Source organism: Priestia sp. USM5 (genome assembly GCF_058323215.1).
Genome location: NZ_JBSGKN010000009.1, coordinates 1 through 57,671, shown reverse-complemented (window position 1 = coordinate 57,671; position 57,671 = coordinate 1). Strand labels below are relative to the sequence as shown.

Genomic DNA, 57,671 nt, shown 5'->3' with positions numbered 1-57,671 from the left:
ATTTCTGTTCGACGGCCGTCATTGAATCTTTCTTTTACTTCTATTAGTTCTTCTCTAATAATTTCTAATACTTTTTCTTCATCTGCTAAAATAGCTTTTAATTCAGCAATTAGCGCTAATAAAGATTGATATTCCGCTTCAATCTTCTCTCGCTCTAATCCTGTTAAACGCTGCAGGCGCATATCCAAAATAGCTTGCGCTTGTTTTTCAGATAACGAAAACTGCGTCATTAATCCTTCACGTGCAATATCTGTTGTTTGAGAACCTCTAATTAAAGCAATAACAGCATCTAAATTATCAAGAGCAATCTTTAAACCTTCTAAAATATGCGCACGTGCTTCGGCTTTTCGAAGTTCAAATTCAGTACGACGACGAATCACCACTACCTGATGGTCTAAATAGTACTGTAGACATTGCTTTAAGTTCAATACTTTTGGCTGTCCATCTACTAATGCAAGAGTATTAATACCAAAACTTGTTTGAAGAGATGTCTGCTTATATAAGTTATTTAATAAAACATTTGCATTTGCATCACGTCTTACTTCAATAACAATACGCATACCCGAACGGTCAGACTCATCTCGTAAGTCCGTAATTCCATCAATCTTCTTATCACGAGCTAGCTCGGCAATTTTTTCAATTAGCTTTGCTTTATTTACTTGGTATGGAAGTTCATGAACAATAATAGTTTGTTTACCATTGTTTTGTTCTTCAATTTCTACTTTTGCGCGAACAATAATAGAACCTTTCCCAGTTTCATAAGCTTTACGAATCCCGCTGCGGCCAAGAATTTGTCCTGCAGTTGGGAAATCCGGTCCTGGAATAATCTCCATTAACTCTGCAATTGTGATATCAGGGTCTTGACTTACAGCTAAAACGCCGTCAATGACTTCCCCTAACTGATGCGGAGGAATATTTGTCGCCATACCTACCGCAATTCCGGCTGAACCGTTTACAAGTAAATTTGGAAATCTAGCAGGTAATACAATTGGTTCACGTTCAGAACCGTCATAGTTATCTTGATAATCAATTGTATCTTTATTGATGTCACGTAACAGTTCCATCGAAACTTTTGACATTCTTGCTTCTGTATAACGCATAGCTGCTGCTGCATCTCCATCAACAGATCCAAAGTTTCCATGACCGTCAATTAGCATATAACGATAGCTAAAATCTTGTGCCATACGAACCATTGTTTCATATACAGCTGAGTCACCGTGTGGGTGATACTTACCAATTACTTCTCCTACGATACGAGCTGATTTTTTATATGGCTTATCCGATCCCATACCTAAATCATTCATTGCATATAAAATACGACGGTGCACGGGCTTAAGTCCGTCTCTTACATCTGGTAAAGCACGCGATACAATTACGCTCATTGCATAATCTAAAAAGGATGCGCGCATTTCTTGACTAATATTTACTTCTCTTATTTGAGAGTTTGGTTTATCTGACATCGATAAGAACCTCCTTCGCGAAGTTCAGTATAGTAATTCATATATATGTAAACGCAGGATAGAACCTATCTCTATCCTGACGTTTATATACCCTTTATAAAAAATATAAAGGGTATTACCGTTCATTTAAATATCGAGATTTTTTACGTACTGAGCATTTTCTTCAATGAAATTACGGCGCGGTTCTACTTTGTCGCCCATTAAAATTTCAAATGTCTCATCAGCTTCAATTGCATCTTGCAAGTTCACCTGAAGAAGGGTACGGAATTCTGGATCCATTGTTGTTTCCCATAATTGTTCAGGATTCATCTCTCCTAAACCTTTGTAACGCTGAAGGTTTGGTTTTGCGCCTTCAGGGAAAGAAGCTAATACCTCTTCTAATTGACGATCGTTGTACGCGTACTCTACTTTTTTACCTTGTGAAACTTTGTAAAGCGGCGGCTGGGCAATGTACACATATCCGTGCTCAATAATCTGTCTCATATAGCGATAGAAGAACGTTAGAAGAAGCGTACGAATATGCGCACCATCTACGTCTGCATCTGTCATAATCACAATTTTATGGTAGCGGGCTTTCGAAATATCAAAATCGTCACCAATACCCGTTCCTAGAGCGGTAATGATTGTACGAATTTCGTTATTAGATAAAATTTTATCTAAACGCGCTTTCTCTACGTTGATAATTTTACCGCGCAAAGGCAAAATAGCTTGGAAATGACGGCTTCTTCCCTGCTTAGCTGAACCTCCGGCAGAGTCACCCTCTACTACATAGAGTTCGCTAATAGAAGGATCTTTTGATGAACAATCTGCTAATTTACCCGGTAAGTTTGAAATTTCAAGCGCGCTTTTACGTCTTGTAAGCTCACGAGCTTTTTTAGCTGCCATTCTTGCTCTTGCAGCCATTAAACCTTTTTCAATTACCTTTTTCGCCACAATAGGGTTCTCTAGCAAGTAAGTTTCTAAGTGTTCTGCAAACACAGAGTCAGTAATTGTTCTTGCTTCACTATTTCCCAGCTTTGTTTTTGTTTGTCCTTCAAACTGCGGATCTGGGTGCTTAATAGAGATAATAGCTGTAATTCCTTCACGAACATCTTCACCCGTTAAATTGGCGTCACTATCTTTAAATACGCTGTTTTTACGTGCATAGTCGTTAATTACACGCGTTAACGCTGTTTTAAATCCTGCTTCGTGCGTTCCACCTTCATATGTGTGAATGTTGTTTGCGAAAGAATATAAATTACTTGTGTAGCTATCGTTATATTGAATAGCAATTTCTACAGAAATGTTGTCTCGATTACCTTCAATATAGATCGGCTCTTCGTGAATCACTTCTTTCGAACGGTTTAAGTGTTCAACGTAAGACTTAATTCCGCCTTCGTAATGGTATTCACGTCTTTTATCTTCTTCACGTTTGTCTTCAATCGTAATTTTAATGCCGCGGTTTAAGAAAGCTAACTCACGCAGACGATTAGCTAACGTATCAAAATCGTATTCAAGCGTTTCTGTAAAAATTTCACCGTCTGGATGGAATTGAATAACAGTACCTGTTTTATCTGTTTCTCCAACTACTTTTAAGTCAGCAGCCGGTACACCTCGTTCATATTTTTGATAATGAACTTTACCGTCACGATGTACGTGTACTTCCAAAGAGGTAGAAAGTGCGTTAACAACTGAGGCACCTACACCGTGTAATCCACCAGATACTTTATAGCCGCCGCCGCCAAATTTACCTCCGGCATGAAGAACCGTTAAGATAACTTCAACGGCAGGTCTGCCCATTTTTTCTTGAATACCAACTGGAATTCCACGACCGTTATCTTTGACTGTAATACTATTATCCTTTTCGATAATAACATTAATTTCATCGCAATAGCCGGCCAGCGCTTCATCAATACTATTATCTACAATTTCCCATACAAGATGATGTAAACCCTTTGCGCTCGTCGATCCAATATACATCCCCGGACGTTTACGAACAGCTTCTAATCCTTCTAATACTTGTATCTGATCAGCTTCATATGCTTGTACTTCTTTTTGTTCCATCGTCAAATGTATCACCTACACTTTTTTTTAACAGCAAACTGCTGTATTTATCATTTTGTATTATGTTTTTCGAATATTATGTGGAAATAATACGGAGCCTTTAATGTATTTGCCATTTGTTTACTTATGCACAAAATTTTCATAATCGAGGGTACGAGTTGAAATATATAGACTTAAAACTATAATGATATCATATTTCAGTTAGATTGCCTTGTGAAAAGTTTTTAGACAGATCAATTGCTATTTGACCTTTTGAATTTGGCCAGCTTCTACATGATATGTAGCCGCTTTTTCTAAGGTCTCGTGATGAATTCCTTCAATGCTCGTTGTCGTTACAAACGTCTGAACTTTTCCTTGAATGGTATTTAGCAAGTGTGATTGACGAAAATCATCTAATTCAGACAATACGTCATCTAAAAGCAAAATTGGATATTCACCTACTTCTTGATGAATTAACTCAATTTCAGCAAGCTTTAACGATAAAGCAGTCGTCCGCTGTTGCCCTTGTGAACCAAATGTTTGAACGTCTTTTTCATTAACGTAGAAAAGAAGATCATCACGGTGTGGTCCTGCTAAGGTGACACCTCTATCAATTTCTCTACTTTTTATTTTATCAAACTTTTGATGATATGCTTCTAACATTTTCGACAAATCTGCATCTTCTGATACATCAATTGAATTCTTATACTCAATTTTTAATGTTTCTAAGTCTCGACTGATCCCTTTATGAATAGGCTCTGCCCACTGTTGGAGTAACTGTAAAAACTCAAAACGTTTTTTTAAGATTTTCGCTGCCATTTCACTTAACTGTAACGTAAGTACGTCTAAAAGTGAAAGATCCGTTTGTTTTTTTGTCTGCAGCTGCTTCAAATATTGATTTCTTTGCTGCAAAATCTTTTGATACCTGCTTAAATCATGCATGTAAACAGGCGAAACTTGACCAATTTCCATATCGATAAATTTGCGCCTTACTTGCGGACTCCCTTTAACTAGGTTCAAATCCTCCGGAGCAAACATGACAGTGTTAATTGACCCTATATATTGACTGAGTTTTTTCTGCTCAATGTGATTATATTTTGCTTTTTTCCCTTTTGTTGAGATGACTAAATCCAGTGTAACGGGCCCTCTATGCTTTTCTACAATGCCCGATAGCTTTGCATACTCACAGTCCCATTTAATTAATTCTTTATCGTTGGACGTACGATGAGATTTAGCCATAGATAATACGAAGATCGATTCCATCACGTTTGTTTTACCCTGTGCGTTTTCACCCAAAATGACGTTTACTTTATTTTCAAAGGGAATCGTTGTCTTCGTATAGTTTCGGTAATTTGTTAAAGTAATTTCTTTAATATACAAACGTTTCACCAACTTTAAGTAATAACAACAAATGATCCTGCAGCCGGTATATCCACTTCGTCATTTGCATATAATTTACGTCCGCGGCGCTCTTCTAGCTCCCCGTTCACATATACTTCGTGCTCACTTAAAAACCATTTTACCATTCCACCTGTTTGAATGACGTCTGCTAGTTTTAAAAACTGGCCAAGCGTAATGTATTCAGTTGAAATTTTAACCTCTGTTTTCATGCGACTCTCTCACTTTCTAATGATGTATCTCTATTTTACTAAATAATTCTTCTTGAGAAAAGAAAGCTACTAGTACGGCATGCTAGTAGCTTTCTGAGATTTAATATGTTCGCACTGGTAAAATCAGCTGCAGCATTGAATCATCCTCTAATGTTCGAATGACAAATGGACGCATCGCACCAGTGAAGTTAATTTTGATATCTGTTCCTTCGAGCGCTTTTAATGCGTCTAACATATATTTTGCGCTAAAAGAAATTTTTAATTCTTCTCCTGAGATAGACTGGCTTTGTACCTCTTCAATTACTTTTCCGATTTCAGGAGAGTTAGAAGAAATTTCAACAATTCCTTCATCTAGCGTAGATAGTTTTACTACGTTGTTTCTTCCTTCACGAGCTAATAAAGAAGCACGGTCAATCGATTGTAAAAATTCTTTTACGTTCAATATAACATCCGTTTTACTATCGGCTGGGATCAATCTTGAAGTGTCAGGATAATTTCCGTCCAGTAATCTTGAGAAAAATAGTAAGTGTTTTGTTTTGAATAATACTTGATTTTCCGTGATAACGATGTCTACTAATTCATGAGAATCATCAAGGATCTTACTGAATTCACTTAAACTTTTACCTGGAATAACCACATTATACGTTGCTTCATTTCCAGTTTCAATGGTCGCTTTTCGCAAAGCTAGACGATGACTGTCAGTGGCAATACACGTTAATTCTTTGCCGTCGACTTTCCAGTTTACACCTGTCAAGATAGGTCGTGTTTCTGAGGTGGACACTGCAAAGACAGTTTGTCGAATCATGTTTTTTAATAAGTCTGTCGGTAATCTAAACATGTTGTTTTCTTCGATCTGTGGCAAATGAGGATACTCTTCTGCATCTAAACCATTTAAGTTAAATTCAGCTTTTCCTGAACGAATGATTGTTAAAAAGTGACTTTGGACGTCCAATTCTACGATGTCTTTAGGAAGCTTTTTGACGATTTCACTAAAGAAACGAGCTGGGAGAACAACGCTTCCTGGTTTTTGGATATCAACAATCTCTTTTCCTTCTTCCTCGTTTGGAATAAACGATTCAATAGAGATATCGGAATCACTTCCGGTTAAAGTAACACCTTCTTCAGTCGCTACAATTTTAATCCCTGTTAAAATTGGAATTGTTGTTCTAGAAGATACAGCTTTCATAACGTCTTGAACGCTTTGAACTAGGTAGTCTTTCTGTATGATAAATTTCATAATAATTAATCCTCCTTAAAAGTAGGTTTAAAAGCTTATTATTTATTATATTTTAAGATAGTAGTAGTAATAGGGGCTGTGGAAATGTGGATAACCCCTAAAAACGTGAGAACACAGCCTATCCACATGTGGACAGACTGTGTACAATCCTAACTCACTTATACACAAAATACAAGTAAAAAAAGCCTATATTTTTAGTGATTCACTTATTTCTTTAATTTGTTTTTGTAGGTCAGTATCTGTTTGAACAAGTTTTGAGATTTTTTCATGAGCATGGATGACCGTAGTATGGTCTCGCCCGCCAAACTCTTCTCCAATTTTAGGAAGCGAAAAATCCGTTAGTTCGCGAGAAAGGTACATGGCAATTTGTCGAGGAAACGCTACTGACTTTGTACGTTTCTTCGCTTTGAAATCATCTAATTTTATATTAAATTCTTGTCCAACAATCTGTTGGATATCTTGAATCGTAATAACCCTAGGTTTTGAACTAGGAATGATATCTTTTAATGCTTCTGCTGCTAAATCAGCGTTTATATCTTTATTAATTAGTGAAGAATAAGCTACTACGCGAATAAGTGCTCCTTCTAATTCTCTGATATTTGAATCAATCTGATTGGCGATATAAAGCATAACTTCATTTGGAATAACTAAGCCGTCCGCTTTTGCTTTTTTACGCAAAATAGCAATTCGTGTTTCCAAATCTGGTGGTGTGATGTCTGTAATAAGGCCCCATTCAAAGCGAGAACGAAGTCGATCTTCAAGTGTAGGAATTTCTTTCGGCGGTCGATCACTTGAGATGACAATCTGCTTGCTTTCTTCATGAAGCGTATTAAACGTATGGAAAAATTCCTCTTGTGTCTGCTCTTTACCCGCTAAGAATTGAATATCATCAATCAGTAAAACATCTACATTGCGGTATTTGTTGCGGAATTCTACTGCTTTATTGTCACGAATAGAGTTAATAAACTCATTTGTGAATTTTTCAGATGATAAGTACACGACTTTAGCGGCAGGATTATGATCTAACACATAGTGGCCTATTGCGTGCATTAAGTGTGTTTTACCTAATCCTACTCCCCCGTAAATAAAAAGCGGATTATACGCTTTAGCCGGCGCCTCTGCTACTGCTAAAGAAGCTGCATGGGCAAAACGATTCCCAGATCCGATAACAAATGTATCAAAGGTATACTTCGAATTTAGCATACTTTGAGGGAATTCTGCTCCTTCGTCTTTATTGACTTTCTTTTTAGGAGTTTGAATATCGAATTCTTCCTCGGCCTGGTTAGGAGGAATAATAAATTTCACATCTAACTCTTCCCCCGTAAGGTCGTAAAGTGTTTCAGCAATTAAATTAGAATACCTAGATTCTAACCAGTCCCGTGCAAAATCATTAGGCGCAGTAATAATGAGCGTGTCTCCTTGCAAAGCATGAGCTTTTGTCGATTTGAGCCAGGTTTCAAAACTAGGTTTGCTTAATTTTTTTTCAATTTGATCTAAAGCTCTGTTCCATAAATCATGAATGTTTTCCAACGAGTAACCCCTCCTTTTTCTAGTTTTCATGCGCTTTGTACAACCCTTGTACAACCTGTACAAAACCTTATGCATAAAAAATTTATATTTATACAATTGCTATTATGTGGGTAAATATATATTATAGAAGAAAGCCGACTATTCGACAGATTCCACATGGTGTGGATAACTTTATACAGTGATAGTGGAAATGATGTCCACAAGTTGTCCACAGTTTGTGGATAAAAACCAACTGTGGAAAAGTAATTAAGAGTGAAAACAAAAATATAATATCAAAGAATTCGGCATGATGCAATGAATTTTCGAAACTTATCCACAATCACTACACCTTGTGGAGAAAAGTTTTCCACAACACAAGATAGTGTGCATGAGTTGTCGATAAGAAATGGAAAAGTAGAAAAATGTCGAAAAAACTTATCCACAAAGGTTTAAGAGAAGAATTTGAATAAAAAAGAGGCTTTTTATAACATTTATTGTTGTAGTTTTGTTCAGTAACGATGCGATCGCAGCTGGTAGAGAAAGAAAAAGAGATGAAAAGGAAAAATTTTTTCTTTAATAAATCAATGAATTTTATTGATTAGGTATAGACAATTGGGTTATAAAGATATTAGAATGAAGAAGATTGAGTAAAACAGATAATGAAACCAAGAGATTGAAAATTTTATTTTTTAAATAACATTGACATCTTCTTAGTCTTTTCATTATAATTGCAAGGACTGTCTTTTTCAGTTATTCCTCGAGGAGGTGTTTATAGATGAAAAGAACTTACCAACCAAACAAACGTAAGCACAGTAAAGTACACGGTTTCCGCGCTCGTATGAGCTCAGCGAATGGACGTAAAGTTTTAGCTCGTCGTCGTCGTAAAGGAAGAAAAGTATTATCAGCATAATAGACCACTGACGCCAGTGGTCTTTTTTCGCTTTCTAAGGCTAAAATCACCTCTGTTCCTGTAGGGACTACATAAAAGCATGACCTGAAAAAGGGCAGGAGTTGTTAAAAATGAAAAAAAGATATCGTATAAAAAAGAATGATGAATTTCAAACCGTTTTTAAAAAGGGCAAGTCCGTAGCGAATCGCCAATTTGTCTTGTATGTTCTAGACAAACCGGATCAAGAACATTTCCGCGTAGGATTCTCCGTGGGCAAAAAGATTGGAAATGCCGTGACTCGTAATCGAGTTAAGCGCCTTGCTAAACAAATTATGTTTGAATTCACACCGTATTTAAAGCAAGACAAAGATTATATTGTAATTGCAAGGCAGCCTGCTGCAACAATGAGCTATGAAGAAATTAAAAGCAGTTTGCAGCATGTCTTTAAGCGTGGCAAATTACTTACACATAGACAAAACGATTAATAAACAATAGAAGAAAAGCCTTTAATAGCTGTTGTTTTTCTACCGCATCCTTATATAATGGATTTTGACGCACTTTCAGAATTGAAAGGTGAACATGTAGAAGGAGGAAAAACAGGTGAAGAAGAAGTTGTTTTTAGGGATAACGCTTATCTTTCTATTAACTGTTTTAGCGGGTTGTACGGAAATGAACCAACCTATTACAGATGATAGTAAAGGTTTTTGGAATGAGTATGTTGTGTATCCGCTGTCATTAGTCATTACGTATCTGGCGGAGGTATTTAAAAGCTATGGAGTTGCGATCATCGTTGTCACGATCCTGATTCGCTTACTTATTCTACCGCTTATGATCAAACAGATGAGAAACACGAAAGCAATGCAGATGCTTCAGCCCGAAATGCAGAAGTTAAAGGAGAAGTACAGTTCAAAAGATGCCCAGACGCAGCAGCAATTGCAGAAAGAAACGATGGCATTATTCCAAACTTACGGAGTAAATCCTTTAGCTGGGTGCTTCCCAATTCTAATTCAAATGCCCATTCTTATTGGGATTTTCCACGCGATTACACGAACTTCGGAAATCGCAAACAACAGCTTTTTATGGTTTGATTTAGGTGCGCGTGATCCGCTATTTATCTTACCAATTGTCGCAGGAATCACAACGTTTATTCAGCAAAAGATGATGATGGCCGGAAATGCAAATCAAAATCCTCAAATGGCTATGATGCTTTGGATTATGCCGATCATGATTGTGGTTTTTGCAATCAATTTTCCAGCCGCCTTATCTCTTTATTGGGTAGTGGGAAATCTATTTATGATTATTCAAACCTACTTCATTAAAGGGCCAGACTTAAAACAAGCGAATATTGAAGGGGTTAAAAAATGAACGAAATCACAATTACGGCCCAGACGATTGAAGCTGCTGTTCAAGAAGCATTAAATGCTTTAGAAGTAGAGCGAAATCAAACAAATGTAGAAATAATTGAACCAGGTAAAAAAGGATTTTTAGGAATCTTTAAGGGAAAACCCGCAGTTGTAAAAGTTACAAAAATAGTTGACCCTGTAGAGGAAGCGGTTCATTTTATTACAAATGTTAGCCGTGAAATGGGGATTTCGATTCATACGAACGTCAAAAAAACCTCCAGAAACTGCATAATTGAGATTAGTAGCGATTCAGCGGGAATGTTGATTGGAAAACATGGACAAACCCTCAATGCGCTCCAGCTTCTCACACAATTGGTAGCTAATCGATACAGTCAGCAATTTTTAAATGTTGTCTTAAATCCAGAAGGCTACCGGGAAAAACGAAAAGAAATGGTCGAAAAACTGGCATTAAAAATAGCTAATCAGGCGATTAAAACGAATCGATCTGTTCAACTAGAACCAATGCCTTCCCATGAAAGAAAAATGATTCACCAAGCGTTAGCTAAAAATTCTTTAGTTGAGACACAATCCGTTGGCAAAGAACCGAAAAGAAGTATTTTGGTTCAGCCAGTTGCCAAAAAGCACTAGCAAAATAAGCTAGTGCTTTTTTATATGCTTATTTTATCGATCTAGCGTTCAAAAAAATCAAGATGCATACGTTGTTATTCACATGTGGATAAGTTAAAATAGTACATACTGCCTGTTTTTCTTGCTGTGCATAACAGAAGAACGTTAGAGATGTTCCAAATCGGTGAATTGTGGTATTCTATTTATTTGGTTCATACAAATCACGGGCCTTAAAATAGATGTTTTTGTTCGTAGAAAATTGTTAACGATGATAGTATATAACATCGTTTAAAATAAAAGGTTTATAAAATGAAATGAGGTGAAGTTGGTGCTAGATTTTGATACAATTGCGGCCATTTCTACACCAATGGGAGAAGGAGCTATTGCCATCGTCCGCCTGAGTGGTGAAGAAGCAATTACGATTGCAGATCGTATCTTTAAAAGCGTTTCGAATAAACGATTAACAGACGTAGCTTCTCATACTATTCACTACGGTCATATCGTAGATCCCAAGACGGAGCAAGTCGTTGAAGAAGTGATGCTTTCCATTATGAAAGGTCCCAAGACATTTACTAGAGAAGACATTATTGAAATTAACTGTCACGGAGGAATTGTATCCGTTAATCGTGTGCTGCAGTTAGTTATTGCAAATGGTGCCCGTTTAGCCGAGCCAGGTGAGTTTACAAAACGAGCATTTTTAAATGGTCGAGTAGACTTATCACAAGCAGAAGCTGTAATGGATTTAATTCGTGCCAAAACAGATAAAGCGATGAATATGGCAATTGGCCAAATGGAAGGGCGTTTGTCCAAGCTAGTACGTCATTTACGCCAGGAAATTCTCGAAACACTTGCCCATGTAGAGGTGAACATTGACTATCCAGAATACGACGATGTAGAGGAAATGACTCACCAAGTGTTGATCGAAAAAGCTTCAAATGTACGCCAAGAAATTGATAAGCTTCTTCAAACCTCTCATCAAGGGAAAATTTTAAGAGAAGGATTAGCTACGGTTATTATTGGACGTCCTAATGTAGGGAAATCTTCTCTTCTAAATAGTTTAGTGCAAGATGCAAAGGCTATTGTCACAGACATTCCTGGAACGACGCGAGATGTGATCGAAGAGTACGTTAATGTGCGAGGAGTTCCTCTACGATTAGTTGATACAGCTGGAATTCGTGAAACAGAAGATATTGTAGAACGAATTGGTGTGGAACGCTCCCGTCAGTATTTGAAAGAAGCGGATTTAATTTTGCTTGTGTTGAATTTCAATGAAGAATTAACGGACGAAGATAAAAAGCTATTTGAAGCTGTAGAAGGCATGGACGTTATTGTCATTGTGAATAAAACAGATCTTGAGCAAAAAATTAATCTAGAGGAAGTGCAGCAATTTGCTGGTGATCATCCAGTAGTGACGACTTCGCTTCTTCAAGAACAAGGAGTGGATCAGCTTGAAGAAGCAATCGCAGCTCTTTTCTTTGAAGGAACAATTGAATCTCAAGATTTAACATATTTATCTAATACGAGACATATTGCGCTTTTAACGCAAGCAAGAGGAGCTATCGATGAGGCCATCACAGGTATTGAAAGTGGTGTTCCAATCGATATTGTCCAAATTGATTTAACAAGAACGTGGGAACTATTAGGTGAAATTATTGGTGATGCTGTTCACGAAAGCTTAATTGATCAGTTGTTCTCTCAATTCTGTTTAGGAAAATAGATTATTAAAGGAGGCTACTATTATGCAATATGAAGGTGGACAATATGATGTTATTGTCATTGGAGCAGGTCATGCAGGATGTGAAGCGGCGCTTGCTTCTGCGCGTATGGGTGCTAAAACGTTAACGTTGACCATCAACTTAGACATGGTGGCGTTTATGCCCTGCAATCCTTCTGTAGGTGGTCCTGCAAAAGGTATTGTCGTACGTGAAATTGATGCTCTTGGCGGAGAAATGGGTAGAAATATCGATAAAACTCATATTCAAATGAGAATGTTAAACACAGGAAAAGGTCCGGCTGTTCGAGCACTTAGAGCTCAAGCAGATAAATTTGCTTATCAGCATGAAATGAAAAAAACGTTAGAAAATGAAGAAAACCTAACCCTTATGCAAGGCATGGTAGAACAGTTAATCGTAGAAGACGGTGTATGTACAGGTGTTGTCACTCAAACGGGAGCTGTGTATAAAGCTAAAACAGTTGTTATTACGACAGGAACATTCTTACGCGGGGAAATTATTTTAGGTGAACTAAAATACTCAAGCGGTCCTAACAATCAACAACCGGCTATTAAGCTTTCTGAACACTTAGAGGAGTTAGGACTGGACATGGTCCGTTTTAAAACAGGAACTCCACCTCGTGTTAATAGCTCAACTATCGATTACAGCAAAACGGAGATTCAGCCTGGGGATGATGTGCCTCGTGCTTTCTCATATGAAACAACACAGTACATTACAGATCAATTGCCTTGCTGGTTAACATATACAAGTGAACAAACGCATCAAATTATTGATGACAACCTCCACTTATCCCCTATGTATTCTGGGATGATCAAAGGTACTGGACCACGCTACTGTCCATCTATTGAAGATAAGGTTGTGCGCTTTAATGATAAACCGCGTCACCAAATTTTCTTAGAGCCAGAAGGACGAAATACGCAAGAAGTATATGTTCAAGGACTATCAACAAGCCTTCCTGAGCACGTACAGCGTCAAATGCTTGCAACAATTCCTGGCCTTGAAAAAGTCCAAATGATGCGTGCGGGCTATGCTATTGAATATGATGCAATTGTTCCGACTCAGTTATGGCCAACGCTGGAAACGAAGAAAATTAAAAATCTTTATACGGCTGGACAAATTAACGGAACGTCTGGTTATGAAGAAGCTGCAGGCCAAGGTCTTCTTGCCGGAATTAACGCGGGAAGAAGAGCGCTGGAACAAGAAGAAGTCATCTTAGGACGTTCTGATGCTTACATCGGTGTATTGGTGGATGATTTAGTAACAAAAGGAACAAATGAACCGTATCGTCTGCTAACATCGCGTGCAGAATATCGTTTATTGCTTCGTCACGACAACGCTGATTTACGCCTCACTGAAATTGGTCGTGAACTAGGATTAATCAGCGATGAGCGCTATGCTAAATTTGAACAAAAGAAAGCGGAAATCGAGCAAGAGAAGAAACGTCTTTTCTCTTTTATTATTAAGCCGAATGAAGCTGTTCAACAACTGATTAAAGAAGCTGGCGGCAGCGAATTAAAAGATGGCATTCGTGCGACAGATTTACTTCGCCGCCCTGAAATGACGTATACTCATATTCATCAATTAGCACCAGCGGATGAGACGGTAGATCCTGAAGTAGCTGAACAAGTAGAAATTCAGGTGAAATACGAAGGATATATTCAGAAATCACTTCAACAAGTTGAACGCTTGAAGAAGTTAGAAAACAAAAAGATTCCTGATTATATCGATTATGATGCAATTAACGGTTTAGCTACAGAAGCCCGTCAAAAATTAAACCAAGTGCGTCCACTAACGGTAGCGCAAGCTTCACGTATTTCTGGAGTCAACCCAGCTGATATTTCAATCTTGCTTGTTTATATTGAACAAGGGCGCATCGCTAAAGTATCAAATGATTAAAACTCTTAGGCGCGAAGAAAGGGAAACTCAATGAATATTCAACAGTTTCAACAGCTATTAGAAGAAAAGGGAATTTCTCTTTCTTCTAAACAGCTGAATCAATTTGAAAAGTATTATCAAGTTTTAGTGGAATGGAACGAAAAAATGAATTTAACTGCTATCATTGATCACGGTGAAGTGTATGAAAAGCATTTTTACGATTCTATTTCAGCTGCTTTTTTTCAAGACTTTACAGAAATTGAATCCATGTGTGATGTAGGGGCAGGAGCAGGATTTCCAAGTATTCCGATCAAAATTTGTTTCCCGCATTTGCATGTAACCATTGTTGATTCGTTACAAAAGCGTATTACGTTTTTGACGCATCTTGTAAATGAGCTTGAACTAGACAATGTCACACTATGTCATGATCGAGCTGAAACATTTGGTAAAAAAGAAACGATTCGCGAGTCATTCGATCTTGTAACAGCAAGAGCCGTGGCACGTATCTCGGTTCTTAATGAATTTTGCTTACCGCTTGTTAAAGAACAAGGACGCTTTTTAGCAATGAAAGGTGCTTCTGCCCCTGAGGAATTAAAAAATGGGGAAAAATCATTTCAAGTATTAGGTGGAAAAGTGAAGTCGATTGAACATTTCCAATTGCCTTTGGAGCAAAGTGAACGTTACATTATTTTAATAGATAAAATAAAGAAAACGCCTAAAAAATATCCTAGAAAACCTGGTACCCCAGTTAAGCTTCCATTAGAGTAGGCGGTAAATAGATAGAGAAGAAAATGTTTCATATGAAACATTTTCTTCTCTATATTTTCTGTTTAGAAAGCAGGATATGATTAAAAAACATCGAATTAGTTTAAGGCGGGATTTTCCTGAAGGTGGTGTGGGACTATGAAATCTGCTTTTTCACGTTTTTTTAATTTAAAAGAAAAAGATGAGGATATTCATGTAGAGATTGAAACTGTCCAAGATGAAAATGTCGAAAAAGTTTTAAGAGATGAAGTAAAACAAATTAGGGTTTCAAGTATTATTCCGAATCGTTATCAGCCGCGTACTGTGTTTAATGAAGCAAAAATTGAAGAGCTAGCTCTTACTATTCATACACACGGTATTATTCAACCTATTGTGGTTCGACCGACTGAGGGCGAAGAATACGAATTAATTGCTGGAGAACGCCGGTGGAGAGCTGTACAAAGCTTAGGATGGGATACGGTTCCTGCAATTGTGAAACATTTTAACGATACAGAAACGGCCTCTGTGGCTTTAATAGAAAACTTACAACGTGAAGAGCTAACGGCTGTCGAAGAAGCACTAGCCTACGCAAAGTTAATTGAGTTACATAATCTTACCCAAGAGGCATTAGCTCAACGTTTAGGAAAAGGCCAATCCACAATTGCAAACAAGCTTCGTTTGTTAAAGCTTCCTGTTGAAATACAAGAAGCAATCAAACAAAAATTGATTACAGAGCGACATGCGAGAGCGCTCATTCCCCTCAAAAATCAAGAAAAACAACTTCAAGTATTAGCTGAGATTATTGAAAAACAATTAAATGTAAAACAAACGGAAGATCGAGTAGTTAAATTGTTAGAAACGCAGGTTAAAAAGCCAAAAGCAAAAAGAAAAGCGTTTAGTAAAGATACGCGTATCGCAATGAACACAATCCGTCAATCGTTGACAATGGTTAGTGACAGCGGTATTTCATTAAACACAGAAGAAGAAGAGTTTGATGAATATTTTCAGTTTACTATTAAGATTCCGAAAAAATAAAGAAATAGCCCTCATCTTTTTTTGATGAGGCTTTTTTATCAAAGTTTTTCGTCAGAAAATTCAATGAACAATAAAACTGTCTGGACAAATGGGATGGAAATGAAAGTAGGTGACAACATGGGGAAAATTGTGGCAGTTGCGAATCAAAAAGGCGGGGTTGGAAAAACAACAACCGCTGTTAATTTAGGCGCTTGTTTAGCTGAACAAGGAAAAAAGGTTCTACTTGTAGACGGAGATCCACAGGGTAACGCTACGAGTGGAGTTGGCATAGATAAAGCAGATGTAGATGAATGTATTTACAATGTAGTAGTGGAAGATATGGAAGCCAAAAACGTTGTGCGTTCAACAGCCGTCGAAAATTTATCAATCATTCCCGCGACCATTCAATTAGCTGGTGCAGAAATTGAATTAGTGTCGACTATTTCACGTGAAGTTCGACTTAAGAGAGCTTTAGAAACGGTGAAAGATCACTTTGATTATGTTATTATTGATTGTCCCCCTTCTCTTGGTTTACTGACATTAAATGCGTTAACTGCAGCTGATTCTGTTTTAATACCTGTACAGTGTGAATATTATGCGCTTGAAGGATTAAGTCAACTGCTAAATACCGTTAGATTAGTCCAAAAACATTTGAATAATCAACTGCGTATCGAAGGTGTATTGCTTACTATGCTTGACGCACGCACAAATTTGGGACTCCAGGTAACAGCAGAAGTGAAGAAGTACTTTCAGGATCGGGTTTATCAAACGATTATTCCTCGAAATGTTCGTTTGAGCGAAGCACCTAGTCATGGTGAACCAATTATCTTATATGATGCAAGATCTAGAGGGGCCGCAGTTTATACGGAACTTGCAAAGGAAGTGATTTATAATGGCGAAAGGATTAGGGAAAGGAATTAATGCCTTATTTTCAGGCTTAGATGCACAGGCTGATGATTCAATTCAGGAAGTTGCTATTCACGAACTTAGACCCAACCCCTATCAACCACGTAAAACGTTTAATAAAGAAGCAATTAATGAGTTAAAGCAATCCATTTTACATCATGGCATCTTACAGCCTATTGTAGCTCGCAAAAGCATTAAAGGCTATGAAATCTTAGCGGGTGAAAGACGATTTAGAGCTGCTAAAGAAGCTGACCTTGCTACTGTTCCTGTCATTATAAAAGACTTTTCAGAAAAGCAAATGATGGAACTAGCTTTGTTGGAGAATTTACAGCGTGAAGATTTGACGCCAATTGAAGAAGCAACCGCTTATCAATTGCTTATGGATAAGCTCGATATGACACAGGAGCAACTTGCTACACGACTAGGAAAAAGCCGACCTCATATTGCTAACTATGTTCGCCTCTTGCAACTGCCTGAGGAAATTCAAACCCTCATTTCTACTAATGAATTGTCTATGGGACACGGGCGTACGCTAGTCGGTTTAAAAAATAAAGCTCTTCTACCTAAAGTAGTTGAAAAAATACGCAAGGAACAATTAAATGTCAGACAGCTAGAGGCTTATATTGCTCACTTAAATAAAGCCGTTCCACGTGAAACATCAAAAACCAAAAAAGATAAAGATTTATTCATAAAACAAAGTGAAACACAGCTCCGTGAGCGCTTTGGTACCTCTGTTCATATTACACAAAGCAAGAAAAAAGGAAAAATTGAAATCGAATTTTTCTCTAAAGAAGATTTAAACCGTCTTCTTGAATTATTTAATGATCTTTCTCAGACCAATAAATCTTCTGTATAAAAAAGGTTGTCCTAGTTTTAGGACAACCTTTTTTATTGTTTATAGTGTCTTACAGTTTGGTAAACCGGAGAAGCATTAAACTCTTTCTCTCGTTCGTTGTGTACAGTCTCAATGCTTTTCGCAATTAAATCGGCAATGCACATAACAAGATGAAGCCTCGTATTTTGCAAGACGAAAAACTCCATAAATCCGCTCACGTTGACAACCCCTGTTATATGAATATCCCCGACTGGCGGCAATTCTTTATTAACCCCTGCTCCTGGTTTAACGGGTCCTATTCCAAGTGATGCAGAGCCTACGCTTTTCATACGACCTAAACAAGCATCAATTCCAATAATAAAAGGATTCGGGAAAAGCTTTTGAATATGTTTTAACGTTTCTTTCAAATTAACAGCATGAACAGGCTCTTCTAACGTTCCAAAAATATGAAAAGATGAAACCTTTTTTTCATTCAGTTTCGTTCCGACTAATGGACCCAATGAGTCCCCAGTTGAACGGTCCGTTCCAATACATACAAAAACAATTGGTCTGTCTTTCTGTGCTGGAAGTAAAGATAGTAACTGTGTACTCAGCTTCTTTATAGCAGATTCTTCATCATGAAATACGCGGGTTGAATGTTGTGTCTTCTCAAAGAAGGGAGATTTTAAATTCATAGGGTCCACTCCTTATACATAATAGTAACAGTATACGAAGATTTTGAAGATTCTATACATATATTTCATAGATTGGGGGAAAATCGATGTGGAGAGCAGGATGTAAATGGATATTCTTAATTATGGGAACCATGATAGGCGCTGGATATGCTTCAGGGAGAGAGCTATGGCAGTTTTTTGGCGAAGAAAGCGGACTTGCTATTTTTCTATTTTCTATTATTTTTGCGATTTCTTGCAATGTGATTATGCAAATCAGCTATCGCTATCGAACCAATCAATTTTACCCAGTACTAATTGAATTAATAGGAAAGAAATGGGCTGCAGCCTACGACGTTTTAATCGTTTTTTATTTGTTTACGACGACGGTGATTATGATCGCAGGCGGCGGGGCGACATTGGAAATGTGGCATGTTCCTTACTGGTGGGGAATTGGTGCTCTTAGTGCGTTGATTGTCTTTGTTTTTTCAAGAGGATTAAGTGGACTGCTTTCTATCAATTCTTTCGTTATGCCAATCTTAATGATTGGACTAGCTGGCGTACTTCTTACATTTGTTTTACGTCATCCTGGAGTAACTAATTGGCATCTTCAGCATAATTGGCCTGCTGCTTTTACCTTTACGGCTTTGAATATTCTTCCTCTCGTCGCGGTATTATCTACAATTGGAAAGGAAATTAAAAGCAAAAAAGAGATTTATATTGCAAGTGTTGGCAGTGGTTTTTTATTAGGAGGTCTCTCCTTTATTTATAATGAATCACTTATTCAAGTTTCAGGGCTTCTTTCCTCTTATGAAATTCCATTATTCGCTATTCTTAAAGATTTTCCTTATATGATGACGTTTTTAATGAGCATTGTTTTGCTTATCGCAATTTATACGACAGCCGTTTCGGGAATTTTAGGGTTGACCGCGCGTTTTCATACTGAAAAGGTGCAATCTCTTTGGAAACTGGCAGCCTGCTGGCTACTTTTAATGATTCCCTTTACAAAGGTAGGGTTTTCTACTTTGATTGCCGTTTTGTATCCAATGTATGGAATCGTCAATTTATTTCTAGTAACAGCCGTTCTGTTGTATCCATTTCGAAATCGCTACAAAAGTTCGTAGAAACTTGCTACAATAGGTTAAAACTTTCTCATATGCAGATTATGTTACGTTAGGAGCTACATGTAGTATGAATTCGTTGAAGTCGGTTTTTAAGAACGTGTTTGAGCCATTTTTTCAAGAAGAAACGTGGGCACATATTGGAGAGGGATTTATAAAAATTCTGTTGATTCTACTTATTTCCATGTTTTTAATTCGAATTGGAAAGAAAGCGTTAAATAAATTCGTAGAGGTTCGCACAAATAGCCCTCTGCGTATTTCTGAGCGACGAGAAGCTACGATGGTCCGTTTGCTTCAAAATATTTTTTCTTATGCCATTTATTTCGTTGCGGGAGTTATGATTTTAGAAACGTTATCGGTAGATGTCCGTGGATTGCTAGCGGGGGCTGGAATCGTAGGGCTCGCGGTAGGGTTTGGTGCTCAAAACTTAGTGAAAGACATCATCACGGGGTTTTTTATTATCTTTGAAGATCAGTTCTCCGTTGGCGATTATGTTCGAGTAGGAACATTTGAGGGGACTGTGGAAGAAATTGGGTTGCGCACAACGAAGATTAAGAGTTGGACAGGCGAAATTAATATTTTACCCAATGGCAGTATTGTAGAGGTCACTAATTTTTCGTTACATAACAGCGTAGCTTTCGTTGATGTAAGCATTTCTTATGAAGAAAACATACAAAAAGCAGAACAAGTGATTTTAGACCTGTTAGAAGAATTGCCAAGTCGCTATGAAGATATGGTGAAAACGCCTGAACTGCTGGGGGTTCAAAATATCCATGCAACTGAAGTCACAATGAGGATTACAAGCGAAGTAAAACCAATGAGACATTTCCATATTTCTCGTATGATTCGTAAAGAAGTGCGTACAAGGCTAAATGAACATGGAATTGAAGTTCCATTTCCACGTATGGTTATGTATAATCGTACAGAAGAAGCACAGCATTCGTCGACGTTGAAAGGGACATAAGGAGGAGAGAGCTGATGACGGAAAAAGAATTTGGTTTAAATGACGTTGTGGAAATGAAAAAACCTCATCCTTGCGGTACAAATGAATGGAAAATCATTCGAATGGGAATGGATATCCGTATTAAATGTGAAGGCTGCGGCCATAGCGTAATGATTCCAAGACGTGATTTTGCACGTAAAATGAAAAAAATTCTTGTAAAGCATGAGGAATAACCTCATGCATTTTCTATGTTTATGCCTTATACTGTAAGGTGGGACAAAATGAGGCACCTTAACCCCATGCGGTTAAAGGTTCTTTATCAAACTTGTATTTCAAAAGTTGACTCACTATAATTGTGACAGGTTAACTTGTTTCGGATATATAAAGAGGAGTGAATAAATATATGGCTTTAACAGCTGGAATTGTTGGTCTTCCTAACGTTGGAAAATCAACATTATTTAATGCAATTACACAAGCGGGCGCAGAATCTGCGAACTACCCTTTCTGTACGATTGATCCTAACGTAGGTATCGTAGAAGTACCTGATCATCGTCTTCAAAAACTTACAGAGCTTGTAAAACCTAAAAAAACAATCCCAACAGCATTTGAATTCACAGATATCGCTGGAATCGTAAAAGGTGCTAGTAAAGGTGAAGGATTGGGAAATAAATTCTTATCTCATATTCGAGAAGTAGATGCGATTTGTCACGTTGTGCGTTGTTTTGAAGATGAAAACATCACGCACGTTTCAGGAAAAGTAGATCCTATCTCAGATATTGAAACAATTAATTTAGAGTTGATTTTAGCAGATTTAGAAACGGTAGAGAAACGTATTGGCCGTGTTCAAAAAATGGCTAAACAAAAAGATAAAGAAGCAATGTATGAATACGAAATTCTAGAGAAACTAAAGAATGCATTTGAAAGTGATCAGCCAGCTCGTGCTGTATCATTTACAGAAGAACAAATGAAATTAGTAAAACAATTTCACTTGCTAACGATTAAGCCTATTCTTTATGTAGCAAACGTTGCTGAAGATGAAGTAGCCGATGCATCTGCTAACGAATATGTAGCAAAAGTGCGTGAGTATGCGGCAAGCGAAGGTGCAGAAGTAATTGTTGTTTGCGCACGCATTGAATCTGAAATTGCTGAACTTGAAGGAGAAGAAAAAGCAATGTTCCTTGAAGAACTAGGCATTGAACAGTCAGGTCTAGATCAGCTTGTACGTGCAGCGTACGATTTACTTGGATTAGCTACGTACTTTACAGCTGGTGAGCAAGAAGTACGCGCGTGGACGTTTACACAAGGTATGAAAGCTCCTGAGTGTGCAGGTATTATTCATACAGATTTTGAACGTGGATTTATTCGTGCAGAAACGGTGTCATACGAGGATTTATTAGCTGCTAAAACAATGGGAGCAGCTCGTGAAGCTGGAAAAGTACGTTTAGAAGGAAAAGAATACATCGTAAAAGACGGAGACGTTATGCATTTCCGCTTTAACGTATAAGATTAAAAGCCGAAAGAAGATATCTTCTTTCGGCTTTTATCGTTGGCGAAAATATTAGCTTATATTTACGAAACAGCCCGCAATGCATATTGCTTTGCCTAGGGTAGTGTGCTATAATTTTAATTCGTGAGTAATATTTTATTGCTCCTTGCCCGTTTCGGGCCGTTAGACCAAAAGGAGGTGACAGTGATGAGAAAGTATGAAGTAATGTACATCATCCGTCCAAGCATTGATGACGAAGCAAAGAAAGCATTAGTTGAGCGCTTCAACGGCGTATTAACTGATAATGGTGCTGAAATCGCAAATGTTAAAGAATGGGGTAAACGTCGTTTAGCATACGAAATCAATGATTTCCGTGACGGTTACTACATGATTCTTGACGTGGCGGCTACTTCAGAAGCAGTTTCTGAATTTGATCGTCTTGCGAAAATCAACGAAGACATTATCCGTCATATCGTTGTTAAACAAGAAGCATAATTAAACGTTTAAATAAATGGGTTTTATTTCCTTAAGGAGTGGTTCTGATGATGAATCGCGTAATTCTCGTAGGACGCTTAACCAAAGATCCTGAATTACGTTATACCCCGAGTGGAGCAGCGGTTGCAACATTCACTTTAGCGGTAAACCGCACATTTACAAATCAGCAAGGTGAACGTGAAGCTGACTTCATCAACTGTGTTGTATGGCGTCGTCAGGCTGAAAATGCAGCCAATTTCCTTAAAAAAGGAAGTTTAGCTGGTGTTGATGGTCGACTACAATCTCGCAGTTACGAAGGACAAGACGGTCGTCGTGTATACGTAACGGAAGTTGTAGCGGAAAGTGTGCAATTTTTAGAGCCGAAAAGTGGCGGTGGGGATACGCAACGCAGTAACTTTGCTAACACTGGAGGATCTGGACAAGGCTCTCCATTTGGAGATAATCAGAACCGTAACTCAGGTAATCAAGGTTATACTCGCGTTGATGATGATCCATTTGCAAATAATGGCGAGACAATTGACATTTCTGATGACGATTTACCGTTTTAATTCGCAGTAGATTATCCGGAGTATAAAATTTTATAGAAACTTTTAAGCGGAAGGAGGCGTATCAAAATGGCAGGTGGACGTAAAGGTGGACGCAACAGACGTCGTAAAGTTTGTTTCTTCACAGCAAACGGCATCACTCACATCGATTACAAAGATGTAGATATGCTTAAAAAATTCGTTTCAGAGCGTGGTAAAATTTTACCTCGTCGTGTAACTGGAACAAGCGCTAAATACCAACGTAAATTAACGATCGCTATCAAACGCGCTCGTCAAATGGCATTATTACCATATGTTTCTGGTGAATAATGAACGGTATAAAAAGAGGCAGTAAGGATTCCCTTACTGCCTCTTTTTACATTACATAGGTGCTCTTTTGCCAAATAGTTGCTTCTTATGAACTGAATCGATAAAATAAATAATAGTCTATATCAACGAGGTGAAGTTGTGAAAGGAATTCGATATATTACAGAAGGAGCAGCTCTTTTAGCGCTGTTTGTAGCGCTGTTGCTTTTTTCACTATACATACCTGTTGTGGGAACCATTTTTCAACTAGCGCTAGCTGTTCCATTTATTGTGTATACCGTTCGTCATGGGTGGAAAAAGGCAATATTATTTTTAGTAGTAGGGTTGTTATTGACTTTGTTATTTGGAAATGTATTGACTCTTCCTTTTACACTTGTATTTGGTATTGGTGGATTAGCAATAGGAATGCTTTACCGACAAAAACAAAAAAGGTATACCATTTTACTAGGCGGCACGGTTGCATTTAGTTTAGGTTTACTTTTATTGTTCGTAGGAGCAAATGTCATTTTTAATGTTAATTTAATGGAGCAAATAAATAATGCTTTAGATCAATCGATTAATCAAAGTATTGAAATGATGAAAAGTTTAGGACAAGACGTTAAGGAATCTCAAATTGACCAAATGAGAGATGCATTTGATATGTTTAAAAATCTGCTGCCTCTATTAATTGTTATGGGTGGAGTTATTCTAGCCTTTTTCTCTCAGCTTATTGCTACGCCTATTCTTAAAAGAACAGGTTATGAGGTGCAAGCATTCCCGCCTTTTCGTGAATTTAAACTTCCTAAAAGTATTCTATGGTATTATTTGATTGCATTAATCTTATCCTTCCCATCTTTTAATATTGAACAAGGTACATTTATGTACGTAGCTATTATCAACATCGTGATGGGACTGCAAATGCTAGTCGTGTTACAAGGGATCTCTTTTATTTTCTATTTCTCACATCAAAAAGGGTATGCCAAAGCAATTCCAATTGTTGTAACAATTTTAGCATTAATTATTCCAATTATCCTTCAAATTGTGCGCATCTTAGGTATAATTGATTTAGGATTTAATTTAAGAAAACAATTAGACACAAAAAAGTAGATATTGTGGAACTTAAAAAAGTAGGAGCTGAAATGGATGCCTGTCTTTACAAAAAAGAACGTCATTCGCTATCCATTTTACTCATTGTATAGTATAGCCCTGATTTTAGTAGGTATCGTGACCTATCATAATTGGATCATAGGAATGATAGGCTTTATATTACTATTAGCCTGTCTTTTTCTATACATGAGAATGGAGCGAATGCTGTCCGATGAGTTTGAAACCTATATTTCAATGCTGTCTCATCGGTTGAAAAAAGTAGGCGAAGAGGCATTAATGGAAATGCCGATTGGGATTATGCTATTTAATGATGAATATCAAATTGAATGGACCAATCCTTTTCTAGCATCTTGTCTCGGTGAAGACACATTGGTGGGAAGATCATTATACGATGTGGCAGAGAGTATTATTCCACTGATCAAACAAGAAGTGGAAACAGAAGTTGTCACGTTGCATGATCGGAAATTCAAAGTGGTGATTAAACGAGACGAGCGCTTACTGTACTTCTTTGATATTACAGAGCAAATAGAAATCGAAAAATTGTATGAGGAAGAACGAACAAGTTTAGGCATTATCTTTTTAGATAATTATGATGAACTAACGCAAGGAATGGATGATCAAGTTAAAAGTAACTTGAATAGCCAAGTAACTTCTATGTTAAATAGTTGGGCTCAAGAATACGGTATTTTTATTAAACGTACGTCTTCTGAGAAATTTATTGCGATTATGAATGAACAAATCTTAATTCATTTAGAGCGAAGCAAATTTTCTATCTTAGACCAAGTTCGAGAAGAGACGTCTAAACAAAATATACCGCTTACATTGAGCATTGGTATCGGAGCTGGTGCTGCTGATTTACCTGAGCTGGGTGCTTTAGCTCAATCTAGCTTGGATTTGGCCTTAGGCCGAGGTGGAGATCAAGTAGCGATTAAACAGCCGAATGGAAAAGTGAAATTCTTTGGCGGCAAGACTAATCCAATGGAAAAACGGACGCGCGTGCGTGCCAGAGTTATTTCTCACGCGTTAAAAGAGCTCATTACAGAGAGTGGAAAAGTGATTATCATGGGTCATAAGTATCCGGATATGGATGCTGTAGGAGCTGCTATTGGGATATTAAAAGTAGCGCAAGTAAATCAGAAAGACGGTTTTATCGTACTAGATCCTGATCATATTGATACAGGTGTTCAGCGAATGCTAGAAGAGATTAAAAAGAAAGAAGGCCTGTGGGAACGATTTATTACGCCTGAAGAAGCCTTAAATCTTGTGAGTGATGATACTCTTTTAGTAGTAGTAGATACGCATAAGCCGTCGCTCGTTATTGAAGAAAGGTTATTAAATCGTATTGAAAATGTCGTGGTCATTGATCATCATAGACGAGGAGAAGACTTTATCGAAGACCCTCTTCTTGTCTATATGGAGCCATATGCTTCCTCGACAGCAGAACTCGTTACTGAGCTTCTTGAATACCAGCCAAAACGATTTAAAATTGATATGCTAGAAGCAACAGCACTTTTAGCCGGTATTATTGTCGATACAAAAAGCTTTACATTACGCACGGGATCTCGTACGTTTGATGCAGCGTCCTTTTTACGTTCTCAAGGCGCAGATACGGTTCTTGTTCAAAAGTTTTTAAAAGAAGATATCACACAATATGTACAGCGAGCACGCTTTATTGAACATGCAGAGATTTATACAGCAGGTATTGCCATTTCACGCGCTGAACCGAACAAAATGTATGATCAAGTGTTAATCGCGCAAGCTGCAGATACGCTGCTTTCAATCAGCGGAGTGGTTGCTTCGTTTGTTATTTCTAAGCGACGGGATAATCTAATTGGCATTAGTGCTAGATCGCTTGGAGATATCAATGTACAAGTTATTATGGAAAGTCTCCAAGGCGGAGGCCACTTAACGAATGCTGCTACTCAGCTTCAAGACATTAGTTTGGATGAAGCTGAAGAAAGGCTTAAACAAGCAATTGATGAGTACTTAGATGGAGGTAAAAAATCATGAAAGTAATTTTCTTAAAAGATGTAAAAGGAAAAGGCAAAAAAGGTGAAGTGAAAAATGTTTCAGACGGTTATGCACATAACTTCTTATTAAAGAATGGTTATGCTGTTGAAGCTACAGGCGGTAATGTGAAGGTATTAGAAGCACAAAAAAATAGAGAGCAAAAAGATGCAGCTGCAGAACTTCAAGCAAACAAAGAGTTAAAAGCAACTCTTGAAGAACTAACAGTTGAATTAACAGCAAAATCTGGTGAAGGTGGCCGTTTATTCGGTTCTATCACAAGCAAACAAATTGCTGAAGAATTAAAGAAAAAACACAAAATTAAAGTAGATAAGCGTAAAATTGAATTAAATGATGCCATTCGCGCATTAGGCTACACAAATGTACCGGTTAAATTACATCCGGAAGTAACGGCTACTGTAAAGGTACACGTGACTGAACAAAAATAAACGTACGATTGAGAAATAAGTAAATAATATAAAGGGTTGGCGCGGACTTGTATTTGTTCGCGCCAACATTTATGATGAAAGAAAATACTGAAAGAATATAAGAGGGGCATAGAAATATGAGTGATCTTTTTGCTGATCGTCTTCCGCCTCAGAATATTGAAGCAGAGCAAGCGCTATTAGGGGCCATTTTCTTAGAGCCTTCTTCTTTAACCTTAGCATCTGAACTGCTGATACCTGAAGATTTTTATCGGGCATCGCACCAGAAAATCTTTACATGTATGCTGAAACTTTCTGACCAAGGTGAACCGGTTGATTTGGTAACGGTAACGTCTGAATTAGCTGACCAAAAAATCCTAGAAGAAGTTGGCGGCGTATCGTATTTAAGTGATTTAGCTAACTCTGTTCCAACGGCTGCAAACGTAGAATATTACGGTAAAATTGTAGAAGAAAAGTCGATTTTACGCCGTCTAATTCGTACTGCAACGCATATTGCTTCAGAAGGATATGCAAGGGAAGACGAAGTGGAAGTTTTATTAAATGAAGCGGAAAAAAACATTTTAGAAGTAGCACAGCGTAAAAACAGCGGTGTGTTTCAAAATATCAAAGATGTACTTGTACAAACATACGATGATATCGAAGTTCTTCACAATCGAAAAGGTGACATTACAGGTATCCCAACTGGGTTTAGTGATTTAGATAGAATGACAGCAGGGTTCCAGCGAAATGATTTAATCATTGTAGCGGCGCGTCCATCGGTAGGTAAAACGGCTTTTGCCTTAAATATTGCGCAAAACGTTGCAACGAAAACGGATGAGAACGTAGCAATATTCAGTTTAGAGATGGGTGCTCAGCAGCTTGTTATGAGGATGCTGTGTGCCGAAGGAAATATTGATGCACAAAGGCTGCGTACAGGCTCGCTTACAGCCGATGACTGGGGAAAGCTCACGATGGCAATGGGATCTTTGTCCAATGCAGGGATTTATATTGATGATACACCGGGTATTCGAGTAGGTGAAATTCGTTCTAAGTGTCGTCGCTTGAAACAAGAAGGCGGACTTGGGATGATTTTAATTGACTACTTACAGCTTATTCAAGGTAATGGACGAAGCGGAGAAAACCGACAGCAGGAAGTATCTGAAATTTCGCGTGCGTTAAAAGCTTTAGCCCGTGAATTAGAAGTTCCTGTTATCGCCTTATCACAGCTTTCCCGTGGCGTAGAGCAGAGACAAGATAAGCGACCGATGATGTCTGATATCCGTGAATCCGGAAGTATTGAGCAGGATGCCGATATCGTAGCTTTCTTATATCGTGAAGACTATTATGAAAAAGACACAGAAAATCAAAATATTATCGAGATTATTATAGCTAAGCAGCGTAACGGTCCAGTTGGAACCGTACAGCTTGCCTTTGTAAAAGAATACAATAAATTCGTTAATCTCGAGCGGCGCTTTGATGACGCAGGAGTGCCGCCTGGTGCATAAAACCTCTCAATATGAGAGGTTTTATTTTATTGTTATCGCATTCGTTCCGCAAAATACGATATATTTGTAATAACTTTTGTTAAATCGTTCGGATTTAATTGACTTTAGTGTGATAAATTGATACACTTATCCATGGTTAAATTATGTCGTAGTGAGCTGTTGCTTACTAAGCGGAGGTGCTTAAGATATGTCTTCAGTCGTTGTAGTAGGAACACAATGGGGAGATGAAGGAAAAGGGAAGATTACAGACTTCCTATCAGAAAATGCAGAAGTGATTGCACGTTACCAAGGTGGGAACAATGCAGGTCACACAATTAAGTTTAATGGTGAAACTTATAAGTTACATTTAATTCCTTCAGGTATTTTTTATAATGACAAAACGTGTGTAATTGGAAACGGTATGGTTGTTGATCCAAAAGCACTTGTTCAAGAATTAAAATACTTACATGATCGCGGTGTAACAACAGAAAACTTACGTATTAGTAACCGAGCTCATGTGATTCTTCCATATCATTTAAAATTAGATGAAGTTGAAGAAGAACGTAAAGGTGAAAATAAGATTGGTACAACGAAAAAAGGTATTGGACCAGCTTATATGGATAAAGCAGCACGTGTTGGTATTCGAATTGCCGATTTACTAGACCGTGAAGTATTTGAAGCAAAATTAACACAAAACTTAGCTGAAAAGAATCGCCTTCTTGAAAAAATGTATGAAGTAGAAGGCTTTACATTAGAAGAAATTTTAGATGAGTACTATGAGTATGGTCAACAAGTTGCAAAATATGTTGTTGATACATCAGTAGTATTAAATGATGCGTTAGACGAAGGACGTCGTGTACTATTTGAAGGCGCACAAGGTGTTATGTTAGATATCGACCAAGGAACATATCCATTTGTTACATCTTCAAACCCAGTAGCGGGTGGAGTAACAATTGGTTCTGGTGTAGGTCCATCTAAAATCAAACACGTTGTAGGTGTATCAAAAGCCTATACAACTCGTGTTGGTGACGGTCCTTTCCCAACTGAATTAACAAACGAAATCGGTGATCAAATCCGTGAAGTAGGACGTGAATACGGTACAACAACTGGTCGTCCTCGCCGTGTAGGTTGGTTCGACAGTGTAGTTGTACGTCATGCTCGCCGCGTTAGCGGAATCACAGACTTATCTTTAAACTCAATTGATGTATTAACGGGAATTGAGACATTAAAGATTTGTGTAGCTTACCGTTATAAAGGGGAAGTTATGGAAGAATTCCCTGCTAGCTTAAAAACACTTGCAGAATGCGAACCTGTATATGAAGAGCTTCCAGGTTGGACAGAAGATATCACGGGTGTGAAAACATTAGATGAGTTACCTGATAACGCTCGCCACTACTTAGAGCGCGTGTCTCAATTAACAGGTATTCCTTTATCTATTTTCTCTGTAGGTCCAGATCGTACACAAACAAATGTATTACGTGGTGTATATAGCTAAATAAAAAGAGTTAGCTCTTCGTGAGCTAACCTTTTTTATTTATAATTGGTGCTTTTTTAACAAGACTTTTAAAAAAAGCTCAATAATAAAAAGAAAGTTTTAAAAAACTATTGCATTTATATGAAATATCATGTTATTATAATAAGCGTCGCTAAGAGATATAACATGAGCCATTAGCTCAGTTGGTAGAGCATCTGACTTTTAATCAGAGGGTCGAAGGTTCGAGTCCTTCATGGCTCACTTTTGTTACAACGTGGCCCGTTGGTCAAGCGGTTAAGACACCGCCCTTTCACGGCGGTAACACGGGTTCGAATCCCGTACGGGTCATTTTTAATATTTTTAATACATAGCATATAGACTGAGGTCCCGTGGTGTAGCGGTTAACATGCCTGCCTGTCACGCAGGAGATCGCGGGTTCGATTCCCGTCGGGACCGCCATTTTGGCTCGGTAGCTCAGTTGGTAGAGCAAAGGACTGAAAATCCTTGTGTCGGCGGTTCGATTCCGTCCCGAGCCATCAAAAAGCATGACTTTATTTAAAGTCATGCTTTTTTCTTTTATTTACATTTAAAAGAAAACGTTATTTGCTTTGCATCTCTTTTATGGTAATATATTACTTTTGTATTTAGAGATGGTTGAAAATCATATATCTTCATGTATAGTAGAGGATGAACTTGTGACGTTTCAAGGGTTATCAAGTATAATAAAACTACGGTATTCAAACAGTATGAATACTATCTTTTATATTTTGCTTCAACTAATAAAGGAGAACGATGATCATGGATAAACGTATTTTAGTCGTAGATGACGAAAAGCCGATTGCAGATATTTTAAAGTTTAATTTGCAAAAAGAAGGTTACGAAGTATTTTGTGCTTATGATGGCGTAGAAGCACTTGAAAAAGTGGAAGAAGTACAGCCTGAAATGATTTTATTAGATATTATGCTTCCTCAGAAAGATGGAATGGAAGTTTGCCGAGAAGTGCGCAAAAAATATGATATGCCCATTATCATGTTAACAGCAAAAGACTCTGAAATTGACAAGGTTTTAGGTCTAGAATTAGGTGCAGATGATTATGTAACTAAGCCGTTCAGTACGCGTGAATTATTAGCACGTGTAAAAGCTAATTTACGTAGACATCAGCAGGTAGCTGTTCCAACAGAAGAAAGTGAAACGAATGAAATTACGATTGGAGCACTTGTTATTCATCCAGATGCTTATATTGTGTCTAAGCGCGGAGAAACGATTGAACTGACTCATCGTGAATTTGAGCTGCTGCATTATTTAGCGAAGCACATTGGACAAGTCATGACGCGTGAACACTTGCTTCAAACTGTATGGGGTTATGACTATTTTGGTGATGTGCGTACGGTAGATGTAACAGTTCGAAGATTACGTGAAAAAATTGAAGATAATCCAAGCCATCCAATGTGGATTGTAACAAGACGTGGAGTAGGCTATTATTTACGCAGCCCAGAGCAGGAGTAATTTTAGATGAAGAAAGTAAGGCTCCTGCAATCTATTCATTTAAAGTTTGTATTGATTTATGTGCTGCTCATTTTAATTGCGATGCAAATTATTGGGGTCTATTTTGCACGACAATTAGAAAAAGAATTAGTTAACAACTTTCGAACGTCTCTTCAAGAGCGGACAGACTTGCTGACGTATAACATTGGACAAGAAATGGTGAAAAATCGTGATGATGATTCACCGACTCTTGAGGAAGACTTAAAGACAATTTTAAGAGATTTTGCTTCAAGACCCAATTTAGCTTCAAATGATATGAATGACATTTCTGAAGTAAGAGTCATTGACCAAAATAGAAGAATCATTGCTACATCGAACTCAAATCCTCAACAGATCATAGGTAAAAAGACTAATGATTTAGCGATTACAAATGCGTTGTTAGCAGGAACGAACTCTGATAATGTATTTGTTGATCAAAGCGGGCAGCGAATCAGAGTTATGATACAGCCTATCCGTTTACAGGATAAAGTAGGTGCCAGTCAATCAAGTTCAACTAATAAAAATGGAAAAGTTCAGTCTAGCGAAGAAATCTTAGGCGCTATTTACTTAACAGCTTCCATGGAGCCTGTTTACGATCAAATGAGTAATATCAATCAGATCTTTAAGGCAGGTACGGTGATTGCTCTTTTTATCACAGCTATTTTAGGCGTGTTTTTAGCTCAGACCATTACTCGTCCAATGTCTGAAATGAGAAAACAAGCACTTGAGATGGCCAAAGGGAATTTTACGAGAAAAGCTAAGGTGTACGGGTATGATGAAATTGGTCAGCTAGCTCTCACATTCAACAACTTAACAAGAAAGCTTCAAGAAGCACAGGCAACGACAGAAGGGGAGCGCCGTAAGCTTAGTTCGGTATTAGCTCATATGACGGATGGCGTTATTGCGACGGATCGAAAGGGAAGAGTAATTTTAATTAATGATCCAGCCGCAGCTATGCTAAATGTTTCACGTGAAACGGTTTTGTCTGATCCAGTTGTTTCCCTATTAGATCTTGAAGAAACGCATACGTTTGAAAGCTTGCTTGCCAATCAAGAGTCATTAATTTTGGACTTTAGTACAAAATCGGATCCCTTTATTTTACGAGCTACCATTTCCGCTATTCAAAAAGAGACCGGTTTTATCAACGGGATTATCATTGTCTTGCATGACATTACAGAGCAGGAGAAAATTGATCAAGATCGCCGAGAATTTGTAGCGAATGTTTCACATGAATTGCGTACGCCGTTAACAACGATGCGCAGTTATTTAGATGCGCTTGCAGACGGTGCTTGGCAAGATAAGGACTTAGCTCCAACATTTTTAAATGTAACGCAAACGGAGACAGAGCGAATGATTCGTCTCGTTAACGACTTGCTTCAATTATCTAAGCTAGATAGCCAAGACTACCGATTTAGTCGTGACCCAATCAATTTTGTGAAGTTTTATCATTACATCATTGATCGCTTTGAAATGACAATTGAACAAGGTATTTCGTTCGTGCGCGACTTGCCAAATGAAGCAATCTATGTCGCTATTGATCAAGATAAAATTACACAAGTATTAGATAACATTATTTCCAATGCAATAAAATATTCACCTGAAGGCGGAACCATTACATTTTCAATTGCTCAGCATACGCATGAAATTGTTGTGAGCATTAAAGACCAAGGTATGGGAATTCCAAAATCAAATTTAGCTAAAATTTTCGAACGCTTCTATCGTGTAGATAAAGCACGAACGCGTAAATTAGGCGGAACAGGATTAGGGCTTGCTATTGCCAAGGAAATTATTGAAGCACATGATGGACGCATTTGGGCAGATAGTCAGGAAGGAAAAGGAACAACGATTTACTTTACTCTTCCGATTGAAAGTGAGAATGATGACGAATGGGAATGAGATATGAACATATCAAAACGGCCATCTTAGTTGTTCTCGTCGCTTCCAGTTTAATTATGACGTATCATATATGGACGTATCAGCCTTCTTATAAGGTCATTTCAAAAAATCAACATTTGCAAGAAGTTGAAGTTAGTTCAAAAAGTAAAATAGAAGATCATATTCTTCCAACAGAAGTTCTCTATCATCGAAACGATAATCACTACATGTCTCACGATGAAGATGATGTAAACAAATGGGTAAATGAAATGAAAAAGTGGAAATTTTCGAATGTGACGGACGTTTCGGATGCTATTTCTCCTGATGGATTTTTAAATTATGTCCATGGAAGTAATTCTATTGAAGTGCTGTATCCAGACGCGCTACCTTTGAAAACATTTCAACAGCTTTTTTCATTTTCTCAAACGTCTTTGCCTAATCAAACATTTGACCGTGTACTCATTAAAATTAAGCGTACACCTTCCTTTTTCGTGAGCGTGTATCTTGTGAATTATGAGCAAAAAAAGATTTATTCGGTTACAGTCAAGAATTTGGCCAAAGATGATATCAAAGAATTAGAAGATAAAATGAAGCGTACGTATGCCCCGAGCCTTGTATATAAAGAAAACAAAAATCGGTATATCTTCCTTCCGGAAAATAATATTACGATGAATAGTGAAGTCTACTATACGAGCATGAGGCATTTAGATATTGAAAAATATAAAGAAGCGCTTTTTAACAACCCAGACTATGCACGGAAAGAAACGTCTACAAACCGAGATGTCTACACTGAAGGTACAAAAGTGATCAATGTCAATACGAAGACAGATGTGATGGAATATGTGAATCTTGTAAATTCCACGACCGAGGTAATGGAAGATTATAATTTAATAAATCGCAGCTTTAGCTTCGTTAATGACCACGGCGGCTGGACAGAATCTAATTACAGGTTCAACAGCTGGAATCGCATTACAAAAGAAATTAGCTATCGTTATTATAAAGATAACTATCCAGTGTACAGCAATCAGGGAATGACTGAAATATATCAAAGATGGGGAAATGCGGAGATTTTAAATTACCGTCGTCCTCTTTATCGTTTTGTAAGAGTACAGGACTCGAGTGTAGAAAAGCTGCAGTCATCTCAAAAGGTGATTCAATTAATTGAAAAACATCAAAACTTTGACCCGAATCTGTTAAAAGATATTTCAATAGGCTATCAGCTAGAAGAAGTGTCACAGCAGCCGAAAACCGGCGAAAAGACGGTTGAGTTTAATTCTAATTCTGTCAAACTCGTTCCTTCTTGGTTCTATTATTATAATAGCAAATGGTATCGAATTGCACCGCCGACCGAAGGAGGCGATAACGATGGATTGGAATAGAACAAAAACCATCTTTATTTTCACTTTCTTGATTCTTAATATTTACTTAGGCTATCAGATTTTTAAAACTCATCAAGAAGATCAGTACTCTCTATTTGTGGAGTCGAGCGTGGAAGAACAATTAACGAGTGAAGGCATTGAATATAAACATTTACCTGTAGATGTGAAAGAAGCTTCTTCGTTAAATGCTAAAAGTAAGCTGTTTAAAGAAGAAGACTTAAAAAAGCTGAAAGAGCAAAAAGCAGCGCTGCTTGAGGAAAAAACAATTCGAAGCGTATTGGACAAACCTTTTTCAGTGCCTGAAAAAAATACAAAAGCAAAGCTAAGTCAATTTTTGAAACGATATGTGCTCTCCGGTGAAGATTATGAGCTATGGAACGTTAATAAAGAGAAAAAAACAGTTACATTCTTTCAACAATATAAGAAGCACAAAATCTATGACAATGAAAATGGCATGATCATTGCTCATTTAAATGATAAAGGTGAAATTGTTTCATATGAACAAACGATGCTAGGTTCCGTGAAAACGTTGGATGATGAGCAGGATGTTTTGTCTCCTTTAAAAGCATTGGAAAATTTGTTTTTGAAGGATGAATTGAAAAAGAAAGATTCTGTAACAAACGTAGAGTTTGGATACTATACGTTTGATCTGCCGTTATTAAATTCTCAAGTTTTAGCACCAACTTGGCACATTGTTGTAAATGGAGATACAAGTTATTTTGTAAATGCCTTTGAAGGACAGATCATTAAAAAAGGAAATAAATAAGTATTTGGAGTGAGATAAATGAGCCTGCATTTCAGCGTGCTAGCGAGTGGGAGCACAGGAAATGCGATTTTAGTAAGTGATGGAGAACATTCCTTACTAGTTGATGCAGGGCTGAGCGGAAAACAAATGGAAGCTCTCTTTCAACAAGTAAATCGCAATATCCCGGATTTATCAGGAATTTTAGTGACTCACGAACATAGTGACCATATTAAAGGACTAGGTGTTCTGGCACGTAAATATAAGCTCCCTATTTTCGCAAATGAAAAAACGTGGAACGCAATGGACGGCTTGATCGGCAACATTGATACGGAACAGAAGTTTCACTTTGAAATTGGCCAAACGAAATCGTTTGGTCAATTGGAAGTGGAGTCTTTTGGCGTTTCGCATGATGCTGCAGAGCCTATGTTTTATGTTTTTCATCAAGGGTCTAAAAAATTGACCCTTATTACGGATACCGGCTATGTAAGTGACCGCATGAAAGGTACAATTAAAAATAGTGATATGTACGTATTTGAAAGCAATCATGATGTTGAAATGCTGAGAATGGGGCGCTACCCTTGGAGCATTAAAAGACGAATTTTAAGCGACGTAGGACATGTATCAAATGAAGACGCGGCGCTTGCAATGGCAGATGTGATCGGAGATCAAACCAAACGCATTTACTTGGCGCATTTGAGTCAAGACAATAACATGAAGGAAATTGCCCGCATGTCGGTTGCACAAGTGTTACAACAAAAAGACATCAATGTAGAGGACAATATTCTTCTATGTGATACTGATCCAAAAAGACCAACTGATATTGTTTATGTATAGTCTCTAGAAAGGAAGCGAAAAATAACTTCATTTAGTACGTGAATGCAGACATTCACGATGATAAATGAAGGGTTCGGTGATAGTGTGGAACATTATGATGAAGGCCAAGAGCCGAATAGTCGGCCGCCTAAACGCCGCAGAGGATATTTCGCTTCTGCTCTGATTGGAGCTATTATAGGTGCACTTATTGTACTGCTTCTTATGCCAGCCTTGGTGAGGAACGGGATTTTGCCATACGGATGGATGAATGATGAAAATGGAGATGAACAAACAGGGTCTACGATACAAAAGTCAGTATCTCTTGACGTCACTACGGCCGTCACAAAAGCTGTTTCCGAAGCCAATGCAGCAGTTGTAGGAGTTGTAAACATTCAGAACTCTGAAAGCTTTTGGAATGATGAACGAACTGATGCCGGGACGGGCTCAGGTGTTATTTACAAAAAGCAAGGCAATAAAGCTTATATTGTGACAAACTATCATGTCATTAAAGGCGCTAACGAAATTGAAGTGAGCTTCAGTAACGGTACAAGGGTATCAGCTAAAATTCTTGGCAGCGATGATTTAATGGACTTAGCAGTTCTTGAAATTGATGCAGGTCACGTGACAAAAGTGGCTACCTTCGGAAATTCTGATAAGCTTAAAGCTGGTGAACCAGTGATTGCTATCGGAAACCCGCTAGGCCTTCAATTTTCTGGATCCGTTACACAAGGAGTTGTCTCAGGAGTTAACCGTGTCATTCCTCAAGATTTGAATGGCGATGGAAATCCTGATTGGCAATCAGAAGTCATTCAAACAGATGCCGCAATTAACCCTGGCAATAGCGGGGGTGCTCTTGTTAATATTGATGGTGAATTAATAGGCATTAATTCCATGAAAATTGCCCAAGAAGCAGTTGAAGGCATTGGTCTTGCAATACCAATTAACATGGCTAGGCCCATTATTAATGACTTAGAACGATATGGTGAAGTTAGACGTCCGTATCTTGGAGTTAGTACACTATCATTAAGTGAGGTATCAGGGTATCATTTAAAAGAAACCCTTAAGTTACCGCATGATGTAGTAAACGGAGTCGCTGTTCTAAAAGTCGAGCCAGGTTCGCCAGCCGCTAAAGCTGGGTTGAAGGAATATGATGTGATTGTTGAGCTAGATCACAGCAAAGTAAGGGATATTGCGACACTTCGCAAACACCTCTACATTGAAAAAGAAATTGGCGATAAAATGAATGTAACGTTCTATCGTGATGGCAAAAAGAAATCCACAGAAGTAAAATTAACGCGTCAAATGAAGTAAAAGAAAAGTTATCCACAGGGGATAAACTCCTGTGGTTTTTTAATGAAAAGAATAGAGAAAGGAAGATAAATACATGAAGATATATTGCTGTTTAGAACACACGGAACTAGCGCTGGATGTAATGGTAGATGAGATTGAGCTAGCACCTGTTTTTGAAAAAATAGAAAATTCAACTGACAAAAAAAGCTGCGAATATTGTGACAATGAAGCTGTATATGTAGTAGGGAACTAATATTCTTATACAAAATGTGGATATAGCATGTGGATATGTGGATAATATCTGTGGATAAGGGATAAAGGAGAGGAGAATAGCCTGTGAATATCTCTATTATAACCATTGGGAAGTTAAAAGAAAAATACTTAAAACAAGGCATTGAAGAATATTTAAAGCGTTTATCAAGCTATGCAAAAGTAGAAATTATTGAGCTTGCAGATGAAAAAGCGCCCGAAAACTTAAGTGAATCTGAAATGGAACAGGTGAAACAAAAAGAAGGAGAACGCATCTTAGCGAAAATCTCAGATGATACTCACGTGATCGCATTAGCTATCAACGGAAAACAAAAATCTTCCGAGGAACTGGCAAAAGAAATCGATTCATTAGCTACTTACGGAAAAAGTAAAGTAGCGTTTGTCATTGGCGGATCGCTTGGCTTAAGCAGCGAAGTAATGAAACGTTCAAACGCAGCTCTTTCTTTTTCAAAAATGACCTTTCCTCATCAGCTTATGCGCCTAGTATTAGTAGAACAGATTTACCGAGCTTTTCGTATTATTCGAAATGAACCGTATCATAAATAGAACGTGTGGATATTTTTTCATTAAAAGCAGAGGCAGAAGGAAATGTGAAACCTTCTGCCTCTGCTTTTATCATATGTGGATAAATAGCACACGTCTATAAAAAGAACAATTGAGTTTGAGCAAACGAGCTCTTATTTAAGAAACAGAAAAACCTTCGTCTTCTTTCACTCCAGCTCTGTCTTTAAACTCATCAAGTAACGCACGCACTTCATCAGTCGTTTCCGTGCTCATCAGGAGATTTCTTAATTCACTTGCACCGCGGAACCCACGAACGTAAATTTTGAAAAAGCGTCGAAGCGGTTTGAAAGGGCGCGGCTCTAGCTCTTCAGAATATTTGTCATGAAGGTCTAGCTGCAGGCGAAGAAGTTCTAATAGCTCTTCGCTTGTGTGCTCTTTCTTTTCTTTTTCAAACGCAAACGGATTATGGAAAATTCCGCGTCCAATCATAATTCCATCAACGCCGTACTTCTCCGCAAGTTCAAGACCTTTCTGGCGGTCAGGAATATCACCGTTAATTGTTAGTAGCGTATGAGGCGCGATTTCGTCACGAAGCTTCTTAATCTCCGGAATTAACTCCCAGTGCGCGTCAACATCGCTCATTTCTTTTTTCGTACGAAGGTGAATAGAAAGGTTCACGATATCCTGTTCTAAAATGTGCTTCAGCCAGTCGTACCACTCATCAACTTGCGTATAGCCAAGACGAGTCTTTACGCTTACTGGAAGCCCTCCAGCTTTGGCTGCCTGGATAATCTCAGCCGCAGTATCTGGACGGCGAATCAAACCAGAACCTTTTCCGTTTCCTGCAACGTTCTGTACAGGGCAGCCCATATTAATATCAATGCCGCGAAAGCCCATTTCTGCCATGCCAATACTCATTTGACGGAAGTATTCAGGCTTATCTCCCCAAATATGCGCAACGATTGGCTGTTCATCATCTGTAAACGTCAAACGTCCTTTTACGCTATCTTTTCCTTTCGGATGGCAGTAGCTTTCCGTATTCGTAAACTCTGTAAAAAATACGTCAGGTCGCGCTGCTTCAGTCACAACATGGCGAAAAACGACATCCGTCACAGCTTCCATCGGTGCCAAAATAAAAAACGGACGCGGCAACTCATGCCAAAAATTATCTTTCATCTTATATCTAAACCCTTTCTTTTAGGGAAAACATCTTCCCAAAATTAAAAAGTGTAATTTCTCTTATCGGGTTGAATGCTAGTATAAACTTCAACCAATATATACTTTAATGGTATGGAACGAAAAGTGCAAGGGAACAAGACATTTTGTTTTGACGGAAAACCATACCATAAATAAAAAGTATTAAAAAGATCTCTAAGTCTAACTTTGACATTTTTTTAATTAACCAACCCTATTGATCCCTTCTTTCCGAACCTCTAAACTAAAACTAACAGTTTAATGGAAAAAGGTGGAGTCAATGAATAATCGGTTACTAGTCAATTCAAAAAACACCAGTCTCTTGCATGAGCTTGTAACGTCTTTAAAACAGTGTAAAAGCTTTTATTTTAGTGTGGCTTTTATTAATTTTAGCGGACTTCAGCTTCTTTTAGATCCTTTGAAGGAAGCGGCTAGTCGAGGCGTGGAAGGGCGTATTATTACATCAACTTATCTGAATTTTACAGAAGTGAAGGCATTAGAGAAAATTAAGAACTTTGATCATATTGACCTTAAAGTGTTTAGTGAAGTCGAAGAGAAGGGGTTTCATACGAAGGTTTATATTTTTGAGTATGAAAACGATTATAAAGTGATTATAGGTTCCGCGAATATAACGCAAAGCGCTTTAAAAAGCAATATTGAGTGGAATGTGGAAGTTGTGTCAAAGGGTGAGTCTCCTTTTGTTCAAGATGTACTAAAGGAATATGAGTATTTGTGGGAGATCAGTGATGATGCGACGAGCGAGTTTTTGACGGAGTACGAGAAATTTTTAGGTACGTTAAAAGAAGCATCGTACAAGCCTCAGCAGGTATTCGAACGAAGTAACTATATTGTCCCGAATAAAATGCAGCAGCGAGCGATGGAAAACTTGAGACGCTTGCGTAGCTTTGGCGAAACAAAAGCGCTTGTAATTGCGGCTACGGGTACAGGGAAAACGTATATGTCAGCTTTTGACGTTCAGAAAGTTAAACCCAAAAGGCTGCTTTTTATTGTGCACAGAGAAGAGATTTTAAAAAAAGCAAAAGAAACATTTGAAATACTGTTTGTTAATGAATCGATGACTTTTGGTCTTTTGACAGGGAATTCAAAGGATAAAGAGGCAGATTACATATTTGCGACGATTCAAACACTAACGAAATATTACAGTGAATTCGATCGAGACCAATTTGATTATATTATTTATGATGAAGCCCATCACGCAACGAGCCCATCTTATCAAAGGATAATGGAGTATTTCAACCCAGTCTTTATGCTAGGAATGACAGCTACACCGGAGCGAAGTGACAGCATGAACGTATTTGATCTGTTTGATAATAATGTTGGAATTGAAGTGAGACTTCATGAAGCGTTGGAAGATCAATTGGTGGTGCCGTTTCATTACTTTGGTATCACAGATATTGAAGGTGTAGATTTAAGCGATATAGATATTGATGATATTACAGAGGTTACCAAGCGTTTAAAAGTAAATGAGCGCGTTGATTTTATTATTGAAAAAATGGAGTTTTATGGTCATGATGGTCTAAAGCGTAAAGCGCTCGGATTCTGCGCAAGCGTTGAGCATGCAGAGTATATGGCAGAAGAGTTCAATAAGCGAGGCTATAAAAGTGAGGTTTTACATGGGAGTCACTCGATTCCTTATCGTCAAGCATATATTGAGCGTTTAGAAAACGAGGACGATGAACTAGAAGTTATTTTTTCTGTTGATATTTTTAATGAAGGTGTCGACATACCATCAGTAAATTCGGTGTTAATGCTTCGCCCAACGAACTCTCCTATTGTATTTATACAGCAGTTAGGTCGCGGCTTGCGTAAGCATGAGAGTAAATCATTTCTAACAGTGCTCGACTGTATAGGAAACCATAGCAAAGTCTTTTTAATTGCGCTCGCGCTAAACGGCAGCCGCTATTACGATAAAGAAAGCTTAAAAGTTGCCATCGCCACAGGGTTTCCAAGTATTCCAGGGGCAACGCATATTCAAATGGATGAGATTTCTCGCGATCGCATTTTAGCTCAAATTGATCATGAAAACTTTAATTCCATGAAATATTTGAAAGAAGAATACAATGAATTTAAAAAGCTAAACCAAGGAAGAATTCCTTATTATTTGTTGGATTATTTAACATTTGACGGAGCACCAGATCCAATCAAGTTTATTAATAAAGAAAAGTCGTATCTTCAGTTTGTAGCGAAGACTGAAAAAGACGACCAGCTCAGATTACTTTTATTGCATAAAGACTTTGAAAGTGCACTAAAAGAGCTATCTAGCAAGCTGCCAATCAAGAGAGTTTACGAGTTTGTTATTTTAAAATATTTATTAAATCACAATCACATTTCATTGTCCCAGGCGAAGCAAGAAGTTTTAAAATATGTAGATAACGTTGAAGAAGATTCAGTACAACACGCATTTGAAGTGTTAAATCAAGACTACTACGACAGCGTTCAACTTCGTTCAAAGCTCAAGCTAATTGAGTTTACTGGAGAAGAAGCGGTAAAAACAGAGCGCTTTACCAATGTGCTGGATAATACACAGTTTAAGCAGTTCATTAAGGACGCGATTGATTATGGAATTTTCCGCTATGAAAAAGAGTTTGGAAAAGAAGATTATGGAATTCCACATTTAAAACTGTATGAACAATATACCATGATGGACCCCGCATTGTTATCAAACTATCGTAAAACGCATAGCTCATTCCGTGGTTCTGGCTTGTTAGTAAATGAAAAAGAGTTCTTTTTATTTATTGATCTTCATAAGGAAGAAGATATTAAAGAAAGTATTAACTATCAGGACAAGTTCATTGATAAGCGTACGTTCCACTGGCAAACACCAAACAGTACGGCACAGACGTCTGAGCGAGGAAAGAATATTATTTTTAATAAAGACAGAGGCATTCATCTACACTTATTTATACGAAAATACCGTGAAATTGACGGTAAGACCGAGCCGTTCATCTATATTGGAAAAGGAAACACGGTCGAGTATCATGGTGAAAAGCCAATCACAGTTATTTTAGAGCTTGAACACGAAGTGCCAAAGCTTTTGTATACGGAGTTTACTGAAAAAGTATGAATGCGGGACAAAAGTAGTGTAGTTGAAGTGAAAAACGAACCATTAATCAAACTGTTTGATTAGTAGTTCGTTTTTTTGTTACGGTGAACGTAGATCTTATCTGTTTCGTTCCTTCTAGCAGTTGATTTCCGTGCAAGGCGAAGCCTTGCACGGAAATCAACTGCGGTGTCACAAGCGATTCACCTCGTGTATCCCATTTGTTCGTCGTTAGATGGAATTCATTTCGTTATGTCCCATCCTCATTTTTCTTTCACCAATAATTCAACTGCCGGAATATCTGCAGGAGCCCAAACAAGTGAAAGGAGATTTTCTTTGTTTAGCCAAAGCAGCTTTGCATGCTCGGTTGGTTGAGGGGTACCTTCTATGATTTCTGCTTTAATTGCAATAAGTTCAATAATAAATGTTTTGTATTCGTGTACGTGTTCATTATGTAAATCAATCGTTTTTACTTTACAATGTAGCTCTTCTTCAATTTCTCTAACTAAAGCAGAGTAAATATCTTCGCCTTCTTCTACTTTACCACCAGGAAATTCCCATAAGTTCGCTAGTGACATATTATTGGAGCGCAAGGCACAAAGTACTTCTTCTTTTTCATTTTCGATTACTGCGGCAACGACTTTTACTTTTTTCTTCATTAGTCATCCTCCTTAAGTAGCTTTTTACTTTATCATAACATAGGAGAGTAGCGGGTTATATCCTAGGTGATTTGTTCATAGATCATAGTGGAGTTATTCTATAATACATAAAATAAACATACTAAAACCACGTCTGTCACTCACAACAGACGTGGTTTCATTACGTATTAATGCTTTTTGTAAGGAGCCCCGTCCTTAGAAGGGAGTCCAGAAATGTATCCGACACCACCTGTTTCTTGAATGCCAATGCTTTCTTTCATCGCGTTAGCTAACTCTTCTTTATCAACAGCGGTAATATTTTTGTCGCTGATGTCCTCGCCCGGGTGCTGATAGTTGCTTAGTACGTAGCGAGAGTTTTTAATGTTTTCTACTGCAAGAAGTCCCGTTGCTTCTGCTCCCACTGGAACCGAAAGGATGCGTGATAGTTTTTTGGTTTTTACATTATAGGCCCATACAAAGTTGTTTGTGTGCAGTGAGCTGTCTTCTCCGATAAACAGTGTATTTAAGTCATTTGAATACGTAAGGTTATCAGGGTTGGCAATTTTATTTGGATCCGCTGTATTGCCGTATGCATCTGCTTTTTCTAGGTCTTGTCCAATCAATAGCCCTTCCATACTTGCAGGAACGTAGCGGCTGTTAATCTTGCCTTTTGCTTGGTCTTTTTGATGCGAGCCTAAGTTCAGCTGGTAGGTCACACCAGACTCTAATTTTGGAAGCTGGATATCATCTTGTACAGCACCAGGCTCTTTTAGCATGGCACTATTTTGGTAAGAAATAGCCATATACGCTTTTTTGTCTTTTTTATTAACCGTTAGTCCTTCCATCTTGTTGAATTCAGACGTGGCACCTAGAATCGCACCGTATCTGCGTGATTCTAAAAAGGCAGCTGCTTTTTCCATGCCAGGCTTTACTTTTAAATATTCAACTTTTTTACTTGCGGCGGTTTTGACTGCTTTAAATCCTTTTGTAGGCTGGTTGGCTGTTTCAAAAATATCACTGAATTTTGTGCCTTTGTCGATTATTGTTTTCACTTCATTGTCTGTTGCATGGCCAAGCTTAATCCACTGAAGGTCGCCTTTCCCTCCATTTTTTGTGCTCGTTTGTTTAAACTTTGCGGCATAAAGAGTTCCTGCTGAGAAGTCTTTTTCCTTATCTGCTACATACATAAACATCATGGTATTAGACCCATCGTCTCCAAAAAGAGCGGTTTTATTATCTGGAAGTACCTGCATCATTTCATGTGAAAAACGGCCTGTGCTGTAATGTTTTACGACAGACGCATCGCCGCTTTCATCCACTGAAATTTCTGGAATCCAGCCGTAGTAGTAAGGGTTTGCTTTTGACGTGTCACCGAAATAAAGCTTAGCGAAGTTCGTAACGTCTTTATAAGAGCTAGATGCAGGGTCTTCAAAAGCGCGTGCATCAGGCTCGTATTCTTCTGAACCGAGGTGAGTACCCCAATCCGTTGTAGAGCCATTACACGGCGTCCACAAACCATTTACATTAGAAAAATCAATTTTTTTAGCATGGTTGACGGTTAGTTTTCCTGTTTTATCATCTCGGTCAACTTGTGTAAGCGTCATGGAAGCAGGAAGACCGGAAATCTCTTTTCCAGCATTATTAACAGATTCGTATTCATAATGTGAAATAATATAAGACTTACCGTTAATGGTAATAAAGCTGTTTGAATCCGGCGCGTCTGATACATACGGTGATGGCTGATCAGGAACGCTTCGGTCAATAATTGGATCCCCGTTTGCATCGATTGGTGTACCTGCGGCGATTAATTCTCCTTTATTATCGACAATTTTATCTTTTGAAAGAAAGAGTTGGTTATAGTTAAGCGGCGTTTCTTCCACACTTCCATCTTTATACGTTACTTTTACAGAGGCCTCTGTATACGTTTTAATCATATTCTCAATCGTAGTAGGTGCTTTCATTGGCTGAAACTCGACGCTTTTGATTTGTTTTGGATGTTGAACTGGATGATGCTCTGCTGCAAAAGCAGAAGCGGCGCTAGAAGCTAAGAGAGTGAGAGATAGTCCAAGAGATACTCGTTTTTTCATGGTTGATAACCTCCAAATCGTATTCATACATTTATTAAATCATTTGATTGTTGAGGAAATATGAAGAGAAGCAGTGGATTTGTTGAGCTGTTGTTAAGAACGTTGAACATTTAGATGACAAGTTTAACTAGAAGTTATTCAGCTATCTTTCAGAATTTGTTCAGATAGCATTCAGCTGGGCTTCATAGTGAATTCATGTTCCGCTCTTACAATAAACACATAGCTAAAGAGGACAAGAAGCGCTTTGGCTCGTACAGCAAAAGTGAAAGGTATTTTAGCAGGAAAAAACGTTACTCCAATGGCGCTATTTTGATAAATGACCGCTGCTAAAACCTTTAGCTTGTGCTGTAAATACATTGGAAATTACGCGGAGGTATAATCATGATTGGAAAAGTATTAGCAGGAAAAGCAGTAGTAGCAAAAGCCGTGGGAGGTGCCACAATTGGAACAGCTATCGCTCTTGGTTCAATGACAAGTGCATTTGCTTCAGACGGTCAGCACATTACTTCAACAAAAGCGTCGGCTCATACTGAAGCGGCCACATATACACAAGCTCAAGCAAAAACAATTGCTTTAAAGAACTGCGGAGGAACGGTTCAATCGGTTTCTTTTGAAAATAACGCCTATACGTTTTTAATTCACGGAAAAGATAATCAAGACCATCATGTGAAAGTAAATGCACACAGCGGAAAAGTGGTAAAGGTTGAAAAACTATCTTTTTCTCAAAGTGAGGCACAAGCAGTAGCGGTGAAAAACTGTGGAGGAACGGTTAAGTCTGTAGGCTTCAACGATGGAGTGTATACGTTCTTAATTCATGGAAATGATAGCCGTGATCACCACGTACAAGTCAATGCACAAAGTGGAAAAGTGATTCAAATTCAAAGCGCTGCATTTACAAAAGCACAGGTTCAATCAATTGCATTAAAAAATTGCAGTGGAACGATTCAATCGAGTTCATATGCAAATGATGTATACACATTTTTAATTCACGGAAAAGATAACAAAGATCACCATGTGAAAATAAACGCTGAAACAGGAAAAGTAATCAAAGTCGAAGCGGTAAAGTTTACGCAAGAACAAGCTAAACAAGCTGCTCTTCAACAGCACAAAGGAACGGTTCAATCTGTTTCATTCAGTGAACAAGCGTACACGTTTGTCATTAAAGGAACAGACAACGTACAACATACTGTAAAAATCAGTTCTCAAACAGGAAAAGTGTGCTGATTTGATACAAAAGACGATTGCTTCACGGCAATCGTCTTTTTTACGTCAAGGGCAATACGATTTCAAAAGCAGTTCCTGCATTCAATTTGCTCTCTACACGTATTTTCCCCCCGTGCAGCTCTATAATAGATGCGCTAATGGCCAAGCCTAAGCCCGCTCCTCCATATGCCCGAGAGCGTGAAGCATCAGCTTTGTAAAATCGCTCAAATAAATGAGGAAGGTGTTCTTGAGGAATACCATGACCGTTATCTTGTATTATTAACGAAAGTTCTTTCTCATTTATTTTTCCTATCACTTGAATAACTCCTGTAGTTGGATTTGTATGCTGTACGGCGTTGGAAAATAAGTTTAAAACAACTTGTTTAAATTGATCTTTGTTAATGTCTGATGGTAAACGGCTTGGAAAGTCGAATAAAACCTTTCTGTTCCTCGCCAATAGTATGAGTTGAGGTTTCATATCTAAAATCAACTCATCTACAAAACAGTATTCTTTTTGAAACGGTGGAAGTTGATCAAGCTGAGCAAGAAGCAGAAGATCCTGAATAAGTTTGTGCAGTCTTTTGGACTCTCCATACATGCTTTTTAATGCGTCGTTTAATTGTTCTGGATTACTGCTAGCCCCTCTTAATAAAACTTCTAAAAAGCCGTGAATAGATGTAAGCGGCGTTCGCAGTTCATGCGAAGCATCCGCAACAAAACGCCGCATTTGTTCTTTGGCTTCTGTTTCTGCTTTAAATGCTTTTTCAAGACGTTCAAGCATTTCATTAATAGAAAGAGAAAGGCGATCCATTTCGATTTGTCCTTGATTAACAGGCAAGCGGTCATGTAAGCTTCCGGCATTAATATGCTCTACTTTTTTAGTAGTAGTAAACAAAGGGACTAACGTCTGTTTTAAAACAGAAGAAAAAACAAAAAAAGCAATGGTCATTGCGGTAAGTGAAAGCATTAAAAAGATGAGCATTTGTCTGATTAAGAGGTCTCTTAATGATTCTGTGGGAGTATTAATTTGAATAACTCCCTGTATTTCTCCATCAAAGATAATGGGTTTTAAAACAATGACTTGCTCTTGATGACCATCCATTTTTTTTATGAGGCTCGTCGTGTTGTCCGGCTGTTTGCTGTTTTTCATTACTTGTTTGTATGCAGATGCAGAAAGCTTAGGGAAGTAAGAATGATGTGGATCCTTAGCCAGCCGTAAAAAGGTGCTTTTTTGATTGATAAAGGTAATATTAACGCCCGGGAAATAAACCATTGGTCTTGATGATTGTTTTACATTCTGGCTTGTTTCAATATCGTGCTTCCAGACATCATCGGGAATCAAGTGAATTTGGTCTTCGATGCTTCTAATTTTATTTGTGTAAATAAATTGCTTCATAAATACGTATTGAAAAACGCCTATCAGCATCAGTAAACTCAAAATAACGAGTAAACTTCTAGATAAAAGCTGAAGGCGAAGAGAGTTCAAATGAAAGAAACGTTTGTGCTTCATGAAATATCAATCCGGTACCCTACACCGCGAAGCGTTCGAATAACGGTTCGGCTATGGTCCTGTAATTTTTCTCTCAGTGATCGAATGTATACTTCAACAATGTTTTCTTCTCCTCCAAAATCATATCCCCACACTCGATCTAAAATGGTGGATTTACTTAGTACGAGACCGTGATTAATAACTAAGAATTTTAAGAGTGCATATTCAGTAGGGGATAAATCAAGTATGTGATTAAGGTATTTAATTTCTTTGCGGCGGTCATCAATTTTAAATGGACCGATGGATACTTCGTCTAATAAGTTGGGAAATTGATTGCGGATTCTAGCTTGAATGCGCGCAAGAAGTTCTTCAAAACTGAAGGGTTTGACCATATAATCATCTGCTCCAATAGTCAGCCCCTTTACTCGATCGTCCACTTGATCTTTTGCTGTTAGCATGATGACAGCTATATTCCCCATTTTCTTTAACAAGCGGCATACTTCAAATCCATCCATTCCCGGAAGCATAACATCTACAATAGCGATATGAGGCTTGAATTCTTTGGCTATATTAATGCCTTCCATTCCGTCTTGGGCAGCTTTGATATCAAATCCTTCATTCGTTAACCCTAAAGATAAAAACTGTAAAATAGTTGGTTCGTCATCTATAAGCAAGACTTTAATTCCTTTTAGTTGATCCATCATGGTGAAAACTCCTTTGCTCCTCTACTTTCTATTATGCTTTTTTATCTGAAACAGCCCTGAATAATAGCTGAAAGCAAGCTGAAAAATAGTAGCTATTCTTATATCTTCAGCTAACTTTAAGCTTCTATTCGTCTTATTCTCAGAAATCTTTTGCATAATGAACGGCGTACTAGATAGAACGCCATAGACGGAAAGTCTAATGGTGAAGGAGGAGGAAATGTAAGGATGATTAAATGGGCAAAAGTATTGTCTACATCTGCTTTAGGAGCTGCAGTTGCATTTAGCTCTATTACAACGAGTCACGCTGCAGAGATGAAGACAGCGAAAGCAGAGACAACTGAACATGTCAGTATCTCGCAAGCTCAGGCAAATGGTATTGCTCTGCAAGATTGCGACGGGACAGTCACATCTACGGAATTTAAGCAAGAATCAAGTGTGTATGTGATTACAATTGCAACGAATAACCTTGAGCAAAGAATCGTAGAAGTAAGCGCAAGCACTGGAAAAGTAGTGAAGAAGCAAGAAGTGAAGTTATGGACACAAAATCAAGTGAAAGAATCCATTTCTAAGCAGTATACAGGAGCGATTCAATCTATTACATTTAACAAAGAAACGCATGAATATACGTTAACTGTAGTAGATGGCAAAGTAGAATATACGCTAACCGTGGATGGTCTAACGGGGAAAGTCATTCATGAGAATAAAAAAGAGCTGCAGCTAATATCAGAGCAAAAAATAAAAGAAGCAATTGTTAAACAATATAGTGGTTACGTATATAGTCTAGAGTTTAAAGAATCCGCTAGTCAGTATGTCGCAGTGATTCTTAAAGATAGCACTCAATATACGGTAACGTTAGATGCTTTCACAGGAAAAGTAGTTAATACTTCTCAGCAAGCAGTGAAGCTATTAACGAGACAAGATGCAAAAGATCTTGCACTGGCTACATATGCAGGTAAGGTGAAAATGGTAGAATATGATCAAAACGCAGCGATTTTCACAATAAAAATAATCAAAGATAATACGGAATACACCGTTACAATCGATGCGGTTTCGGGTGAAATCACACATGTAAAACATGATAAGCTTCAGCCGTTAACGGAGACCGCTGTAAAAGTTCTTGCTTTAAAACATCAAGAAGGAAAAGTAGAGCATATTGAGCTTATAACAGAAAACTCAATAACTGTATACGTGGTGACTTTAGTGAGCGGAAGCAAGCAGCAGACGCTTAAGTTCGATGCATATACTGGACAAGAGTGCTCATAATTTTTTATCTTAAAACATAAAACATACATTTCATTTTTCATTCATATCAAGCAGAGGGTGCTTCAAGGCATCCTCTGCTTTTCTATTTTGTAACTGGAAACATTACCGGTTATCTATGTTAAGATAAATGTAGATTATTCTCGTAAAATGGATAAAACTAGAATGAACTAAATTAAATAGATAGGGTGTACACATGAGAAAAGAAGTACAAGTTATAGCCAAAGAAGCTTTTATTAAAAAAGTGAATAAAGGTTATCCACTCATTGAAAAAGATGCGCTTGTTGATGGTCATAAACTGCAAGAAGAAGGCGTTATTATTAACTTAGTCACTCCAAAAAATCAATTCTTAGCCAAAGGCTATTATGGAAAACAAAACAAAGGCTACGGATGGATTCTGACGAAGAAGAAAAGTGAACAAATTGACGCGGCGTTTTTTGTACGAAAAATTCAGCGAGCTATTGCCTCTCGTCACGATTTTTATGCGTCTGAAGATACAACTGCTTTTCGTGTATTTAATAGTGAAGGTGACGGAATTGGCGGCTTAATCATTGATTATTATGACGGATATTACGTCACGAGCTGGTATAGTGAAGGAATTTATCAATTTAAAGAATACGTTATTGAAGCTTTAAAATCTGCGCCTAACTTTAAAGGGCTGTACCAGAAAAAACGTTTCAACGTAAAAGGGCAGTATATTGAAGAAGATGATTTTGTAGTAGGGGATAAAGGTGAGTTCCCTTTAATTGTAAGAGAAAATGGTATTCGTTTTGCCGTTTATTTAAATGACGGAGCGATGGTTGGGGTCTTTTTAGATCAGCGAGACGTCCGTAAAACGATTCGAGATAAATATGCAAAAGGAAAGACCGTTCTAAACATGTTTTCGTATACAGGCGCATTTTCAGTGGCGGCCGCTCTTGGAGGAGCTGCGAAAACAACAAGTGTCGACTTGGCCAATCGCAGCTTGGCAAAAACAATTGAGCAATTTAGTGTAAATGGAATTGATCACGAAGCACAGGACATTATTGTGGAAGATGTTTTTAAGTATTTTAAATATGCGGTTAAGAAGAATATGACGTTCGATCTTGTGGTGCTAGATCCGCCGAGCTTTGCTAAATCGAAAAAGCATACGTTCAGCGCGGCAAAAGACTACAAAGATTTATTAAAAGAAGCCATTGCTCTTACAAAGCCAAATGGTGTCATTGTAGCTTCGACGAATGCAAGTAATTTTGATATGAAAAAATTTCATTCGTTTATTGAAAAAGCTTTTAACGAAAAAGGGGAACGTTACAAAATGATGGAGCAGTTCTCTCTTCCAGCTGATTTTAAAACAATAAAAGAATTTAAGTCAGGTGATTATCTCAAAGTCGTGTTTATTCAAAAAGTAAATCGTTAAATGCAAGGCTGCATGATGAACTCATGCAGCTTATTTATTTTGATGAAATAACGCTTACAAGCTATTTTGAAGGGAATAAAATGAAGGTGAAAGATAAAAATTGTCAATATGTATGATAAAATAATAAAGGAATTATGCTCAACACTTCACAAATTTACAATATCATCCTTATGAAACGTATTTTTACAATTATTTTATTTTAAAGGGGACAAGTATTGGGTACGAAGGGGAAAGAGCATACTACTATTATTATTTAAAAACATGAAAGGAGAAAGATTATGGCTGAAACAACTAAAAAGCCTGCCGGTGAAGTGAAGTTTATTCCTTTATTAATTTGTCTGGCAATCGGACTTGTTTTATGGTTTATTACACCTCCGTCCGGACTTGATGTGAAGGCTTGGCACTTATTCGCTATTTTTGTGGCTACTATCGTAGGTCTTATCATTAAACCATTGCCATTAGGCAGTGTAGCTATTTTATCTTTAACCATTATTGTATTAACTAATACATTAACACTTGAACAATCGCTCAGCGGTTTTCAAAATACGACGATTTGGTTGATCGTTATTGCATTCTTTATTTCTAGAGGTTTTATTAAGACTGGTCTAGGAACAAGGGTTGCCTATATCTTTGTTCGTTTGTTCGGTAAAAAGACGTTGGGACTATCGTATTCTCTTATCGTAAGTGATTTACTTTTATCACCTGCAATGCCGTCTAATACAGCACGAGCTGGAGGAATTATTCTTCCAATCATTCGTTCTTTATCTGAAACATACGGATCGAGAACTGGAGACGGTACGGAGCGCAGAGTCGGTGCTTTCTTAACAAAAGTATCGTTTCAAGGAGATATGATTACATCGGCTATGTTCGTAACGGCAATGGCGGCCAATCCTCTTGCTGTTAAAATGACGGAACAAATTACAGGAAAGACTATTTCATGGGTTGGATGGGCAGCGGCTGCAATCGTACCTGGAATTATTAGTTTAATTGTGATTCCGCTCGTTATTTATAAGCTGTATCCGCCAGAATTAAAAGAAACGCCGGAAGCATCTGAAATTGCAGCAAAAAAACTAAATGAAATGGGCCCGCTAAAGAAAGAAGAATGGTACATGATTGGGGTATTTTTACTTCTTCTTGTGCTGTGGATTTTTGGCGCTAATTTAAATATTAATGCAACAACAACTGCTTTTATTGGTCTATGTGCGCTGCTTTTAACGCAAGTGTTAAGCTGGTCGGACATCAAAAAAGAACAGGGAGCATGGGATACATTAGTCTGGTTTGCTGTTTTGGTTATGATGGCAACTTTCTTAAATGATCTAGGCATGATTCCTTGGTTCAGTGATCTGATGAAAGGCACTGTTAGTCATATGTCTTGGATGACGGCGTTGATTGTACTAGCTATTGCGTATTTTTATTCTCACTACTTTTTTGCGAGTAACACGGCTCACGTCAGCGCTATGTACGCAGCATTTCTATCTGTCATCGTGGCCGCTGGTGCGCCTCCGTTACTGTCAGCATTAATTTTAGCGTTCTTTAGCAATTTATTTGGCTGTTTAACTCACTACGGCAGTGGACCGGCACCGGTGTTCTTCGGTAGTGGATATGTAACGCAGCAAAAATGGTGGTCGCTCGGCTTTTTAATTTCAATTATTCATATTATCATTTGGATTGGAATTGGCGGCTTGTGGTGGAAACTGCTAGGTCTATGGTAAAAAAAACAGTGGCGCAGGCCACTGTTTTTTTATGCTTCAGCCCAAACGGATACAGAGCCGCCATTTACAGGGAAGTGTCCGTAGCCGTCTTCTTCAATCACAACTTGGTCTTCTCGGTTCTTTGTGAAGTCGATCCACGTTTGTCCGCTTCGGTGTTCGCCGACGAACATTCTCTTTTCGCCGTCTTCGCCGTTTGACATCACCACAGCGCATCCAGACTTCTCAAATTCCTCTACACCATGCCTTACCCATCCAATGGTATTCGGGTGATCAAAATAATCGTCTTGCTGTCCGTATGCTTTGTCATAGCGTACGTGCAAGAGAGCAGAAATATCTTTTTCTTTTCCCTCAATTGGATGCTCTCCGCCTATCCCAAAATAGTCTCCGTAAAATACACAAGGATAGCCGTCTTCACGAAGTAAAATTAGAGCGTAAGCACTTTGTTTGAACCAATCTTCTACCCAAGATTCTAAAGATTCATTTGGCTGAGAGTCATGGTTATCTACAAATGTGACAACATTCAACGGATGAGTCTTAACCAATGTATCATCAAAAATTGTGGTTAAATCAAAATCTCTTCCTTGCTGAGAGGCTTCATGCAGTTTGTAATGCAGCGATACGTCAAACAAATCAATTTGATAATCAATAACGTCTAAAAATTCCTGACAGGCTGTTAATTCTGGATTCCAAAACTCTCCCACAAAATAAAATGGCTTTTCTTGAGAAGAGGACAATTCGTGAGCAAACTCTTTAATAAAATCATGGTTAATATGTTTAATGGCGTCTAATCGGTAACCGTCGCACTGCAGGGTGTCTGCTAACCATTTTCCCCATTTGATCATTTCTTCTCGAACTTCAGGGTGGTCGTAATCAATATTCGCAAACATTAAATAATCGTAGTTGCCAAACTCTTGATCAACATTTTCGTTCCAGCTTTTGTTTTCCCCGGCAATACGAAACACACCTTCTTTTCCGTTTTTATCATCGTAATCAGTGCCATTAAAATGATTAAAGTTCCATTTGAAAGAAGAATATTGATCGCCGCGCCCTTCAAATGTAAACTTTGTCCACCCTTCAATTTCAAAGGGTTCAGAAATCTCTTCTGTTCGGTTCATGGGGTCTACTTCAATGACGTGGAAGGTTTCTTTTTCATCCGCTGCAGCTTTATGATTCATCACAATATCAACATAGACATTAATTCCGTGATTATGACAGGCATCAATTGCTTCATGCAGCTCTTGCTTGGTTCCATACTTTGTACGAACGGTTCCTTTTTGATCAAACTCGCCAAGATCATATAAGTCGTAAACGCCGTAGCCATTATCCTCTGATGAAACACCTTTTGTAACCGGGGGAATCCACACGGAATCAATTCCTTGTTCTTTTAGTTGAGGAGCGAGCTCTTTGAGGCGTTTCCAATGCTCGCCATCAGCTGGCACATGCCATTCGAAAAATTGCATAATTGTATGATTCCGTTCCAAGTTAAATCATCCTCCTTTTAAATAAAAAGATATAATCGCTCACGGATAGTTCTTTAGAATCAAATGAGGAATTGATTATATTTTTTCTTTTAACGTTCCTGTTATCCCTATTCCTTAAACCTTTTTCAATATATGATGCTTAAGAAAATCTTAAGATTCCCCCTTCTTTTTTCTTAAGAAATGCAGTTTACAATAAAACCCATAGACGAAATGACCCATGATATACTTTTGAAAGGAGTGTGAGAAATCAATGAACGAATATGTGGTTTTAGTCGTAGATGATGAGCAAGAAATCCGCAATGGTATTGCTATTTATTTAAAAAATGAAGGTATTAAAGTCTTTACGGCCAAAGATGGAATCGAAGCCATAGAGATACTAAATAAAGAAAAAGTTCACTTGATTATTCTGGATATTATGATGCCAAGGCAAGACGGCATTTCAACAACGTTTAAAATTCGAGAACAAAAAAATATCCCGATTATTATGCTGAGTGCTAAAAGCGAAGATGCCGATAAAGTGCTTGGTCTGCAGGTAGGAGCAGACGATTATGTGACAAAACCTTTTAATCCATTAGAGCTGATAGCAAGAGTTAAATCACAGTTAAGAAGATATGTGACATTAGGTACCTATGAAGAAACAAAGACGATTAATATCCGAGGTCTTGTACTTGATATTGAGGCTAAGTCCGTCACTCTTGATGGGGAATTCATTAAGCTCACTCCCATTGAGTATAAAATTGTAGAATTATTAATGAAAAATGCAGGAAGAGTTTTTTCCATACATGATATTTATGAGCGCGTATGGAATGAACCCGGCTACAACGCAGAAAATACGGTAGCAGTGCACATTAGAAAAATAAGAGAAAAAATTGAGATTGAACCAAAAAATCCGAGATATGTAAAGGTTGTGTGGGGACTTGGATATAAAATGGAAAAATAGCGTTATTTCAGCTATAGGTATTATCTTGTTTTTATTTGGTTTAGGAGCAACCATTTCTTCTATTGGCAGCATGCATAACCTAGTAAAAGCAAACTACTTACAAAAAAGTACCTATGTAAAATCAGAAGACTTCCAAAAAGAAATAGATCGTTTTACAAATGATCTTTACCTCTTAGAATTGACATCCAAGAATAAAAATACCGTTAACGCAAATACGATAACAGAAGAAGAAATTGAGTCGTATCGATATGCAGAAGGAAACTTAACGGAACAAATACAAAACGTACACGATAAATATGAAGAAAAAATAGAAGACGCTAAGCAAGCAAAGAGTAAAAAAGTTGAAGATGCCTATGTAAAGCAGCGGGATCTAGAAGTTAAAAACATTCAAAAAAAGTTTCAAGATGATCAATTTGTTCGAGAAAAAATAGCAAAAAATAAAGAATTCGAAATAACGAGAATTTATGATGAAGCTTTTGATCGGCAAAAACCATTATCTCAATATAAAAAAGACATCATGTATTATTTGAAAGATAGAAACACACAAAAAATATATACGAACATCCAAAATGCAAGCAAGGAAAACGTTAATCAATTAGTAAAACAAAAAAATATGTTGTATAAACATACCTATTCAGCTCAATCACCCCTTGTGTTTCAACTAGATGAATATAAAAATTCATTGTTAAGCAGTGAGACAGACTCAGAGATTCCAACCCAGTATTTAAAGCAGAAGTTTACGGGTATGATTGCTGTTCCTGAAAAAGAAGCTTTCAGTAGTTCTTTATTTGATGAATATAACTATCTTCATCACCAAAATGTAGTATTTCTCGTGTATGCATTGTCAGGAATAATAGCTCTGTTAATAGTTTACTTTATTTATAAAAAAACAATAACCGGACGTTTAAAAGAAATAACAAGACAAACCGCCGTACAGAGGATTGATAAAAAAGTACCTTTAGATATGTGTATAATTGTTTTTCTTTTGTACTCATTTTTTACATTAAGTCTAGTTCTGAACGGCTATCCAACTTCTTTATTAGAATCATATAAGCATGTTGCTACATTTTTCTTTTATATGATAGCTATATCCATAGCTATTTGCCTGTGGGTACTTCAAGTATTTTTACTGTTTCAGCGTATGCGCACACTAGATGATATAAAAGAAGAATATAACAGAACGTGTGTTTATCAAGTCATTTATTTTCTTCAATCTATTTTTATTATCAGACATATTGGCATGTATATAATGGTTGTAGTACTGCTTTTAGTTTTTGCGGTATTTGCTGTTGCAGCTTTATTGACCAGTGGATCTATGTTTGTAGAACAAGTGTCTATACTATACTTAGCTGTCGGCAGTGTTATAGGAGTGGTTACTTTGATACTGCTTATGCTACGAATTAATTATTTAAATAAAATTATTATTTCCATTAATCAAATCGCCACAGCTGAGTGGAAAGAGCCGTTACCTATCAAAGGAAAATCAGCTTTAACTCAAGCAGCGATAGATATAAATCATATTCAGCAGCAAATTCAAACATCTCAGCATGTTCAAGTTAAAAGTGAACGCTTGAAAACAGAGTTAATTACCAACGTCAGTCACGATTTAAGAACACCCTTGACTTCTATTATGACATATACAGCGTTGCTAAAGTCCCAAGATCTTACTTGGGACGAACAACATGCTTACGTTGAAATTATTGACCGTAAATCAAAACGTTTACAGACACTTATTGATGATTTGTTTGAAGTATCAAAAATGGCAAGTGGAAATGTAGAATTGCATAAAGACACAATTGATATTAATCAGCTTCTTCATCAGGCTTTAGCTGAATATGATGAAGCAATTAAAGATTCAACTCTGCAATTTCGTATTCAATCTATCCAAAAGCCGATATTTGCTACTGTAGATGGTCAAAAATTCTGGAGAGTATTTGACAATTTGATAGAGAACATATTGAAATATTCACTTGAACAAACGCGTGTCTATATTTCTGTTCAAGAAATAAACGAACAAGTGAAACTAACGTTTAAAAATGTAAGTAAATATGAGTTAAATGAGCAGGCAGACGAGCTGTTTGAACGATTTAAAAGAGGGGACGCCTCAAGACAAACCGATGGCTCTGGACTTGGTTTAGCTATTGCTAAGTCAATTATTGATTTGCACGGAGGAGAATTGAATATTGAAATTGACGGAGATTTATTTAAAGTAACGATTACTCTTTAATGTGAGTGAATATAAACAGCATATCTAGTAAAAAAGAGAAGCAACCTCATTAT

50 protein-coding genes and 4 tRNA genes (1 of these 54 running past the window's edge) are annotated in these 57,671 nt (G+C 37.7%); 41 read left to right on the top strand and 13 right to left on the bottom strand.

The window, feature by feature from the left end:
• The 6 genes from gyrA to dnaA form a co-directional block, all read right to left on the bottom strand.
• Positions 1–1,460, bottom strand: the 5' portion of a protein-coding gene (gene gyrA / locus ACWATA_RS28995) for a DNA gyrase subunit A (RefSeq protein ID WP_033580879.1). Its footprint begins 1,051 nt before the window's first position; the window shows 1,460 of its 2,511 coding nt (coding positions 1–1,460); it begins with the start codon at positions 1,458–1,460; the stop codon falls past the left edge of the window.
• Positions 1,461–1,586: 126 nt separating this feature from the next.
• A complete protein-coding gene (gene gyrB, locus ACWATA_RS28990; protein WP_028411910.1) occupies positions 1,587–3,503 on the bottom strand; it encodes a DNA topoisomerase (ATP-hydrolyzing) subunit B in 1,917 nt (638 codons plus the stop codon).
• A 240-nt stretch (positions 3,504–3,743) separates the two neighbouring features.
• The gene (gene recF / locus ACWATA_RS28985) at positions 3,744–4,862 is read right to left on the bottom strand and encodes a DNA replication/repair protein RecF (RefSeq protein ID WP_013054823.1); all 1,119 of its coding nucleotides are present in this window, start codon (positions 4,860–4,862) and stop codon (positions 3,744–3,746) included.
• Positions 4,863–4,876: 14 nt separating this feature from the next.
• Complete coding sequence (gene yaaA / locus ACWATA_RS28980) at positions 4,877–5,092, bottom strand: S4 domain-containing protein YaaA (RefSeq protein ID WP_013054822.1); 216 nt, start codon at positions 5,090–5,092, stop codon at positions 4,877–4,879.
• Between the two features lie 100 nt (positions 5,093–5,192).
• Positions 5,193–6,329: a DNA polymerase III subunit beta gene (dnaN, locus tag ACWATA_RS28975; RefSeq protein ID WP_013054821.1), complete on the bottom strand. Its 1,137-nt coding sequence runs from the start codon at positions 6,327–6,329 to the stop codon at positions 5,193–5,195.
• Positions 6,330–6,515: 186 nt separating this feature from the next.
• Positions 6,516–7,859, bottom strand: coding sequence for a chromosomal replication initiator protein DnaA (dnaA, locus tag ACWATA_RS28970; protein WP_028411911.1), 1,344 nt, complete (start codon positions 7,857–7,859; stop codon positions 6,516–6,518).
• A 754-nt stretch (positions 7,860–8,613) separates the two neighbouring features.
• On the opposite strand from dnaA, the gene rpmH reads away from it, so the two are divergent.
• From rpmH to ACWATA_RS28920, 10 genes are all read left to right on the top strand, one after another.
• Positions 8,614–8,748, top strand: coding sequence for a 50S ribosomal protein L34 (gene rpmH, locus ACWATA_RS28965; protein ID WP_013059930.1), 135 nt, complete (start codon positions 8,614–8,616; stop codon positions 8,746–8,748).
• Between the two features lie 110 nt (positions 8,749–8,858).
• Positions 8,859–9,212 (top strand): ribonuclease P protein component, encoded by a 354-nt coding sequence (gene rnpA / locus ACWATA_RS28960; protein ID WP_013059929.1) that lies wholly within the window; start codon positions 8,859–8,861, stop codon positions 9,210–9,212.
• A gap of 115 nt (positions 9,213–9,327) precedes the next feature.
• Positions 9,328–10,092 carry a YidC family membrane integrase SpoIIIJ gene (gene spoIIIJ / locus ACWATA_RS28955; protein ID WP_028411912.1) on the top strand — a complete coding sequence of 255 codons (765 nt, stop codon included), beginning with the start codon at positions 9,328–9,330 and terminating at the stop codon, positions 10,090–10,092.
• Positions 10,089–10,718, top strand: a complete 630-nt coding sequence (jag, locus tag ACWATA_RS28950) for an RNA-binding cell elongation regulator Jag/EloR (RefSeq protein WP_028411913.1) — start codon at positions 10,089–10,091, stop codon at positions 10,716–10,718. The genes spoIIIJ and jag overlap by 4 nt, the downstream gene beginning before the upstream one ends.
• Before the next feature lie 307 nt (positions 10,719–11,025).
• Positions 11,026–12,414, top strand: coding sequence for a tRNA uridine-5-carboxymethylaminomethyl(34) synthesis GTPase MnmE (gene mnmE, locus ACWATA_RS28945; protein ID WP_028411914.1), 1,389 nt, complete (start codon positions 11,026–11,028; stop codon positions 12,412–12,414).
• A 22-nt stretch (positions 12,415–12,436) separates the two neighbouring features.
• Positions 12,437–14,326, top strand: coding sequence for a tRNA uridine-5-carboxymethylaminomethyl(34) synthesis enzyme MnmG (gene mnmG / locus ACWATA_RS28940; protein WP_013059925.1), 1,890 nt, complete (start codon positions 12,437–12,439; stop codon positions 14,324–14,326).
• 30 nt (positions 14,327–14,356) lie between these two features.
• Positions 14,357–15,073: a 16S rRNA (guanine(527)-N(7))-methyltransferase RsmG gene (gene rsmG / locus ACWATA_RS28935; RefSeq protein ID WP_165635078.1), complete on the top strand. Its 717-nt coding sequence runs from the start codon at positions 14,357–14,359 to the stop codon at positions 15,071–15,073.
• 135 nt (positions 15,074–15,208) lie between these two features.
• A complete protein-coding gene (noc, locus tag ACWATA_RS28930; protein ID WP_013059923.1) occupies positions 15,209–16,084 on the top strand; it encodes a nucleoid occlusion protein in 876 nt (291 codons plus the stop codon).
• A 117-nt stretch (positions 16,085–16,201) separates the two neighbouring features.
• The gene (locus ACWATA_RS28925; protein ID WP_013059922.1) at positions 16,202–16,984 is read left to right on the top strand and encodes a ParA family protein; all 783 of its coding nucleotides are present in this window, start codon (positions 16,202–16,204) and stop codon (positions 16,982–16,984) included.
• Entirely contained in the window at positions 16,956–17,825 is an 870-nt protein-coding gene (locus tag ACWATA_RS28920) for a ParB/RepB/Spo0J family partition protein (protein WP_013059921.1), read from the top strand. Before ACWATA_RS28925 ends, ACWATA_RS28920 begins: the two co-directional genes overlap by 29 nt.
• Before the next feature lie 32 nt (positions 17,826–17,857).
• Here ACWATA_RS28920 and yyaC read toward each other — a convergent pair whose 3' ends face one another.
• A complete protein-coding gene (gene yyaC, locus ACWATA_RS28915) occupies positions 17,858–18,478 on the bottom strand; it encodes a spore protease YyaC (protein ID WP_028411915.1) in 621 nt (206 codons plus the stop codon).
• 86 nt (positions 18,479–18,564) lie between these two features.
• Here yyaC and ACWATA_RS28910 point away from each other — a divergent pair, with 86 nt between their 5' ends.
• The 24 genes from ACWATA_RS28910 to rlmH all read left to right on the top strand — a co-directional run bounded on the left by ACWATA_RS28910 (position 18,565) and on the right by rlmH (position 38,268).
• Complete coding sequence (locus ACWATA_RS28910; RefSeq protein ID WP_028411916.1) at positions 18,565–19,578, top strand: YkvI family membrane protein; 1,014 nt, start codon at positions 18,565–18,567, stop codon at positions 19,576–19,578.
• Positions 19,579–19,645: 67 nt separating this feature from the next.
• Entirely contained in the window at positions 19,646–20,539 is an 894-nt protein-coding gene (locus ACWATA_RS28905) for a mechanosensitive ion channel family protein (RefSeq protein ID WP_028409761.1), read from the top strand.
• Between the two features lie 14 nt (positions 20,540–20,553).
• Positions 20,554–20,751 (top strand): DUF951 domain-containing protein, encoded by a 198-nt coding sequence (locus ACWATA_RS28900; RefSeq protein ID WP_013059917.1) that lies wholly within the window; start codon positions 20,554–20,556, stop codon positions 20,749–20,751.
• 170 nt (positions 20,752–20,921) lie between these two features.
• Entirely contained in the window at positions 20,922–22,022 is a 1,101-nt protein-coding gene (gene ychF / locus ACWATA_RS28895; protein ID WP_028411917.1) for a redox-regulated ATPase YchF, read from the top strand.
• A 189-nt stretch (positions 22,023–22,211) separates the two neighbouring features.
• Positions 22,212–22,499, top strand: coding sequence for a 30S ribosomal protein S6 (rpsF, locus tag ACWATA_RS28890; protein ID WP_013059915.1), 288 nt, complete (start codon positions 22,212–22,214; stop codon positions 22,497–22,499).
• Between the two features lie 47 nt (positions 22,500–22,546).
• On the top strand, positions 22,547–23,047 hold the full coding sequence (gene ssb, locus ACWATA_RS28885) for a single-stranded DNA-binding protein (protein ID WP_013059914.1): 501 nt from the start codon (positions 22,547–22,549) through the stop codon (positions 23,045–23,047).
• Between the two features lie 66 nt (positions 23,048–23,113).
• Positions 23,114–23,353 (top strand): 30S ribosomal protein S18, encoded by a 240-nt coding sequence (gene rpsR / locus ACWATA_RS28880; RefSeq protein WP_013059913.1) that lies wholly within the window; start codon positions 23,114–23,116, stop codon positions 23,351–23,353.
• A 138-nt stretch (positions 23,354–23,491) separates the two neighbouring features.
• Complete coding sequence (locus tag ACWATA_RS28875) at positions 23,492–24,436, top strand: YybS family protein (RefSeq protein ID WP_033580875.1); 945 nt, start codon at positions 23,492–23,494, stop codon at positions 24,434–24,436.
• A gap of 36 nt (positions 24,437–24,472) precedes the next feature.
• Complete coding sequence (locus tag ACWATA_RS28870; RefSeq protein ID WP_025752414.1) at positions 24,473–26,446, top strand: DHH family phosphoesterase; 1,974 nt, start codon at positions 24,473–24,475, stop codon at positions 26,444–26,446.
• Positions 26,443–26,892, top strand: a complete 450-nt coding sequence (gene rplI / locus ACWATA_RS28865) for a 50S ribosomal protein L9 (protein ID WP_013059910.1) — start codon at positions 26,443–26,445, stop codon at positions 26,890–26,892. The genes ACWATA_RS28870 and rplI overlap by 4 nt, the downstream gene beginning before the upstream one ends.
• A gap of 116 nt (positions 26,893–27,008) precedes the next feature.
• Positions 27,009–28,373, top strand: coding sequence for a replicative DNA helicase (gene dnaB, locus ACWATA_RS28860; protein WP_013059909.1), 1,365 nt, complete (start codon positions 27,009–27,011; stop codon positions 28,371–28,373).
• A gap of 187 nt (positions 28,374–28,560) precedes the next feature.
• Positions 28,561–29,847 (top strand): adenylosuccinate synthase, encoded by a 1,287-nt coding sequence (locus ACWATA_RS28855; RefSeq protein WP_013085553.1) that lies wholly within the window; start codon positions 28,561–28,563, stop codon positions 29,845–29,847.
• A 167-nt stretch (positions 29,848–30,014) separates the two neighbouring features.
• Positions 30,015–30,087, top strand: a tRNA-Lys gene (locus tag ACWATA_RS28850).
• 15 nt (positions 30,088–30,102) lie between these two features.
• Positions 30,103–30,174, top strand: a tRNA-Glu gene (locus ACWATA_RS28845).
• Between the two features lie 35 nt (positions 30,175–30,209).
• Positions 30,210–30,285, top strand: a tRNA-Asp gene (locus tag ACWATA_RS28840).
• Between the two features lie 4 nt (positions 30,286–30,289).
• A tRNA-Phe gene (locus ACWATA_RS28835) sits at positions 30,290–30,362 on the top strand.
• A gap of 262 nt (positions 30,363–30,624) precedes the next feature.
• Positions 30,625–31,332 (top strand): response regulator YycF, encoded by a 708-nt coding sequence (gene yycF / locus ACWATA_RS28830; RefSeq protein WP_013085552.1) that lies wholly within the window; start codon positions 30,625–30,627, stop codon positions 31,330–31,332.
• A gap of 6 nt (positions 31,333–31,338) precedes the next feature.
• Entirely contained in the window at positions 31,339–33,246 is a 1,908-nt protein-coding gene (gene walK / locus ACWATA_RS28825) for a cell wall metabolism sensor histidine kinase WalK (protein WP_033580358.1), read from the top strand.
• A complete protein-coding gene (locus ACWATA_RS28820; RefSeq protein ID WP_028411920.1) occupies positions 33,237–34,604 on the top strand; it encodes a YycH family regulatory protein in 1,368 nt (455 codons plus the stop codon). The genes walK and ACWATA_RS28820 overlap by 10 nt, the downstream gene beginning before the upstream one ends.
• Positions 34,591–35,370, top strand: a complete 780-nt coding sequence (locus ACWATA_RS28815) for a two-component system regulatory protein YycI (RefSeq protein WP_034263964.1) — start codon at positions 34,591–34,593, stop codon at positions 35,368–35,370. Before ACWATA_RS28820 ends, ACWATA_RS28815 begins: the two co-directional genes overlap by 14 nt.
• Positions 35,371–35,388: 18 nt before the next feature.
• The gene (locus ACWATA_RS28810) at positions 35,389–36,183 is read left to right on the top strand and encodes an MBL fold metallo-hydrolase (protein ID WP_014457688.1); all 795 of its coding nucleotides are present in this window, start codon (positions 35,389–35,391) and stop codon (positions 36,181–36,183) included.
• Between the two features lie 57 nt (positions 36,184–36,240).
• Positions 36,241–37,473 (top strand): S1C family serine protease, encoded by a 1,233-nt coding sequence (locus ACWATA_RS28805; protein WP_033580481.1) that lies wholly within the window; start codon positions 36,241–36,243, stop codon positions 37,471–37,473.
• Between the two features lie 73 nt (positions 37,474–37,546).
• Positions 37,547–37,705: a CxxH/CxxC protein gene (locus ACWATA_RS28800; protein WP_013059901.1), complete on the top strand. Its 159-nt coding sequence runs from the start codon at positions 37,547–37,549 to the stop codon at positions 37,703–37,705.
• An 83-nt stretch (positions 37,706–37,788) separates the two neighbouring features.
• Entirely contained in the window at positions 37,789–38,268 is a 480-nt protein-coding gene (gene rlmH, locus ACWATA_RS28795; RefSeq protein ID WP_028411923.1) for a 23S rRNA (pseudouridine(1915)-N(3))-methyltransferase RlmH, read from the top strand.
• A 135-nt stretch (positions 38,269–38,403) separates the two neighbouring features.
• Here rlmH and ACWATA_RS28790 read toward each other — a convergent pair whose 3' ends face one another.
• A complete protein-coding gene (locus tag ACWATA_RS28790; RefSeq protein ID WP_014457691.1) occupies positions 38,404–39,402 on the bottom strand; it encodes a tRNA dihydrouridine synthase in 999 nt (332 codons plus the stop codon).
• A gap of 298 nt (positions 39,403–39,700) precedes the next feature.
• Here ACWATA_RS28790 and ACWATA_RS28785 point away from each other — a divergent pair, with 298 nt between their 5' ends.
• Complete coding sequence (locus ACWATA_RS28785; RefSeq protein ID WP_473050501.1) at positions 39,701–42,505, top strand: DEAD/DEAH box helicase; 2,805 nt, start codon at positions 39,701–39,703, stop codon at positions 42,503–42,505.
• A gap of 239 nt (positions 42,506–42,744) precedes the next feature.
• Here the strand turns inward: ACWATA_RS28785 and ACWATA_RS28780 are convergent, their stop codons facing one another.
• Together ACWATA_RS28780 and ACWATA_RS28775 are read right to left on the bottom strand one after the other, a co-directional pair.
• Entirely contained in the window at positions 42,745–43,140 is a 396-nt protein-coding gene (locus ACWATA_RS28780; RefSeq protein WP_432236249.1) for a (deoxy)nucleoside triphosphate pyrophosphohydrolase, read from the bottom strand.
• 167 nt (positions 43,141–43,307) lie between these two features.
• A complete protein-coding gene (locus ACWATA_RS28775) occupies positions 43,308–45,206 on the bottom strand; it encodes a PhoX family protein (RefSeq protein ID WP_473050500.1) in 1,899 nt (632 codons plus the stop codon).
• 381 nt (positions 45,207–45,587) lie between these two features.
• Here ACWATA_RS28775 and ACWATA_RS28770 point away from each other — a divergent pair, with 381 nt between their 5' ends.
• Entirely contained in the window at positions 45,588–46,430 is an 843-nt protein-coding gene (locus ACWATA_RS28770) for a PepSY domain-containing protein (protein ID WP_099000263.1), read from the top strand.
• Between the two features lie 40 nt (positions 46,431–46,470).
• Here the strand turns inward: ACWATA_RS28770 and ACWATA_RS28765 are convergent, their stop codons facing one another.
• Both ACWATA_RS28765 and ACWATA_RS28760 read right to left on the bottom strand, forming a co-directional pair.
• Positions 46,471–47,919: a sensor histidine kinase gene (locus ACWATA_RS28765; RefSeq protein WP_165635076.1), complete on the bottom strand. Its 1,449-nt coding sequence runs from the start codon at positions 47,917–47,919 to the stop codon at positions 46,471–46,473.
• Entirely contained in the window at positions 47,916–48,599 is a 684-nt protein-coding gene (locus tag ACWATA_RS28760; protein ID WP_028409748.1) for a response regulator transcription factor, read from the bottom strand. The genes ACWATA_RS28765 and ACWATA_RS28760 overlap by 4 nt, the downstream gene beginning before the upstream one ends.
• A 228-nt stretch (positions 48,600–48,827) precedes the next feature.
• On the opposite strand from ACWATA_RS28760, the gene ACWATA_RS28755 reads away from it, so the two are divergent.
• The 3 genes from ACWATA_RS28755 to ACWATA_RS28745 all read left to right on the top strand — a co-directional run bounded on the left by ACWATA_RS28755 (position 48,828) and on the right by ACWATA_RS28745 (position 52,970).
• Positions 48,828–49,865, top strand: coding sequence for a PepSY domain-containing protein (locus ACWATA_RS28755; protein WP_432236250.1), 1,038 nt, complete (start codon positions 48,828–48,830; stop codon positions 49,863–49,865).
• A gap of 193 nt (positions 49,866–50,058) precedes the next feature.
• Positions 50,059–51,258 carry a class I SAM-dependent rRNA methyltransferase gene (locus tag ACWATA_RS28750; protein WP_049166318.1) on the top strand — a complete coding sequence of 400 codons (1,200 nt, stop codon included), beginning with the start codon at positions 50,059–50,061 and terminating at the stop codon, positions 51,256–51,258.
• A gap of 278 nt (positions 51,259–51,536) precedes the next feature.
• Positions 51,537–52,970, top strand: coding sequence for an anion permease (locus tag ACWATA_RS28745; RefSeq protein ID WP_028411930.1), 1,434 nt, complete (start codon positions 51,537–51,539; stop codon positions 52,968–52,970).
• A 29-nt stretch (positions 52,971–52,999) separates the two neighbouring features.
• Here ACWATA_RS28745 and ACWATA_RS28740 read toward each other — a convergent pair whose 3' ends face one another.
• Positions 53,000–54,451 carry an alpha-amylase gene (locus tag ACWATA_RS28740; RefSeq protein WP_028411931.1) on the bottom strand — a complete coding sequence of 484 codons (1,452 nt, stop codon included), beginning with the start codon at positions 54,449–54,451 and terminating at the stop codon, positions 53,000–53,002.
• A gap of 250 nt (positions 54,452–54,701) precedes the next feature.
• Here ACWATA_RS28740 and ACWATA_RS28735 point away from each other — a divergent pair, with 250 nt between their 5' ends.
• Both ACWATA_RS28735 and ACWATA_RS28730 read left to right on the top strand, forming a co-directional pair.
• Complete coding sequence (locus ACWATA_RS28735; RefSeq protein ID WP_028411932.1) at positions 54,702–55,391, top strand: response regulator transcription factor; 690 nt, start codon at positions 54,702–54,704, stop codon at positions 55,389–55,391.
• Positions 55,369–57,618 carry a sensor histidine kinase gene (locus ACWATA_RS28730; protein WP_432236251.1) on the top strand — a complete coding sequence of 750 codons (2,250 nt, stop codon included), beginning with the start codon at positions 55,369–55,371 and terminating at the stop codon, positions 57,616–57,618. Before ACWATA_RS28735 ends, ACWATA_RS28730 begins: the two co-directional genes overlap by 23 nt.
• Positions 57,619–57,671: the final 53 nt, after the last annotated feature.

Coding starts and splice junctions, on each gene's coding strand:
- gyrB (WP_028411910.1), bottom strand. CDS start 3,503: ATGGAACAAAAAGAAGTACAAGCATATGAAGCTGATCAGATACAAGTA.
- yaaA (WP_013054822.1), bottom strand. CDS start 5,092: ATGAAAACAGAGGTTAAAATTTCAACTGAATACATTACGCTTGGCCAG.
- dnaN (WP_013054821.1), bottom strand. CDS start 6,329: ATGAAATTTATCATACAGAAAGACTACCTAGTTCAAAGCGTTCAAGAC.
- rpmH (WP_013059930.1), top strand. CDS start 8,614: ATGAAAAGAACTTACCAACCAAACAAACGTAAGCACAGTAAAGTACAC.
- rnpA (WP_013059929.1), top strand. CDS start 8,859: ATGAAAAAAAGATATCGTATAAAAAAGAATGATGAATTTCAAACCGTT.
- jag (WP_028411913.1), top strand. CDS start 10,089: ATGAACGAAATCACAATTACGGCCCAGACGATTGAAGCTGCTGTTCAA.
- mnmG (WP_013059925.1), top strand. CDS start 12,437: ATGCAATATGAAGGTGGACAATATGATGTTATTGTCATTGGAGCAGGT.
- rsmG (WP_165635078.1), top strand. CDS start 14,357: ATGAATATTCAACAGTTTCAACAGCTATTAGAAGAAAAGGGAATTTCT.
- noc (WP_013059923.1), top strand. CDS start 15,209: ATGAAATCTGCTTTTTCACGTTTTTTTAATTTAAAAGAAAAAGATGAG.
- ACWATA_RS28925 (WP_013059922.1), top strand. CDS start 16,202: ATGGGGAAAATTGTGGCAGTTGCGAATCAAAAAGGCGGGGTTGGAAAA.
- ACWATA_RS28920 (WP_013059921.1), top strand. CDS start 16,956: ATGGCGAAAGGATTAGGGAAAGGAATTAATGCCTTATTTTCAGGCTTA.
- yyaC (WP_028411915.1), bottom strand. CDS start 18,478: ATGAATTTAAAATCTCCCTTCTTTGAGAAGACACAACATTCAACCCGC.
- ACWATA_RS28910 (WP_028411916.1), top strand. CDS start 18,565: ATGTGGAGAGCAGGATGTAAATGGATATTCTTAATTATGGGAACCATG.
- ACWATA_RS28905 (WP_028409761.1), top strand. CDS start 19,646: ATGAATTCGTTGAAGTCGGTTTTTAAGAACGTGTTTGAGCCATTTTTT.
- ACWATA_RS28900 (WP_013059917.1), top strand. CDS start 20,554: ATGACGGAAAAAGAATTTGGTTTAAATGACGTTGTGGAAATGAAAAAA.
- ychF (WP_028411917.1), top strand. CDS start 20,922: ATGGCTTTAACAGCTGGAATTGTTGGTCTTCCTAACGTTGGAAAATCA.
- rpsF (WP_013059915.1), top strand. CDS start 22,212: ATGAGAAAGTATGAAGTAATGTACATCATCCGTCCAAGCATTGATGAC.
- ssb (WP_013059914.1), top strand. CDS start 22,547: ATGATGAATCGCGTAATTCTCGTAGGACGCTTAACCAAAGATCCTGAA.
- rpsR (WP_013059913.1), top strand. CDS start 23,114: ATGGCAGGTGGACGTAAAGGTGGACGCAACAGACGTCGTAAAGTTTGT.
- ACWATA_RS28870 (WP_025752414.1), top strand. CDS start 24,473: ATGCCTGTCTTTACAAAAAAGAACGTCATTCGCTATCCATTTTACTCA.
- rplI (WP_013059910.1), top strand. CDS start 26,443: ATGAAAGTAATTTTCTTAAAAGATGTAAAAGGAAAAGGCAAAAAAGGT.
- dnaB (WP_013059909.1), top strand. CDS start 27,009: ATGAGTGATCTTTTTGCTGATCGTCTTCCGCCTCAGAATATTGAAGCA.
- ACWATA_RS28855 (WP_013085553.1), top strand. CDS start 28,561: ATGTCTTCAGTCGTTGTAGTAGGAACACAATGGGGAGATGAAGGAAAA.
- yycF (WP_013085552.1), top strand. CDS start 30,625: ATGGATAAACGTATTTTAGTCGTAGATGACGAAAAGCCGATTGCAGAT.
- walK (WP_033580358.1), top strand. CDS start 31,339: ATGAAGAAAGTAAGGCTCCTGCAATCTATTCATTTAAAGTTTGTATTG.
- ACWATA_RS28820 (WP_028411920.1), top strand. CDS start 33,237: ATGGGAATGAGATATGAACATATCAAAACGGCCATCTTAGTTGTTCTC.
- ACWATA_RS28815 (WP_034263964.1), top strand. CDS start 34,591: ATGGATTGGAATAGAACAAAAACCATCTTTATTTTCACTTTCTTGATT.
- ACWATA_RS28810 (WP_014457688.1), top strand. CDS start 35,389: ATGAGCCTGCATTTCAGCGTGCTAGCGAGTGGGAGCACAGGAAATGCG.
- ACWATA_RS28805 (WP_033580481.1), top strand. CDS start 36,241: ATGATAAATGAAGGGTTCGGTGATAGTGTGGAACATTATGATGAAGGC.
- ACWATA_RS28800 (WP_013059901.1), top strand. CDS start 37,547: ATGAAGATATATTGCTGTTTAGAACACACGGAACTAGCGCTGGATGTA.
- ACWATA_RS28790 (WP_014457691.1), bottom strand. CDS start 39,402: ATGAAAGATAATTTTTGGCATGAGTTGCCGCGTCCGTTTTTTATTTTG.
- ACWATA_RS28785 (WP_473050501.1), top strand. CDS start 39,701: ATGAATAATCGGTTACTAGTCAATTCAAAAAACACCAGTCTCTTGCAT.
- ACWATA_RS28780 (WP_432236249.1), bottom strand. CDS start 43,140: ATGAAGAAAAAAGTAAAAGTCGTTGCCGCAGTAATCGAAAATGAAAAA.
- ACWATA_RS28775 (WP_473050500.1), bottom strand. CDS start 45,206: ATGAAAAAACGAGTATCTCTTGGACTATCTCTCACTCTCTTAGCTTCT.
- ACWATA_RS28770 (WP_099000263.1), top strand. CDS start 45,588: ATGATTGGAAAAGTATTAGCAGGAAAAGCAGTAGTAGCAAAAGCCGTG.
- ACWATA_RS28765 (WP_165635076.1), bottom strand. CDS start 47,919: ATGAAGCACAAACGTTTCTTTCATTTGAACTCTCTTCGCCTTCAGCTT.
- ACWATA_RS28760 (WP_028409748.1), bottom strand. CDS start 48,599: ATGGATCAACTAAAAGGAATTAAAGTCTTGCTTATAGATGACGAACCA.
- ACWATA_RS28755 (WP_432236250.1), top strand. CDS start 48,828: ATGATTAAATGGGCAAAAGTATTGTCTACATCTGCTTTAGGAGCTGCA.
- ACWATA_RS28750 (WP_049166318.1), top strand. CDS start 50,059: ATGAGAAAAGAAGTACAAGTTATAGCCAAAGAAGCTTTTATTAAAAAA.
- ACWATA_RS28745 (WP_028411930.1), top strand. CDS start 51,537: ATGGCTGAAACAACTAAAAAGCCTGCCGGTGAAGTGAAGTTTATTCCT.
- ACWATA_RS28735 (WP_028411932.1), top strand. CDS start 54,702: ATGAACGAATATGTGGTTTTAGTCGTAGATGATGAGCAAGAAATCCGC.